We start from the raw sequence: 57,671 nt of genomic DNA on the forward strand, positions 1-57,671 counted from the left end.
TTTGCCGAGGTCGGCTTCAACTACCGGCGGTTCTGGGGACAGGCACAGCTCGACCTGACCGGCGCCTGGCGCAAGGGCGTGCCGTGGTTCGGTGCGATGCAGGATTTCCCTGCCGAAGGCGACAACGTCCCGACGTTCTATTACCAGTTGCAAAGCGTCGACGCGACACTGGTGCTGCCGTTCAGGGTTGCCGATGTTCCGCTGCAGTACACCGGTACCTTCCATGGCCAGACGACGAGGGATGCGCTGTATTTCACCGACGACCTCTCGATCGGCAGCCGTTTCACCGTGCGCGGCTTCGACGGCGAGAGCAGCCTGACCGCGGAGAAGGGGTTTTACTGGCGCAACGAGCTTGGCGTGCCGCTGTGGCGTTCGGGGCAATCGCTCTACGTCGGGCTCGACTACGGTCAGGTCTATGGCCCGAATGCGATCCATCTGCCAGGCACAAAACTGGCCGGCGCGGTGCTGGGACTACGGGGCGGCTCCGGCGGTGTTGCCGGCAGCGTCAGTTACGACGTGTTCGTCGGCTGGCCGCTTTATCGTCCGGAAGGTTTCGGCGACGGCAAGCCGACAACCGGCTTCCAGCTGGTCTATCAGTATTGACGCGCCGTACCAAAGAACGGGTTCAGGAGGAGTTGAAAATGAAGATGACAAGATTGCTGGGGACCGTGGCCGCTGCGGCGTCGTTGCTATCCGGATGTGCAACCGAAAGCTCGACCGCGCTGGCCGTGCCGAAGGTTGAAAGCGCCAGCCGGCCCTATACCGGTGTGCGTACGCCGATTGCGGTCGGACAGTTCGACAACCGCTCGGCCTATATGCGCGGCATTTTTTCCGATGGCGTAGACCGGCTGGGCGGGCAGGCCAAAACGATCCTGATTACCCACCTGCAGCAGACCAATCGTTTCAACGTGCTCGATCGCGACAACATGAAGGAGCTGCAGCAGGAAGCCGTGATCAAGAAGCAGGCCCAGAAGCTCAAGGGGGCCGATTACATCATCACCGGCGATGTAACCGAGTTCGGTCGCAAGGAAATCGGTGACCAGCAGCTGTTCGGCATTCTGGGACGCGGCAAATCGCAGATCGCCTATGCCAAGGTCAGTCTCAACGTCGTCGATATCGCGACGTCCGAAGTCGTGTATTCGAGTCAGGGCGCCGGCGAATACAGCCTGTCCAACCGAGAGGTCATCGGCTTTGGCGGGACGGCCAGCTACGACTCGACGCTGAACGGCAAGGTGCTCGACCTGGCGATGCGCGAGGCGGTGAACAAGCTGGTTGCTGCGACCGAATCGGGCGCCTGGAATCCTGCCAAAGAGTAAGCGGCCAGACAATAAAAGGGAGTGATGAGATGACAGCCAAACGGATGGGGCGCCATGTGCTGCCCGTGGCCTTGCTCGGCGGCATGTTGTTGACCGGCTGCAATACCGCACCGAAAACCTTGTACCAGTGGGGCGGATATCAGCAGCAGGTCTACAAGCATTTCCAGGGCGACGCGCCGGAAACGCAGATTGCCGCGCTGGAAGAGGGCTTCCAGAAAATCCGTGCCAATGGCGCAATGCCGCCACCGGGATATCACGCACATCTGGGCATGCTGTATGCCGGGATCGGCAAGGGCGACCAGGCGGTGCAACAGTTCAATACCGAGAAGGCGCTGTTCCCGGAATCCGTGGCCTATATGGACTTCCTGTTGAAGAAATACCAGCAATAAGGTGCACGAATCATGAAAAAAGCAATGAAGCTGATCGCGTGCCTGTCGCTGGTACTGCTCGCCGCAGGATGCGCCACGCCGCAGAAGGCTGCGCGTGATTACACCGCGTTCAAGCAAAGCAAGCCCCGCTCGATCCTGGTGTTGCCGCCACTGAACGAATCGCCTGACGTCAACGCTAGCTACGGCATGCTGTCGCAGATGACCTTCCCGTTGGCCGAAGCAGGCTACTACGTGATGCCGGTGGCGCTGGTCGACGAAACATTCAAGCAGAACGGTCTGGGCCTGCCGGCCGAAATTCACGGTGTCGCGCCGGCCAAGCTCAGGGAAATCTTTGGCGCCGACGCTGCGCTCTACGTCACCGTGACCAAGTACGGGACGAGCTATGTGGTCCTCGACAGTGTCACGGTCGTTGCCGCCAACGCCAAGCTGGTCGATCTGAAGACCGGCGACGTGCTCTGGACCGGCGCCGCATCGGCGTCGAGCAGCGAAAACGGCAACAACGCGTCGAACGGTCTGCTCGGCATGCTGATTACCGCAGCGATCAAGCAAATCGCCAACAACGTCACCGATGCCGCGTATCCGATCGCCGGTCTGACCAGCGTGCGCATGCTGTCGGCCGGTGGCCCGAACGGCATGCTGTACGGGCCGCATTCGCCCAAATACGGCACGGACTGAGTCGCGCGGACATCTCCTGCCGAGGGCGCATGCCTTCGGCTGGCTTCGGCCTTGTAACGATGAATCACCGGCCGATTCCCCGGCAGGGGACGGCGTGCCGTTCGCGGACCGGGTAGCGAACGGCACCAACATGAAATTGTGGTCATTCGGTTCTGCACGCTTCGGGCGGGTGCAGGGCACGGTATTGGATTGCTGAAATGAAAAAAGACATTGCGGATATGGCGAATCGGAATGGCGATTTGCGGGCCGGGCTTGCTTCGATCGAATTGGCGGCCGGCGGGAACGGCATCCTGTCATTCCCGCGTCGCGTCTTGCTTTCATTCACGCTGTTCTGCTTCATTGCCCAGCCTGTGCTGGCTGCGGGGCCGATTGTCGCCGACCCGAATGCGCCCGGCGGACAGCGACCAACCGTACAGACGACGGCCAACGGTTTGCCCGTCGTCAACATCGCCGCTCCCAATGGCGCCGGTGTATCGCACAACAAATACAACCAGTTCAATGTCGATGCAAAAGGCGCGATTCTCAACAATTCGCCCGGCCTGGTGCAGACCCAGTTGGGTGGCTATGTCGACGGCAACGCCAATCTGGCCGGCGGTGCGGCGCGGACGATCCTCAACGAGGTCACCTCGGGCAATCCGAGCGCATTACGCGGCTATCTGGAAGTCGCCGGCCAGCGTGCCAATATCATCGTCGCCAACCCCAACGGGATATCGTGTGACGGTTGCGGTTTCATCAACAGCAACCGCGCTACCTTGACGACCGGTACGCCGGTCTTCGGCGGCAGCGGCAGCCTTGACGCGTTCCGTGTCGGCACCGGGCTGATCACCGTCAGTGGCGCCGGACTCAACGGCGGCAATCTGGATCAGGTCGACCTGATCGCGCGCGCGGTCCGGATCAATGCCGGCGTCTACGCCAGGCACTTGAACGTCGTCGCCGGCACGGCCACGGCGAACTACGCCGATCTCGCGGTACAGGCGGGAACCGGCGATGCCGACGCGCCCGGCGTATCGATCGACGTTGCCCAGCTCGGCGGGATGTATGCCGACAAGATTCGCCTGATCGGTACCGAAGCCGGCGTCGGCGTGAACCTCGTCGGCACGATTGCGGCAACGCAGGATCTGCAGATCGACAGTGCCGGCAAACTGACGCTCGGCGGGAAAACCACCGCAGCGACAGCGATGCTCAGCGGCGCCGAAATCGCCAACACCGGGCAACTGTACGTAACGCAAAGCCTGGCGGTGAAGGCGGCAGGGCAACTGGTCAACACCGGGGTGATTGCAAGCGCACAGCATGCGGACCTGCAGACGGGCAGCCTTGCGCAGCAGGGGATGCTGGCGGCCGGTCTGTCGGCCGATGGCCAAATCCAGGGCAACGGCTCGCTGACGGTGGCGAGTGTCGGCAATGCCAGCCTGACCGGCCAGACCGTCGCAGCCGGCAATGCCACGGTCCGCGCAGCAAGCATCGACGCCAGCGGCGGCAAGCTGCAAAGCGCCAATGCGCTGGACGTTCAGGCCACGCAGGGTGATGTCACTTTCGACAAAGCGACGGTTTCGGCCGGAAGCACCCTCGCCGTGCGTGCTGCTGCAGGTCTGAATACCCGTGGCGCGACGGTTTCGGCACGGCAGCTGACGATGGCTGGGCGCAACATCGACAACAGCGGTGGCAGCCTCGCTCAGACCGGCGCCGGCACGCTGCAGGTTTCGGCGACGGAGGCCATCGTCAATCGCGGCGGCCTGATCGGTGCAAACGGCGAGCTGCAACTGAACGCGGCCATGCTGGACAACAGCGGCCGAGGTCAGTTGCAGGCCAAACGGCTGGCGCTGACAGTCGGGCAGTTGGACAACCGGCAGGGCAGCATCCGCCAGACCGGGTCGCAAAACGGCAGTTTTTCGATCAGTGACACCCTTGACAACCGCAAGGGTGTGATCGCGACCAATGCGCAGGATCTGAGCCTGTCTGCCGTTCAGCTCGACAATGCAGAAGGGCAGATCGTCCTGACGGGCAACGGCAAACTGAGCCTGAATGGCGCGCTGGACAACAGCGATGGCAAGGTGGCCAGCAACGGCGATGTCGCCATCAACGCCGGAACGCTGAACAACGCGCGGGGGCAGATCGCCGCGCAACGGCAACTCGACGTGGTGTCCGGTTCAGTGCTGAACCGGTCCGGCACGATGGCCGCCGGCAAGGCGCTACGGATCGATAACGTGGGCGCGTTCGATAACCGCGACGGTGCGATCGAAGCCGGCGAAGGGCTGACGTTCAGGAGCGGCAGCCTGAACAATGATGGCCTGGGCCGGGTGTTGGTGCTGAGCGGAGACGGTGTGATTACCGCCGATACCGTGAGCAATCAGGGCACCTTGGGCGGCAACGGCAATGTGCTGATGACCGCGGGCCGGCTCGACAACACCGGTGCGTTATCCGCGCTTCAGGCCCTGACGATCAAGGCCGCTCAGCTCGACAACGGCGGCAAGCTGGTGACCGCCAGCGCCTTGCAGCTCACGGCACAACACACTACCAATAGCGGCACGATCCAGGGCGATTTGCTCAGTATCGCCGGTATGTCGCTGATCAACGCCGGAGGGCAGCTGATTCAGGTCGGCAACGGCGATGCGCAGTGGGCTTTGACGGATGTCTTCGATAATCGCGGTGGTGCTGTCGGAAGCGCGGCCCGGAGTCTGACGCTGAATGCCGGCCAGTTGACCAACACCGGCCGGATCGGCCTGAGCGGCAGCGGCCAGCACCGGATTGATGCGGCCGAACTCGACAACAGCGGCGGCCAGCTGATCCAGGCCGGTGCCGGCAGCATGATCGTGACCGCCAGCAACGAACTGGCGAATCGGGGTGGTTTGATCGGCAGCGCTGGCACCTTGAAATTGAATGCGGCCACGCTGGACAACAGCAATGCGGGCCAGTTGCAGGCGGACCGTCTGGCGCTGACCGTAGGCCAGCTGAACAATCAGCAGGGCAGCATCCGCCAGACCGGCGCGCAGAACGGCAGCTTCGCGATCAGCGGTGCGCTGGACAACCGCAAGGGGACGATTGCGACCAACGCGAAGGACCTGACCCTGGTGGCGGCGCAGATCGACAATGCCGAGGGCCAGATCGCGCTGGCTGGTGACGGCAAGCTGAGCCTGACCGGCCCGCTCGACAACAGCGGCGGCAAACTCGTCAGCAACGGCGACATCGCGATCCGGACCACGATGCTGACCAATGCCCAGGGGCAGGTGGTGGCGCAGCGGCAACTGGACATCGATGCGCAATCGGTCAACAACCAGTCGGGCTCGCTGGCGTCCGGTGCGGCGCTGGTAATCAACAGTGCCGGTGCACTGGATTCGACCAACGGCAATATCGAAGCCGGTAACGGTCTCACGCTGAATACCGGCAGCCTCAACAACGGTGGCCGGACGGTGGCCGTGGCCGGCAACGCGACCGTGACTGCGACGGGCAACATCGTCAACACCGGCACGCTGGGTGCCAACGGCCAGCTGCAACTGAACGGCAAGCAGCTGAGCAACAGCGGCACGCTGACCAGCATGCAGGATCTCGGCATTGCGGCCGAGACGCTGAACAACAGCGGCACCGTGGTCGCGGCCAAGCAGGTCACGTTCAACGCCACGCAAAGCGTCGGCAACAGCGGCACCGTCCAGGCCGAGCGGCTTGCCGTCACCACGCCGACGCTGAGCAACAGCGGTGGCAAATTCATCCAGACCGGCACCATCAACGGGGCCTGGACCATCGCCTCCTTGCTCGACAACCGCAATGGCAGCATCAGCAGTGCAGCGCAAGACCTCGCATTGCAAAGCGCGCGAATCCTCAACGGTAGCGGGCGGATTGCCCATGCCGGCACTGGCCTGCTGTCGCTGACCGGTACGCTCGACAACGCCGCGGGCCAGGTCGGCAGCAACGGCGCGATCCGGATCTCGACCGATCAGTTCGGCAACGTCGCCGGCAATGTCGCGGCCTATCGCGGGCTGACGGTCACCGCGCAAAACCTGAACAACACTGCAGGCGGTGTACTGACCGCCAGTGACGTTGTCGATCTTGGCGTCAGCGGTACGCTCGACAACACCGGCGGCACCGTCGAAGGCGGCAATGGCCTGAGCGCGAGCGCGGCCACCTTGAACAACGGCGCCAATGGCCGCCTGGTTGCGGTGAGCGGGGACAGTCGCATCAGCGCCGGCAGCCAGTTGAGCAACGCGGGGCTGATCGGCGGCAACGGCAACGTCACGGTGACCGCGCCGCAATTGAACAACACCGGCATGATCAGCGCGGGCCAGCTGCTGGATGTCAGCGGCAACGAGCTTGGCAACCGGGGCGGTCAGCTGCAGGGGCGTTCCGTTGCCGTCCGGGCCAATGGCAAGCTCGACAACGAGGGCGGCAAGGTCGACGCGGCCAACGCGCTGTCGGCGACCGCTGCAAGCATCGACAACGCGAGCGGCCGCATCGCCAACAGCGGCAGCGCGCAAACCACGGTGAGCGCAGGCGCAGGCCTGAACAACAGCAATGGCCTGATCGGTGGCAACGGCAACACCCAGATCGGCGCTGCCACCCTGACCAACACCGGGGGTACGCTGACCAGTGGTGCCGACCTGGGTGTGACCGCAACTACCCAGCTGAACAACGGTGGCGGCACCCTGTTCGCGGTCGGCAACACCAGCGTGAACACGCCGTTGTTCAACAACGCCGGTGGCGTGCTGAACGGCCGTGGCGATGCCAGCATCAGCGCAAGCCAGACCGACAACAGCGGTGGCCGGATCGCAACCAACCGCAACATCATGCTGACCAGCGCCGGCTTTTACGGTCTGGGCGACATCAACGCCGGCAACGACCTGACGCTGAACCTGCAGGGCGACATCAACCTCGTCGCCGGCATGGGCTGGACCGCGAACCACGACCTGACGCTGAACACCAACGGCAACATCGACAACCGGACGCGTTTTGGCGCGGTAGGCACGCTCAGTCTCAACGGTGCCAATGTCTACAACCGGGCGGGGGCCGAACTTTCGGGCAATGACGGCCTGCGCATTTCGACGGGCTACCTGCAGAACGAGGGCACGCTGTTCGGCGATCGTGTCGAACTCGGCGCCGGCAGCATCCTCAACCGCAACGCCATCTTCGGCGGCGACGTGACGTTGCGTGCCGGCAGCATCGCCAATGCCGGCAACGGCAATCCGGACAGCAGCATCATTGCCGCCGGCCGCAACCTCAACCTCTACACCGGTGACCTGACCAACACCGCCGGCGGCGATCTGTACAGCCTCGGCAATCTCAACATTGCCGCGCAGGATGGCGTTGGCAACGCCGGGCGGGTGCTGAACCAGTCGTCGACGATCCAGGGCGACGGGGATGTCGGCATCCGCGCCGGTGAAATCCGCAATCAGTGGGATTCGATTACCTATTCGGAAATCTCGACAAGTACCGAGCCGGTCAAACAGACCACGACCTCCCAGGGTGGTGAGCCGGTCGGCGGCCCGCCCGGTGGTGGCAGTACGACCACCACCACGGTTGCAACGACCTATACCACCACGACTGACGCCACGGTGTCGACAAGCGGCAGGGCGGGCAAGATCCTGGCTGGCGGTCAATTGGCGCTGGCCGGCGGTTCGGTCATCAACGATGCCAGCGTGATCGCGGCGGGGGGCAACGCGAGTGTCGACCAGAACCTGTTGCAGAACGTCGGCTATCAGGCTTATCGGCGAATCACCGAAACCCAGTCGGGCGAGAAAACGGTAGAAACCAAATGGTGTGGCGGCGGGGCGGGTGGTAATTCCGGCGGCTGCGGTTCCGAGCGGAAAACCTTTGAGTTCGGCCCGATCACGACGGTGATCGAAGATGTGTTGAAGCCCGGCATCAGCGCCAGCTTCACTGCCGGTGGCAGCATCAGCGGCAATGCTGGAACGATCCGCAACATCACGACCGGCTTGCACACGCCGGCGATCGTTGGTTCGACGATCAATGCGAACGGTGTCGCCAGGCTCGATCCGTCAACCGTCAATACCGGCGGTGGTCAACTTGCGGCCATCGCGGCACCGGTCAAGTTGACCGGCCAGGGCCCGGCAACGCAATCGGCGGTCGATGGCCCAACGTTGACCGGCCCGACCACGACGCAAACAAATGCGTCGCAACTGCAGGGCCAGGGGCAAACCACGGCAGCACGCGTGGCGGGTGTCGGGCTGCGCGGCGATCCGATCAGCGCAGGCTATCAGTTGCCGACCAGCGGCCTGTACCGGATCAACCCGATGCCGGACCAGAAGTACCTGGTCGAGACCGACCCGCGCTTTACCCAGTACGGCAAGTTCATCAGCAGCGACTACATGCTCGGCCGGCTGAACATCGACCCGTCCGCCACGCACAAGCGCCTCGGCGACGCGTTCTATGAAAACAAGCTCGTTACCGACCAGATTGCCCAACTGACCGGCCGGCGTTTCCTCGACGGCTACACCGACCAGCAGGCTGAATACCAGGCGCTGATGGATGCCGGCGCGGCGTATGCACAGCAGTTCGGCATCACGCCCGGCATCAGTCTCAGTGGCGAGCAAATGGCCAGCCTGACCCGTGACATGGTCTGGCTCGAGACCCGTGTGGTCAACGGTCAGAGTGTTCTGGTGCCGGTGGTCTACCTCGCCGGCGTCGAACAGAACGTCATGCAAACCGGCCAGGGCATGCTCGCGGCCGACAGTATCGACCTGCGCACCGGTACGCTCTCCAACAGTGGCGTGATCCAGAGCCAGACGGCGACGAAGATTGCCGCCACGCAGATCAGCAACCTCGGCGGCACGATCAGCAGCACCGGCAGCATCGACCTTGCCGCGACAGGCGATCTGCTGAACCAGTCCGGTCTGATCAGCGGTAACGCGGTCAAGCTCGTTGCCGGCAACGACCTGACCAACCTGACCGTTGCGGGTATGCGCATCGGCACGATCCAGGCCGGCGACAGTCTGGCGATGAATGCCGGTAGGGATATGGTCCTGACTGCCAGCCAGCTCGATGCCAAGGGCAATGTATCGCTCGATGTCGGTCGGAATCTGGTGCTGGATACCTTGGCGACGACAAAAAACCATACGCAAACGGGCAAGGATCTTGGCAACGGCTGGTTCCTGCAGGACGGCACAACCACGACTACCAGTCAGACGACGTTTGAAGCCAGCAGTATTTCTGCAGGAAAAAACCTTGCAATCAAAGTCGGTAACGACGTCAACGCCACTGCTGCAACCTTGAAGGCGGGCGATCAACTGACGCTGCTTGCCGGTGGTGATGTAACGCTGAAGGCTGCGAAAGAAACGGCCAGCTTTGACCAGCGCATTGGCGGTGACCGCTATCACCTTGCTGAGAGCAGTGAGCGCTTGGTGAGTACCACTATCGAGGCAACGAACAACATCACGATTGGTGCGGGCCAGGGTGAGGGCAAGCACGGCAATCTGACTGTAACCAGCAGTGATGTGCTCAGTGAAAAGGGCAAGATTCAGCTTGCCGCCACGGGTGATGTCAATCTGGGGGCGCAAATCGAAACGGAGTCCTCGCTCACTGAAACCCATCAGAAGACCAAGGGTTTCTTCAAGAAGAGCGAAACGCGCACGCGCGATGAAACGGTCACGACCACCGCAGTGGGCAGCACCATCAGCGGCGACAGCGTCGCTATCGTTGCCGGTAACAATCTGAATGTGGTTGGCAGCAATGTTGTCGGCACCAACGATGTCGATCTGCGTGCCGGTAAGGATGTCAACATCGTCGCGGCCACCAATACCGTGTACGAGGAACGTTACCGCGAAGAAAAGAAGTCCGGTCTGTCGGTCGGTCTGATGTCGATGAGTTATGACAAACAGCAGAGCAAGGACCATTCGGTTGCAGACGCGACGAAACAAAGCCAAAGCCGCAGCCTCGTCGGTTCGACCGAAGGCAATCTGACCATTGTTGCAGGCGGTGATGCCAACATTCTGGGCAGTGACCTCAGCGCCCTGCAGGGTGATCTCGGTATCCGTGCTCAGAACATCAATATCAGCAACGGTATCGATACGCTGGAGACGCAGGAAAACCACGAGCGCAAGCAAAGCGGACTCTCGACGAAGGTGGTAGGTACGCCGATCGATACGGTGCGCAACCTCCAGGACACGGTTGCGACTAAAAAAGGCTATGCAGCGTACGACGGCGTCATGAAAGAACTGGGTGCCAGTGTGTTCAACACGCCCGACGTCGATATCAGCTTCGGTCGCAGTCAGAGCCAGATCAATCTGCAATCGTCTTCGCAGGCAGCGATCGGCAGCACGCTGAATGCGGGCGGCGACATCAAGCTGATCGCGACCGGTTCCGGTGTGCTGGATGCCAACGGCAAGGCGGTGGACGGCAACATCAACGTCATCGGCTCGGTGGTGCAAGGGGGCGGTAAAACCACGCTGGCGGCGAACGGCAATGTCAATGTCGTGGCCAGCAACAGCGAATCGGAAAGCAGCAGCAGCCAGAGCAGCAGCGGTACGCGGGTCTCGCTGTACGCACCGCAACTCGGTGATGTTGGCCGCGGTATTTCCGGCGGGCCGGACAATAGTGGCACCTCGCTGTCGCCCTACAACCAGTCGCGCACCGAAGGGCACTCGGAGCAGCAAAACAGCCGCCAAACCGCCAGCCTGATCAGTGGTTCACAAGTATCGATTTCCAGCTCGACCAGCGACATCCTGATCGCCGGCTCTGCCGTCACGGGCTTGATGGGAGTTGATCTGGCTGCTGCAGGCAACATCAGTATCGTTGCCGGCAACGATGCGCAGCGCTCCAACCAGCAAGCCAGTTCACTGACCCTCGGCGACTTGGGCGGTACCGGCAACAGTCAGACCAACGGCATTCGCCGTACTGAAGACAGCGCGAGGGGTGCAGGCAACACCCAGAGCACCATCCGCAGTGAAATCACCAGCGCCTTTGGCGACGTCAACATCACTGCCGGCGAAGCCCTTCACATTGCCGGCGCCGATATTGCCGCTGGCAATGATGCGATGCTGATCGGCAAACAGGTGCAAATCGACCCGGGTGTCGACCAGTACCGCTACGACGAAGCGCACAAGATGTCGCAGACCGGGGTGACAACCAAGGTCTCCAGCCCGATCGAATCGGCAGTGCAAACCGTCGTCGCCATGGCCGAACAGGGCCGGGAAAGCAGCGATGCGCGCACGAAGGCACTCGCCGCAGGTACTGCTGCGCTGGCAACCTACAACGCGGTGAGTGCAGCTACAGTCAACCCGACACAAATGGCCAGCGTCAGCGGCAGCATCACCTTCGGCCAGAGCAAGAGCCAAAGCACCAGCACGCAACAATCTGCCTTGAACAGCGGTAGCAGCGTGCAAGCGGGTCGTGACCTGATCATTGCCGCCACCGGTGCGGGCGAAACCTCCAACCTCAACCTCATCGGCAGCGATATTTCGGCTGGGCGCGATATCACGTTGTTAGCCGACAACAAGGTCAATCTGCTCGCCGCGCTCGACACCAACAGCGAACACAGCAAGAACAGCGGCAGCAGTTGGGGGATCGGGGTAGCTGCCAGCGTGGGCGCCGGTGGCTTCGCCGTCGGGATTACCGTCGAGGCCAGCACCAGCAAGGGCCATGTCGATGGTGAAGAACGTACTTGGCAGAACAGCCATGTAGGTGCCGGTGAAAACCTGACCATCGTTTCGGGCGGGGATACCAATCTGCGCGGTGCGGTGGCAAGTGCCGAGCAGGTCAGCGCAGATGTGGGTGGGGATCTGAATATCGAGAGCCTGCAGGACACCCACAAGTACGACAGCAAGCAAACCTCTGCAGGCGGCAGCATTACTGTCGGCATTGGCGCATCGACCGGGTCGGGTGGCGTTAGCTTCAGCGGTGAAAACATGAAGAACGACTACGCCAGCGTGATCGAACAAAGTGGCATCGTCGCGGGCGAGGGGGGCTTCCAGATCAAGGTCAAGGGCAACACCGACCTGACTGGTGCCGTGATCGCCAGCACGGCGGATGCCGACAAGAATTCGCTGACCACCGGCTCGCTCAGCTATCGCGAGATCGAGAACCACGCCGAATACAGCGGCAGCAGTGTCGGTCTGGCAGTCTCGGGCGGGATTGGCGACGACAAAAAAGCGACCGATCCCGGCCCGGGTTTCAAAGCCGGATCGATGGAGTTTGCAACCGGCGTGAGTGCTACTGTCCCTGTCGTTTTGGGCGCCAGCGGAGAACAAAGCAGCACCACCCACAGCGCCATCAGTGCCGGTAGCATCGTCATTACCGACGCCGCCAAACAGCAGGAAAAGACCGGGCAGACCGTTGCCGAAGCCGTTGCCGGCATCAGCCGCGACACCAGCAATGCGCATCAGGCGCTGAACGACGAGTTTGACGCCAAGGAAGTCCACGGTGGCTTCGTGGTGACGCAGGCGTTCGTGCAGGAAGTGGGGACGTTCCAGGCAGTCAAGGCGCAGGAGGCGGATGCCAAGGAAAAGGCATTCCGCAACGAGAAGGATCCGGAGAAACAGAAGCAACTAAAAGCCGAATACGAAGAGGCGCTCAAATGGGCTCCCGGAGGCACGTACAGCCAAGTGTTGACCGCATTTACCGTTGCTACAGGTAGCAATGTAGCGGGCGGCATCGGGCAATTGGCGCAAGTGGCAGTGGTGAAGTATGTCCAAGGGATGGCGACGAACCAGGTAAAACAGCTTGCGGACATGCTTGACTCGGAGGCCGCACGCGCCGCACTGCAAGGTTTGGTTGGCTGCGCCGGGGGCCAGGCATCCGGTAGTAGCTGCAGTTCCGGCGCACTTGGGGCCGCCGGTACGGTGGTGATGAGCAGTTTGCTTGATCAACTGATGCACAAGGATCCGGCGCTGATGAGTGCCGGGGAAAAGAAGGAGAGAGAAAATCTGGTCGCTGCGCTGATGGGCGGAATTGTGGCAGCAGCAGGTGGGAATGTGGCCGAAGCGGTTGGCGCCTCGCAAATCGAGATGGCGAACAACCGGGACTCGCCACAGCAGATGCAGCAAATCATGTTGACGGCGAGAAAGCTGGATCGTGAGCGAATCGAAAGGATGTTCAAAGCTGGCGATTGTGCCAGCGTCAGCCCCCAGCAGTGCGTCGCAAAGATGGACGATCGCCAGCGGGAGGAATTGCAGCGCTTTGCAATTACCCTTGGCACACTGCTGCCGGTGATGGGGGAAGTTGACGCAATCAAGACCTTGATCACGGGGATGGACCTGAACGGTGATGAAGTCCATCGCTTCTGGGGCGTGCTTGGCGTTGTCACAGCTGGCTATGGACAGAAGGGGAAGTTGCTCGTCGAGACAATCAGCGAGGCATCGGTGGAGAAGGCTGCAGTTCTGGCTGCCGCCGAGAAGACGGCTGGTAAAACGACACAGCAAACCACAAAGGTGGTGTTGGCTCCGCGCCCTGGAACGTTGGACGACCTCAATCACCTGCCGGAAGCGCTGCCGAGCAAGAGCGGGAACCTCTGCAAATCCAAGGTGTTGGGGTGCGGCGTCACGTTATCGGTGCACGCCGAGGATCAGGCTCTGGTGGATACGATCAGGAAGAACGGTGATCTAGGGGGTACACTGACCGAGGAGTTGGCCGAGAAGATGGCTGCTCGCAGTGGTTACGAGTCGTTGGCGGGCAAGTACGGGGCCAACAATGGGTTTGATCATGTGCTCATCAAGGAAGGCAGCGATGGTTCGGTGCTGATCCTTGATTCGAAGCAAATGAAAAAATTCTCAACCCGACTTGAGATGAATGCCGCTGGGGGCTATCCGCAGCTTTCAGACGAATGGGTTAATCAGGTTTTGAGAAACTTGGATGTTGCTGCCGCAAAAGCTAGCTTTTCCGATAAGGCCGAGATCTTTAGAACTATTAATTTAGTTAAAGACGCCATGCTAGATGGTAAGTTAAAAACAGCGGTGATTGCGGTTGACAAAACGACTGGGAATGTAATGGCAGTTCCTGTAAAGGTAGGAGGGGTGAAGTGAGTGTTCTTATTTCCGACAAAAATTGCATGATTCTGGCCAGTGTTCGAGATTCGGAGAAATCTTATGTTGAAAAATCACTTGCGAGAATTTCAACAGGTACTGGAGATCCAGTCGCGTGTGAACGCCTGTTAGGGAACTATGCAGAAGTTGAGGCATTGTTTCAGTATTTTGATGGAAAAAGTTTGCTTGATTTACGGTACTGGTTGTATGTTGCTGCAAAAATTCAGCTGCACCAGCTTCCGCATAATCATCGCTTCGGCTACCCTACATTACGTTTTTGGAGGCCGCTTTTCTCGAACCATTCTGGGCTAATAGAGCATGTTGCTCGATTTCCAGAGCAGTACCCTCTGGATGCCGGACGAGATCTGGGCGAGATACTGGAAACGCGCGAAAAACCGCTGCATGACAATCATCAGCGCTGGGTACGTCAGCTGGCCATTCGTGGCGAATGGGATCGGGTTCAGGCGCAAACGGCATTGGCTTTGGCTAATCCGCCGAAAAGCGTCAAGTCATATGTGTTGACAGATATGCAGTATTTGCAGGCATTGGCTAGCGGTGATGTAGCAACGATGGAGGCATGTCTGGCTGAGTTGTTGAAGCCACGCATTCGCAAGGCGCGGAATGATTTGCCGATACTCGAAGACTTGCTGAGTCTGGATGTGCTGGTGCTCGCCAAAATCGCCTGGATGCACGGCTATGAAATAGATCCAAAATCGAATTATGTACCAAGCGACTGGTTGCCGATGACGCCCAATGCGTCATATGTCGACCCTTGGGATTTCATGAAAGATATTGTGTTGCCGTGATAAGGATTTCTGAATGAATAATCAGCATGAGCAAGCGGGACTCAGGCAGAAGCTGTTCAGGAATACGGCGGAGCGCCAAGGCGCAACGGTGCTACCGGGGTGTTGGGGGGGGGATTACAATGCGGATCAGCTGGCCCTGTATCAAAATGAAAGTAGTTTGGTCTTGTTGTTGGGCCTGAAAGTGACTGATGATAGAGAAGGGACGATTAATTTGGATACCCAATCGCTTGGTCCTTATATGCAGCTTAGTTTGGCCTGGATTAACGCCATGAGTCAATGTCTCCGTCAAAGTCCGGATTTGGTAGCGTATTCTGAGAAGATTGATGAGGCACTTGCGCGCGGAGCGCTGATTGCTGCCGTTATGGTGTTGGCTATGGGTAGTCAGCAAGTGGATATAATTCGTGTTGGTGTGGTGTAAAACGAGGTGAATTTCAAGTTGGATTAACAACCGAACTAGCCAGGTTTGATGTTCCTGTGCCGATTGCGTCATATTTCAGCCTAAACCCCATCTTGCGCAGGTTTTGATTTTCGGTTCGAGCTCAAGGCAGGGATGCTGGTGCCACGCAGTGTGGCCATGACGCCCACCTCTTGGGACTCGATCGTATGCAGCAGTTGGCTCGTCAATATGGTGGTGAATGTGTTTCGACGACTTACCTTGATGTCTGGAACCCGCTGCAATGGCGTTGTGCTGAAGGGCATGAGTGGTTGAACTAGGCGCGCGCTACCGCTTCGAAGCTGTTGCTGTTGCCGATGGTGGCTGCAATGTTGTTGGCTTTCCACTGTTCGCGCGGGTCGACACCGCCAGCTAACAAGGAACGGGCATCTTCGCGCTGCTAGCGGGTTTTGGTCAGTGAAACGGTGGGGTAGTCGCCAAACGAGAGCAGGCTGGATTTCCCGTTGGGCTTGGTGCACGTGAACCGCAACAGCTTGCCGCCGGTTCGCTTCACCAGCAGATACAGGCCACCCCCATCGAACAGTGTGCAGTCCTTCTAGCCGGCTTTGGCATTCCTGCAGGCGGTATCGGTCAGGGGCTTTGCAGGGTGCGCCATTGGGGCATCCTTAGGTATACGTTTGGAGCATCAGCTCGGCATCCGGCGCCGTATACCGAAAGGTATATCAAAAACGTGGGCTGTAGCGACATGCGATGACATGCTACGGACAAAGAAAAACCCCCGAAAGCTAGGCTTTACGGGGGTTTATAGGTGTGTCACGACATGTCGTGAAACTGTCATTTGGTGGAGCCGGCGGGAGTCGAACCCGCGTCCGAAAGCCCTCCACGAAGAGTTCTACATGCGTAGTCTGGCTCATTTGAGTACTTTTAATCGGTGACACGCCAACCGACGGGCTTGGCACCAGCGAGTTACCTTAGGTTTGACTCCGTCTCAAGTAACCCGAGCCGAAGCGATCCCATCTAAATGACTCTGCTGCCGGTTGCCCGGCCTACCCGATGGGAGAAGTAGTGCAGAGTCCCGCGCGATTAAGCAGCGAGAGCGTAGTCTTGGTCGTTTGCGACTAAGAATTTTCAGCGTTTTACGGGGTGACTGAAATCCCGGCATGCCCTCATCCGCTTTGTAACCCCCGTCGAAACCATGGCGGCCCCAGATGTAGCGAGGTGATTATACCGCGTTTGCGTGCGGAGGGCGCAGCGGAAATCTTGCGCTGGATAAGGACGCGACGGCGCGGTTCGGTTTATCGTTGGAGATGGCCCGGTTCGGGCGTTGCAGGAGAGGACGGATGTTCAAGGCGGTCTATCTGACACGGGACGGCGAATTCAAGGCGCAGGTGGCGGAGCTGGATGACGCGCTTCTGCCGCCTCAGGGCGTGACGTTGCGCGTCGACTATTCGACGCTGAACTACAAGGATGCTTTGGCGCTGACCGACAGCGGGCCGGTGGTGCGGCAGTTTCCGATGGTGGCCGGTGTTGACGCGGTCGGCACGGTGACCGAGTCGGATTCGCTCGATTTTGCACCGGGCGAGAAGGTGATTCTCAACGGCTGGGGTTGCGGCGAGACGACCTGGGGGGCGCTGGCACAGCGCGCCCGGGTTCCGGCCGAAGGGCTGGTGCGATTGCCGTCCGGTCTGAGCCCGCATGATGCAATGGCGCTCGGTACCGCCGGCTATACGGCGATGCTGTGCGTGCAGGCATTGAAGCGACACGGGCTCACCCCGACCGGCGGTCCGGTGCTGGTGACCGGTGCAACCGGCGGCGTCGGCTCGGTGGCGGTGATGCTGCTGGCCAGACTGGGTTTCGAAGTGGTTGCCGTCACTGGCAAGGCGGATGCGGCCGTTTATCTGCGTACGCTCGGTGCGGCCGAGGTGATCGACCGGACCGGCCTGTCCGGTGCCGGCAAGCCGCTGCAGAAAGAGCGCTGGGCTGGCGTTGTCGATTCGGTCGGCAGTCATGTGCTGGCGAACGCTTGCGCGCAGGTGCGACGTGACGGGGCGGTGGCAGCCTGCGGTCTGGCCGGCGGAATGGATTTTCCGGCGACGGTAGCGCCATTCATCCTGCGCGGCGTGACGCTGTACGGCATCGACAGCGTCTACGCTCCACGGGCGCAGCGGCAGGAAGCATGGAACCTGCTGGCGGGACTGATCGATCCGGCACTGCTCGCCAGCACCAGTACCGAAATCGGGCTGGCCGATACCTTTGGCGCTGCGGCCGACATCATTGCCGGCCGGCATCGTGGCCGCTTCATCGTCGATGTGAATCGCTGATCCGGCTTACCCTTTAAAAAAGCCCCGGCATGCGGGGCTTTTTTTTGTGCCGGTTCAGTCCGGCAAATGCGCGAGCAGGTCCAGCGGGTGGGCGATGCGCAGGTCCGCGCCCCAGGCGATGGGTTGGTCGTCAACGCTGATGTAGCCGTAATCGGCGATCACCGTTTTCATGCCGACGCGGCGGCCGGCCTCGATGTCGCGCTCGGCATCACCGACGTAGAGACAGCTGGCGGCCGGAACGCCCAGCTGTTCGGCGGCGTGCAGCATCGGCTTCGGGTCCGGCTTGGCAACGCCGACGGTGTCGCCGGACACGACGCAGCCGGGTTGCACCGGCAGCGGCAGCTCGCGCACCAGCGGATCGGTGAAGCGGCCGGGTTTGTTGGTGACGATGCCCCAGGGCAGGCCGCGCGCGCCGATGGCGGCGATCAGTTCGGCCACGCCGTCGAACAGGACCGTGCGTTCACACAAGGCGGTCGCGTAGTGGGCGAGGAAGCGTTCGCGCAGCGCGCTGAAGCTGGCATCGTCCGGGCCGACACCGAAACCGAGACCGATGAGTCCGCGTGCCCCGTGTGACGCCAGCGGCCGGATTGCTTCGTACGGCTGCTCGGGGCGGCCTTCCTCGACCAGCAAGCGGTTCAGCGCGGCGCCGAGATCGGGGGCGGTGTCGGCGAGCGTGCCGTCAAGGTCGAACAGGATGGCGCGGATCATGGCGGTGTCCAGTGGATTACAACGGTTTGCGGCAGGCGACGAGGTAGTTGACGTCGGCATCGTCGGACAGGGCGGCGATGCCGGAAATCGGGTTGTAGCTCATGCCGCTGACCGTGACCGTTTCCAGCCCGGCGGTGCGGGTCATGCGTGCCAGTTCGGACGGCTTGATGAACTTGGCGTAGTCGTGCGTGCCGCGCGGCAGCAGGCCCATCAGGTACTCGGCACCGATCACTGCCAGTGCGTAGGCCTTGGGATTGCGGTTCAGCGTTGAGAAGAACACCCAGCCGCCAGGCCGAACCAGCCGTGCGCAGGCGGCGACGATGCTGGCCGGCGAGGGGACGTGTTCGAGCATTTCCATGCAGGTGACGACGTCGAAGCTGTCCGGGACTTCGTCGGCCAGGGCCTCGACCGCCACACAGCGGTAGTCGACCGAGATGTTCGATTCGAACAGGTGCAGCTTGGCGACCTTGAGTGACTTTTCCGCCAGATCGATGCCGGTGACCTGTGCACCCGATTGCGCCAGCGCCTCGCTGAGGATGCCGCCACCGCAACCGACGTCGACGACCTTCTGCGCGGTCAGCGCAACATGCTCGGTGATGAACTGCAGTCGCAGCGGGTTGATCTGGTGCAAGGGCTTGAACTCGCCGTCCTGATCCCACCACTTGTGGGCCAGGGCGGAGAACTTGGCGATTTCGGCCTGATCGGCGTTGACAGGGGCGGCGTTCGGCGGCGTATTGGTCATGGTATCGGGGAAAATGCGGTCAGACCGCCAGTTTACCCCGAGCGCCGCCGCCGCTGAACCGTAATGCTCAGCGCGGCGCGATCCGCGCCTGCCAGCGCCGGGCGTTGGCGACCAGTTGTGCGGACTTGAAACGTGTCAGTTCGCCATTGACGAGTTGCGGCACGCCGGCGATCCACACATGGCTGACTTGGTTGCGGTCAACGGCATAGACGAGGTGCGATACCGGGTCATAAGCCGGCTGGGTGCCGAGTGCCGACAGATCGACTGCAATCACATCGGCCTGCTTGCCGACTTCGAGGCTGCCGATCCGGTCATCCCAGCCGAGCGCTTTCGCCCCGTTGATCGTCGCCATCTCGAGCGCCTGCCAGGCCGGCAAGGCGGTCGGATTGCCGCTCTGTCCCTTGGCGAGCAGTGCGGCGAGCCGGAGCTCGGCAAACAGGTCGAGCTTGTTGTTGCTGGCGGCACCGTCGGTGCCGATGCCGACATTGATGCCGGCGGCGAGCTGATCGGCAATGCGGGCGAAGCCCGACGCCAGCTTGAGGTTGGACGCCGGGTTGTGCGACACGTGGACGCCGCGTTGTGCCAGCAAGGCGATCTCCGCATCGGTGGTGTGCACCATGTGCGCGGCGATCAGCGGGCTGTCGAGCAGGCCGAGCCGGGCCAGGCGTTCGAGCGGGCGCACGCCATGCTGGCGCCGCAGGCTGTCGTCGATTTCGTCCTGGGTCTCGTGAATGTGGCAATGGATGCCGAGCCCGAGCTCGTCGGCCAGCGTGATCACCCGGCCGAACGTGGCGTCGCTGACGCTGTACGGCGCATGCGGTGCCAGCGTGAAACCGACCAGCGACTCGCCGGCGAACTCGTCGATGCAGGCCAGCGCGCGACGGATGTACTGGTCGGCGTCGGCTGCGTACGGTGTCGGAAATTCGAGGATCGAGCAGCCGACCATCATCCGGAAGCCGCTGGCCAGCGCAGCGCGGGCGACTGCGCCATGGTGGAAGTACATGTCGTTGGCACAGGTCGTGCCGCCGCGGATCATTTCGGCGATCGCCAGCTGGGTGCCGTCGAAGACGAACTCGTCCGACACATGGGCGCCCTCGGCCGGCCAGATATGATCGTTCAGCCAGTCCATCAGTGCCAGATCGTCGGCATAGCCGCGCAGCAGCGTCATCGCCGAGTGCGTGTGCAGGTTGACGAGGCCCGGCAGCAGCGCGTGTTCGGGCAGGTCGATGCGTTCGGCGTCCGCGAAGCGGGCAATGGCATCGGCAACGGGCAGGACGGCGACGATACGGTCCTGCTTGATGACCAGCGCGTGGCCGGTCAGCACTTCGCGTGTTTCGATCTGGATCAGCCAGCGGGGCAGCAGGATCTGTGTGGACATGGTGGAAAGTCGGAGACGGTGGGACGGTGAAGAGGAAGCCGGAAATGCAAAAAGCCGACCTTACGGTCGGCTTTTTGTTGCAGCTTGCTTGACTTACTTGGCAGCCGAAGCAACTTCCGAAGCAGCAGCAGCGACGTCCGAAGCAGCAGCTTCAACAGCCGAAGCAACTTCCGAAGCAGCAGCTTCAACCGGAGCCGAAGCTTCAACGACAGCCGAAGCGGCAGCCGGAGCTTCTTCTTTCTTGCCGCAAGCGGTCAGGGCAACGGCGAGCAGGGCAGCAACGAGCAGAGACTGTTTCATTTTTTTCAAACCTTTGAATAAAGACGAGTTGGACAAAAAACCACTGGAGCTATCGACCGTAGATCGATGGCTTCTAAAAGCAGTTAGGCATCACTTGACGACCGACAAGGCCAGATTCTAACAACGTTTTTGGCAAAAAGGTAGGCAAGGGGCGGCTTCGGGTGCATCGTATTGCCTGCCAATTGCAACAACTTGTACAAAGCGGCTGAACGAACCCGCCCTGCTGTACCACTGCCGCCGGCCCCCGACGGCCGGACGCCAGCGCCGACGCGCTCTGGCTCGATGCTGACGACATGATGTCGTGGTCATCGTGCTCAGATGTACAGCCGATTCCATGCGGATTCCGGCTGCGCGCTTGCCCATAACGCGTCAAATTGCTGTTGCAGTAAGGCCACATCGGCCGGATTGCTGCCCAGTGTCGCGTGCGGCCAGTCGGCGTGATGCCGCTTCAGGTAGTGTTGCCCGTCGGCAATCGCCAGACCTTGGGCGGACGTTCCGTCATCTTCCGCAACGCGCATCAGCTGCATCCGGTGGCCGAAGCGGTCGCGCAGCTGCATGAAGCGCGGTGCGGCACTGGCCAGATAGCCGCTGCGCCACGCCAGCAGCTTCAGTTCGCCACCGCCGACGAAGAACGTCCACAGCCCGTCGCAAACGGCCCGGCTGCCGAGATCGGCCAGCCGGAAATCGTCCTCGGCCAGCAGGAGCGTCCGTCGCGCCGAGGCGACCAGCGCGGCGAACGCCTCGGCGTAATCGCGATGCCGGTCGATCGCGACCGGGGGCTCAGCCGGCAGGGTGAAGGAAGCCATAGTCGTAGCAGGTGTACAGCGCTTCGAGCACCGCGTCGTCGTAGTCGCCGGCGGGCAGGGCGCGAGCGTCGGCGAGCTGCTGCAGCGCAGGTAGAGCCTCGGCCTCGGCGGCAATTTCGTCACCGTTGATGTAGACGCGGTCCTGCTCGAACAGCATCTGGCTCTTCAGGTCGAGGACGACACCGGACCCGGCCACCAGTGCCGCGAAATCGTCGAAGTCGAGCGGATCGTCGGGGGCATCGAAAAACACGTGCGGCTTCGGCTCGGTGAAATAGCGGCCGACAAAACGGCGCACCGTGGCGTCGTTCCACTCGATCTGTTTGAGCATGGTGGCCATGCTGGCGATGAAGTCGTCGTCGATCTCGCCCGGATGCGCGCGCACCTTGCGGTCCGGATCGGCATACATGCCGTCGAGGCACAATTCGTCCTGGACGAACTCGAGGAACTTGCCGGCGATTTCCTGGGTCTTCGGCGCGCGGAAGCCGATCGAATAGGTCATCCCGGGATCGAGCGCAACGCCGTAGTGCGCGTATTTCGGCGGCAGATAGAGCATGTCGCCATGTTCGAGCACCCATTCCTGCTCGCTGTTGAAATCCTTGAGGACGCGGATCGGCGCGTCCTCGACGAAATTGCCCGCGTCATCGCTGGAAATCTGCCAGCGTTTCCTGCCGCCGACCTGCAGCAGGAAGACGTCGTACGAGTCGTAATGCGGGCCGACGGTGCCGCCCGGCGGTGCGTACGAGATCATCAGGTCGTCGAGCCGGTAATAGGGCAGGAAGCTGAAGCGGTACAGCAGCTCGCTGATGTGGTCGACGTGATGGTTGACGTTGCTGACCAGCAGCGTCCAGTCGGTTTCCGGCAGCTTCTGCAGCCGGCGCTCGCTGATCGGGCCGTGTTCGAGTTCGTACTTGCCGTTGCGGATCTGGATGAGCCTGGATTCGGCATCGTCGCTGCCGGCGAGCTCGGTCAGCCGCTCGAGGTCGATCAGCTCGGGAAAATCGGTCCACGCCTGACGGATCAGCAGCGGTTTCTTTTGCCAGTATTCGGCGAGGAATTGTTCGGGCGTGATGCCACCGAGAAGTTGCATGGGCATGGCTGGACACTATAACGACTGTGAGAATGTGTCGATTATCGCACCACGGGAGGTTTGCATGCTGAACCCTGGCGAAGTGGCGCCCGATTTCGAACTGCCCGATGCCGGCATGGACTCGGTCCGGTTGTCGGATTTCCGCGGCCGGCAGCACGTGGTGCTGTACTTCTTCAACAAGGATCACACCCCGGGCGGCATTACCGAGGCGATCGAGTTCAGCGAGCGTGTGGCGGCGCTGGCGCGGCACGATGCGATCGTCCTCGGCGTCAGCATGGACGACTGCATGGCGCACGAGCTGTTCATCGACGAGGAAGGCATCGAGTTCGACCTCCTGTCTGACCCGGAAGGCGAGGTCAGCCGCCGCTACCATGCGCTGCGCGAGTGGCAGGTGGGCGACGTGGTAAGATATGGCATAGCGCGTTCGACTTTCGTCATCGACAAGGCGGGGCTGATCCGCCACGCTTTTTATCAGGTCACGCCGAAAGGTCACGCGGCCGAAATACTCACCCTCGTTCAATCGCTAGGATAAGCCCGAATGCAAATCGCCAAGAATTCCGTCGTCACCCTGAACTATGAGATGTTCGATCTCGAAGGCAAACAGCTCGACAAGACCGAAGAGCCGATTGCCTACCTGCACGGCGGTTACGACAACATCCTGCCGCTGGTGGAAGAAGCGCTGGAAGGCAAGACCGTCGGCGACAGCATCGACGTAGTGATGGAAGCCGACGACGCATTCGGCGAACACGAGCCGGAACTGATCCGTACCGAAGACAAGGACGTGTTCCCGCAGGAAGTCGAAGTCGGCATGATGTTCGAAGCCGATGATCCGCAGACCGGCGACGTGCTGCTGTTCCGCGTGGTCGAAATCGCCGGCAACCAGGTCACCGTCGACGCGAACCATCCGTTCGCCGGCATCAAGATCCGTTTCGTCGGCAAGGTTGTCGACGTCCGCGAAGCGACCGGCGAGGAGATCGCGCACGGTCACGTGCACGGCGAACACGGCCACCACCACTAAGCACGCATCCGGGCTTCGGCCCCGATGGCAAAACGGGACGACTGCGGTCGTCCCGTTTTCGTTTCCGCGTCGATGACCGGATGATTGCAGACAGCGTCTTTATTCCTTCATGAAAGCTTAGTTTGCGTGCAATCCCTCCCCATTAGGCTGGCGACGCCTAAAAACAGGGAGGCTTTCATGAAAAAATATCTACTGGCGAGCGCGATCAGCATCGCCCTGACTGCATGCGGCGGCAGCAGCGACAGCAGTACGGCTGCACCGACGCCGACCCCCGCGCCGACGCCGGCACCGGTGGCGGCACAAAAGAACGTCATCTTCTTCCTCGGTGACGGCATGGGTCTGACGACCATGACCGCCGCGCGCATCTACTCGGTCGGCGAAGACGGCGACCTGACGATGGATACGCTGCCGGAAAGCGCGTTCATCAAGACCTTCTCCAACGACGCCCAGGTCACCGATTCGGCACCGTCGATGTCGGCCTACATGACCGGCGTGAAGATGAACAACGAAGTCATCTCGATGAGCCAGGAGACCAAGGCCGTCGATCCGACCAAGGAGCTGACCGGCAACTGTGGTACGGCCAACGGCAAGCCGGTGCAGACCTTCCTCGAACTGGCCAAGGCGGCCGGCTACGGTACCGGTGTCGTCACGACCACGCGCGTGACGCATGCCACGCCGGCCGCAACCTATTCGCACGTTTGCCACCGCGATGCCGAGAACGACATCGCCGCGCAGTTCGTGCCGGGCGGGACCGCCTTCAACAGCCAGCTCGGCGACGGTGTCGACGTGCTGCTCGGCGGTGGCCGGCAGTTCTTCCAGCCGGTGGCGGCGGGCGGCAAGCGCGTCGACGGTCGCGACCTGACCGCTGAGCTGAAGGCCAAGGGCTACAGCTACGCCGGCAGCAAGGCCGAATTCGACGCGATCGATCCGGCCAGGACCAAGAAGCTGGTCGGCCTGTTCACCTCCAGCCACATGAGCTACGACCTTGACCGCGACGCGACCAAGGAGCCGAGCCTCTCCGAGATGACGCTGAAGGCGATGCGGACGCTGAAACAGAACGGCAAGGGCTACTTCCTGATGGTCGAGGGCGGCCGCATCGACCATGCGCTGCACGAGACCACCGCCAAGAAGGCACTGCAGGATACGGTGGCGTTCGATACCGCGATCAAGGCGGCGATCGACGAGGTCAAGAAGACCGATCCGGAGCTGAAGAACACGCTGATCGTCGTCACTGCCGACCACGATCACACGCTGGTACTGAACGGCTACGCGGCCCGCACCGGCAAGAGCTCGGCCGGCAATCCGGGCGTGCTCGGCCTCCTGCGCAACTACAGCGACGGCCAGATCGCCAAGGATTCGGACGGCATGCCGTTCACGATCATCGGCTTCGGCAACGGTGAAAACCGCCCGGCCGGCGATCGCAAGAACTTTGCCGCGCTCGACGACGCAACCGTGTTCGCCAACACCTACCACCAGGAAGCGGTAGTGCGCGTGGCGGCCGGCAGCGAAACCCACGGCGGGACCGACGTCTTCCTCGGCGCCATCGGCAACAACGCAGACCTGTTCCACGGCACGATGGACAACACCAATGTATTCAGCCTGCTGCGTCAGGCATCAGGTATCTGAGTCAGGGAGACGGACCAATGAAACGCATTCAACAATCGCTGATCGCGACCGCCTGCCTGAGCATCCTGGCCCAGGGCGCGTACGCCGCCGGTGAAGCCAAGAACGTGATCTTCTTCCTCGGCGACGGCATGGGCCCGGCGACGGTCACCGCCTCGCGCATCTACAAGTACAAGGAAGAGGGCAGCCTGAACATGGACAAGCTTGACCGCACCGCGCGGATCAAGACGTTCTCGAACGATGCCCAGACCACCGACTCGGCACCGTCGATGTCGGCGTACATGACCGGGGTGAAGATGAACAACGAGGTGATCTCGATGTCGCCCGACACCAAGGCCACCGACGCCGCCGGCAAGGCCTACCTCGCCGGCACCGACAGCACCTGCCCGGGGACCAACGGCAAGCCGGTCGACACCCTGCTGGAAATCGCCAAGGCCAAAGGCAAGGCGGTCGGTTCGATCACCACCACCCGCATCACCCACGCGACCCCGGCGGCGACGTACTCGCACGTCTGCCACCGTGATGCCGAAAACACCATCGCCGCGCAGGCTGTACCGGGCGGCGCCGGTTACAACAGCAAGCTGGGTGACGGTCTCGACGTGCTCATGGGCGGCGGCAACAAGTTCTTCCTGCCGACCGCTTCGGGTGGCAAGCGTACCGACGGCCGCGACCTGATCGCCGAGATGAAGGCCAAGGGCTACACCTACGCTGCAACCGGCACCGAGCTCAAGGCAGTCAATACCGCGACGACCAGCAAACTGTTCGCGCTGTTCACGGCCGACCACATGGACTACGAGCTCGACCGGACCAAGGGGGCGCTGAACCAGCCCAGCCTGGCCGAGATGACGCAGAAGTCGATCGAGGTGCTGGCCAAGAACAGCAACGGCTTCTTCCTGATGGTCGAAGGCGGCCGGATCGACCATGCGCTGCACGGTACCAACGCCAAGCGCGTGCTCGAAGACACGGTGGCGTTCGACGACGCGATCAAGGTCGCGCTCGACGAAATGAACAAGCGCGATCCGGGGCTGAAGAACACGCTGATCGTCGTCACGGCCGACCACGACCACACGATGACGATCAACGGCTACGGCAAGCGCGGCAGCAACATCCTCGGCACGGTGAAGAACTACAAGGACGGCACCGAACTGAAGGACGCCGACGGCAACAACTACACCACGCTGGTGTTCGGCAACGGCCCGAACCGCAAGCCGGTGCGGACCGCGCTGATCGAAGGCACTGCCGACAAGACCCAGGTCCTGCACGACGATTACCAGCAGGAAACCGGCGTGAAGATCAACGGTTCGGAAACCCACGGCGGTGGCGACGTCAAGCTGCTGGCCACCGGTGCCGGTGCAAAGGCGTTCAAGGGTACGCTCGACAACACCAGGGTGTTCGGACTGATCAAGCAGGCCTACGGCTTCTGATGCTCCGTTCCAGACAGCGCGCGGCCTGCCGCGCGCTGTTTTTTGCTTTTCAACGATCGATTTCTGGTTCCAAGGAATGACCATGTGGGTTCGCAGTATGTTTGGCCTGACAATGCTGGCTGCCTCGATCGGCCACGCCGCACCGTTGCCCGATGCTGCCGCAACGATTACCTATGAAAGCCGTGTCGTGACCGCGGAAGGCGTGACCAAACAGACGCGGTTTCAGGAGCGCTGGCTGCGCAGCAAGGACAAGGTCTGGAGCGAGCGCATCGTGCCGGCCAATGCCCTGCCCGAGTCGGCGCACGACGGCGATCACGGCGGCGAGCACGACCACCATCACGACATGAACTTCGCCACCGCGGCGAAGTACGTCTACCTCGATCCCAAGGGCGCGGTCGCGCTGAACTTCGTCCGCCCGGTGCAGAAGACCGTCATCGTCATGGGCAAGGGCGACTATGCGCAGGTCGGCTTCGATGGTTCGTGGGAGGCCGCGGCAACACTGATCGACCGCAAGCAGCTCGACAGGATGAGCAAGCTGTCCAAGCCGGCACCGGCCGGTGCCAACTGGTACGAACAGCGGCAGAACAAGCAGTACGTGCGCGTACTCTGGTCGTCGGCACAGCAACTGCCGCTGACGATCGAAACCGGCCGGGACGACGGCAGCAGCTGGAGCCGGATCAGCGTCGCCAGGCAGGCGGTGCCGGCCAGATGGCCGTGGGCCGATATTGCGGGCTATACGCGCAAGGATTATATGGACCTGCTCGACTGAATATATCTGATGTTGTTTGTAATTGATTCGGGCCCCCGCTGCGGGGCCTGAATTCATTTTCAGGCAATCCGGCTTGGTAATGGCGTCATATCCGGGGATTCGACTATGCATTTGCGCCAATCGATCCATTACTATGATTGAAATCGGGTTTCCATGAATTGGCGGGGCGATCGTGAAACGTGAAGACAATATGGCGGGCAAGCGCACCGCGGGCATTCTGCGTCCGACCACGCTGGCGATGGCACTCGAACCCCGCATCCTGTTCGACGGCGCCGCCGCCGTGGCAGTCGACCAGCAGCATCATGCCGGTGCGGATGCCGCCGCGGTCACCCGGCCGGCCGCGGTGGCCGAACCGCGCGATGTACCGGCATCCGCGCCGGCGCCGCGCAATCTGGTGGTGATCGACGCGCGGCTTGAAAACCGTGATGCGCTGCTGGCGCAATTGCCGGCCGACAGCAAGGCCATTATCGTCAACATTGGCGACGATGCATTGGCGGCCATCAGCCAGGCACTGACCGCGATGGGCAAGGTCGATTCGATCCAGATTTTCTCGCACGGCAGCAGTGGCCAATTCGATCTCGGCAATCGCGTATTTACCAGCGACGTTGTACGTCAATCGGCCGATACGCTGGCCGGCTGGCGGGCCGAACTCAATAGCGGCGCCGATATCCAGCTTTACGGTTGCAATATCGGCGCCGGCGAGGCCGGCCGCACGCTGGTGCAATTGCTCGCCAAGGAAACCGGAGCCGATGTCGGGGCCTCGAGCGACGATACCGGCAATGCCGCCGCTGGCGGCAACTGGACGCTGGAAGTCCGGAGTGGCGACGTTGACAAGGCACTGGCGCTGAGCGACCGGGCGCTGGCGAGCTTCAACGGCCTGCTGGCCGATGCCAGCCCGACGGTCGGCTTCACCAGCGGCGGGACCGACACGCTGATCGGCGACCAGCTGACGTTCACGCTCAATTTCACCAACCCGTCGACGCAGGAAGGTTACGCGCCCTACATCGACCTGTTCCTGCCCAGAACCGGCAAGGACGGTGACGACGGTGTGTCCTTCGTCGCGGCGTCGTATCTGGGCCAAAACATCCAGAGCTATGTGCTGACGTTCGACGCCTCGGGCAAGGCGACGCACCCGCTGGCCAAGGACAATCTCGGCCAGCCGGTCGTGCTAAACGCCGCCGATTACGGCATGCGCGCCGGCGATCAGCTGGTGGTGTTGCAGGTGCCGTTCAGCAGCATCGGCAAGGACCAGCCGACCGTGGGCATCCAGGTGACCGCGGTACTGAGCAATCTGGCCGACACCGCGTACGACAACAGCGGCGCGGGCGGCCCGGACCTGGTGATCAAGGCGCGTGCGGGCTTCCAGTACGGCAACGACTCGGCCAACAACCCGACGGTCGACCCGAGCCGGGTCGAGCAGACGCTGCACAGCTTTACCGTGCACCCGACGCTGGTGACGCTGACGCAGTCGGTCGACATGCCTGAAGGCGAGACGCCGACCGGCCCGAACTACCGCCACTCGGAAACCGTCACGGTCAAGCCGGCCAACGGCCAGACCCTGAGCAACGTCACCGTCACCCAGACCGTGCCCGACCAGATTCAGGTCACCAAGATCGATCCGGGCAGCGGGGGCACGCTGACCTCGGTGACGCTGAGCAACGGCGTGAAGTTGACCGACAAGGTGCTGATCGATGCGGCCATCGCGTCGGATACGGTGTTCATCAGCAGCTACACCGTCAGCTATGCCAGCCTGAGTGCGCCGGGCAATATCGTGGTGCAGTTCTACGTGCCCGAAAGCGACAACGGCGGCTCGGCCGTGCTCGACGCCAACACCGGCAGCTCGCGTACGATCACCTTCGGTACGCCACAGGCCGCCGGCAAGTGGCAGCCACTGGATCCGCGCGACCGGCTGGCTTCGGGCGATCCGGTCGATTTCACCGGCAGTGGCACCGGCAGCAATGCCTCGTTCGTGGCCAAGTCGATCACGCTGCACAAGGTCGCGGCCATCCAGGTGGACACCGGCAGCGCCGGGCTGACGCCGGGTGATACGCTGAGCTACTCGTTGCAGCTGGCGATCTCGGACTACTTTGCCTTCGGCGGCAACATCCTCAATCAGGGCGAGTTCAAGGTCGTCGATACGCTGGCCGACGGCCAGACGCTGAGCGGTACGCCCACGTTCAGTTATGTCGTCGACGGCGTGACCAAGACGGTCAACCTGATCTACACCAGTTCGACCGACGCCAATGGCGTCACCACGCTCACCTTCGACATCAAGGCGTCGATCCGGCAGGCGCAGCAGGCGGGCGATCTGGTCGGCGATCTGGCGTTCGACGACGTACTGCAAGGCGCAACCGGCGCACTGATCGCCTACACGGCGGTCATCGCCCAGAGCTACACCGGCAATTACACCCAGAAGGAAATCAACGAGGGCGACGCGGTCGGCAACAACGCCAGCGTGTCGGCCACCGTCCTGCTGGACCGGCTGAACCTGTCCGGCAGCACGCAAACCGACGGTTCGTCGACCACGGTGACGATCCCGACCAGCACGATCGATATCGACATCGACAAGGTCAACGGCGGCACACCGCCGGCCAATGGCGAGCTGCGCCCCGGCGACGTGGTCACCTTCGACCTGAACTACGATCTGGTTACCGGCGACTACGAACACCTGACGCTGACCGCCTACCTGCCGCTGCCGCTGTTCGACGTGTCGACGATCAACTGGAGCAACGGCAGTGGTGCCGGACAGTGGGAGCTGGTCGGCGGCCCCGGCGGCAACACCAATCTCGGTCCGTTCACGGTCCGTTCCGGCCCCGGCAACTCGGTCATTTTCGATTTCGGCGACTATGCGGTCAACGCGGCCCAGGGCAGCAGGATCGCGCTGAAATTCACCCTCCGCGTCGGCGATGCACCGTTTGCCGACCAGCGCAGCCTGGCCGTGCTGGCGCAGTCGAACCAGCAGACCACGATCAATCACGCGCCGCTGATCTCGTCCGACGCGGTGACGATCCAGTCGATCGCCGAGCCCAGCCTCGACGTACGCCATGGCGTCGTCAGCAGCAGCAACGGCACGATCACCGGCACGACCGGCAGCTGGGGCGCCCCCGGCTCGGGCGGTGCACCGTTCACCGGCAGGATCACCGACCTGACGGCGGTCAACGGCGACATCACCGGCATCGACGCCGGTGACCGGCTGCGTCTGGCGACGGCGATCGAGAACTCCGGTGGCGGCAATGCGTTCGACGTGACCGTGCGGATCGACATCCCGGCCGGCCTGAGCTTCGACGGCGGCTCGCTCGCCGCGGCCAATCTGAAAATCTATCGTGGTGACGGCACGCAGCTGCAGCTGGGTGTCGATTACAGCGTGTCCGGCAACGTCATCACCTTCCTCGATGCCGGCGGACAGGGCAGCCTGCTGGCCGGCCGCGCCGGTACTGCGGCCGATACCGACGGCAGCAACATCGTCGTGATCAGCTACGACGTGCGCGCCGACGCGGCGATTGCCGCCGCAGCCACGCTGGAAAGCGCGGGAGCGGTGACGAACTACGCCAGCGTCAACAACGGCAAGGATTTCGCCCCGGTCGACGTGATCGACAAGGCCGGCGAGCAGGTCGCCTCGCCGTCCGTGCGTGTCGTCTTCGGCGGCGGCAGTCTCGACAACGGCGATTCGACCGCCGGCCACACCACCGGCAGCAACCTCGTCATCGGCGAGGGCATGGATTACGACATCGTCGTGACGCTGCCCGAGGGCGGCATCCAGAACCTGCGGGTCGAGGACCTCATCCCGCCGGGCATGCGGCTGGATACCGGCTACAACGGCGTCGGCTATGCGCTGATCACCACCGCCGCAGGCAGTGCGGCGCTGAGTGCCGACTTCAACGGCAACGTCACCGTCGGCAGCATGACCGGCGTGTCCGGCACGCTGGGGCAGGATGGCGTCGACGCACGCTGGACCTTCAGCGCGGCGACGACCAGTGCCGACAACGTGGCCGGCAACAACAGCTTCGTGATCCGGATCCGGCTGATCGCCAACAACGTCAGCGGCAATCAGGCCGGCGTGACCCACGGCAACGACGTGCGCGTCGTGTTCAGCGACCCCGACGGCGACACCGCTGGCGGCACGGCCACCGACCGCACCATTGCCGCTTCCGGCAGCAAGCCGACGATCACCATCGTCGAACCGACCCTGCAGGTCAGCCAGTCGACGCTGGTGACGGCGCCGGCGATCGGCGTCGACGCCGGCGACAAGGTCGAGTACGTCCTGACGATCAGCAACGGCACTGCGGGCTCGGACTACGATGCCTTCGACATCCGGCTGAACGACGTGCTGCCGCCCGAGCTGATGAACTATCAGCTGATCAGCGTCAGCTACGCCAACGGTGCCACCAACAACGGCAGTGTCGATTTCGAGATCGTCAACGGCGTGCTGCGTACCGTCAACGGCGCCAACATCGACATCGTCAAGGGCGGCAGCATCACGCTGCATTTCTCCGGCATCGTCACCTCGGCCGCCGCAAGCGAAACCGCGTTCGGCAACACCGCCTCGGTCAGCTGGAGCAGCCTGAACGGCAGCAACAACACGGTTGCGGACCCGGCCGGCGAGCGGACCGGTGCCGACGGCACGCTGAACAGCGGGGCGCTCAACGACTACACCGTCAACAGCACCTATACCCAGCGGATTGCGCAGGCACTGCTGGTGTCGCGTGTCGGCGGGCTGGGCGATACCGCCGCACCGTCGCCGACCAATGCCGACAGCGAGAACGTCGCGGTCGGCGAAATCATCCGTTATCGCGTCGTCTCGCTGGTGCCCGAGGGCCGGACCGACGACTACAGCATCCGCGTCACGCTCGACAAGGGCCTGAGTCTGGTCGAGGGCGACAGCACGGTGCTGCTGGCCTTCATCGCCAACCAGCTCGGCATTTCGTCCGACCAGCTCAACCTGACGACGTCCGGGACGCTGAATCTGACCGGCAACCAGACGCATGGCGCAGCGGCGATGATCGACCCGCAGCTGGCCGGGGCCAAGCCGGCGGCGGTGCTCAACGGCGCCTACATCGAGGTGACGGTCGATGGCCAGGGACGGCAGGTCATCACCTTCCATCTCGGCACGCTGATCAACCGTGATCAGGATGCCGACTTCGAAGGCCTGTCGCTCGAATTCAACGTCCGGGTCAACAACGTCGCCGACAGCAGTGCCATCGCGGCGCCGCTGGCGGTGCAGTTCCAGGATTTCTCCGGCAGCACCAGTCTGTCGCCGGTCGATACGCTGTACGAAAAAGTGGTCGAGCCGAACTTCGGTCCGCTCGACAAGACCGTCACCGCCTTCGATCCGAAGCCGGGTACGAGCACCGGCAATGCCACGGTGACGCTGAGCTTCACCCAGACCGGCAACGCCGATGCCTACGATGTGGTGCTGACGGACAGCTACCCGCAGGGCAGCAACGCCACCGGCGTCCGCGTCGAAATCAACGGCGTCCAGTACGACATCAACGGCACGGCGATTCCGCCCGAGTACGGCTTCAGCGCCACGGTCGGCGGCAACGGCGTGTCGGTGCATTTCGACAAACTGGCCGCCGGGACATCGGTCAAGTTCGTCTACCAGATCGATCTGCCCAATACCACGACGATTGCCAGTACCGATGCGCGACTGGCGTGGAGCAGCCTGCCCGAGTCGTTCACGCAGTGGGGCGGTTCGTCGGTCGGCGCCGACGGCAGCGCCAGCGGCGAGCGCAACGACAGCGGCGGCGTCAACAACTACGTCCGTGTCGACGGCGCCGGTCTGGGGATTGTCAGCGGCACTTTGTGGAACGACACGCAAAGCGCAACCGGCAGCGCGGTGCCGGACGGCCCGGGGCTGGCCGGTGTGACGGTCAAGCTGACGTGGGCCGGTGCCGACGGCGACATTTCGACCAGCGCCGACAATCTGGTCTTCACGACCACGACCGACGCTTCGGGCAACTACCGCTTCGGCGTGCTGCCGCAGGGCACTTACCAGATCGACGTCGACACCAGCACGGCGCTGAGCACCGGCAACTTTGGCGATCTGCGCGTGCGCATCGACAACGACACGTCGACGCCGCTGGGACAGATCAGGATCCTGCTCGGCGATGCAGCAAGTTCGCAGGCCAACGTCGGCTATGTCGAGCAGAACGATGCGCCGGTCAATCACCTGACCACGACGACCGCGTCGGGCAACGAAGACACGCCGATCGCGATCACCGGGCTGAGCGTCAGTGACGTCGACGTCGATTCGGGCGTCGCCGCCAATTCGCGCGACATGCAGATCACGCTGACCGTGGTCAACGGTACGCTGTCGCTGGCGGGCACCGTCAATGGCCTGTCGATCAACGGCGCCGGTACCAAAACGCTGGTGCTGACCGGTCACACCGACGTACTGAATGCCGCGCTCGCGTTGCTGCGCTATCAGGGTGACCTGAACTTCAACGGCAGCGATACGCTGACCATCGTCACCGACGATCTGGGCAACTTCGGCGATGCCAACGGCAACGGCACGCCGGGCGAAGCCGCCGACCGCCTGACCGATACCGATACGCTGGCGATCACCGTCATCGCCGTCAACGATGCCCCGGTGGCCAACAACGACAGCGCGCAGGCGGTCGAGGCCGGCGGCCACGACAACCTCAAGGCGGGGGTCAACCCGAGCGGCAGCCTGCTCGCCAACGACACCGACGTCGATATCGCGACCAATCAGGACGTGCTGCGCGTGAGCAGCGTCGGGACCGGCGGTGCGGCGCAGACCGCCGTGGCAGACGGTGGCTCGCAAACCATCCAGGGCCTGTACGGCAAGCTGATCGTCCAGTCGGACGGCCGCTATACCTATGTGGTCGACAATTCGCTGCCGGCCGTGCAGGCCTTGCTGCCGTCCAGTCCGCCGTTGACCGAAACGTTCGACTACACCATTGCCGACAAGGCCGGTGCGACCTCGGGCGCGACGCTGACCGTGAGCATCCAGGGCGCCAACGACGCACCGCTGGCCGGCGACGATGTCGGCGAGGCGATCGAGAAGGGCGGCACCAACAACGGCAGCGGCGGCCAGGACGCAAGCGGCAATGTGTTCGTCAACGACACCGACCCGGATGCCGGTGACGGCCGCAGCATTTTCGCGCTGACCAACATGCAGCCGGACGAAGTGACGGCAGTCGCCGATCTGACCCTGATCGGCAACGGCACTTCGGTCGTCGTCGTCGGCAAGTACGGCACGATGACGCTGAATGCCAACGGCATGTACACCTACGTGATCGACAACGCCAACGCCGATGTGCAGAAGCTGAACACCGGGGACGTGCTGGTCGAGCATTTCACTTACCTGCTGCGCGATACCGGCGGTCTGCTGAACTACGCCCGGCTGGACATCACCGTCAAGGGCGCGAACGATGCGCCGGTGGCCACCGACGACAGCAACGATGCCCAGGTCGCGGCGACCAATATGCCGGGGCAGGAACTGAACGCCTCGGGCAACGTGATCAACCAGCCGAGCCATCCGGACACCGGTTCGGGCACCGGCGTCGACAGCGATATCGACAACACGCGCGCGCAGTTGACCGTCAGCGGCATCCGCGTCGGTGCCGAGGGCGATGCCGGCAGCCTGACTGCGGTCACGGCGGGCACGACGTCGGCCAACGGCACCGAAATCGTCACCGCCTACGGCAGCCTGCGCATCGGCGCCGACGGTTCCTACGTGTTCGATGTCGACAGCAGCAATACCGAGCTGCAGAACCTGAATGCGGGGCAGACCAAGACCGTGGTCTACACCTATGCGGTTCGCGACCCGGGCGGCCAGACCGATCTGGCGCAGATCGTCATTACCATCCACGGTGTCAACGATCCGCCGGTCGCGCAGAACATCGGCGCGATTGCAATCGAGGCCGGCGGCGAGGCCAACGGTACGCTGGGGATCAATCCGGGGGGCGACGCCACGGCGAGCAGCTTCGACCCGGATGGCGACCCGATCACCGTGTACGGCGTCCGGACCGGCAAAGAGGCCGACGGCCTGCCGGTGACCGACGGTAGCGGCGTGGGTGGTACCGGCGTCGTGGGCCTGTACGGCACGCTGACCGTCGATGCCAACGGCAACTACAGCTACGTCGTCGACAACAGCAATCCCACTGTCCAGGCGCTGCGGGGGCTGAGCAACGATCTGGTCGAATACTTCACCTACACGATCGGCGATGGCAAGGGCGGCTTCGATTCGGCGACGATCGTGATTCTGGTTGCCGGCAAGAACGACAATCCGGTCGGCGTGGCGGACACGGCAGAGGCACGCGAGGCCGGCGGCGTCGGCAACAATGCACCGGGTGTCGATCCGACCGGCAATGTGCTGGGCAACGATACCGACGTCGACAGCATTGCAAGGGGTGAAACCAAGGCCGTGCTCGATGTCCGTACCGGCAGCGATGCCGCCGGCGGCACCGTCGGTACGCTGGGCACCGAGCTGCGTGGCCAGTTCGGCTGGCTGACGCTGAAGGCCGACGGCAGTTACAGCTATCGCGTCGACAACAGCATGCCGGCGGTACAGGCATTGCTGGCAAGCTCGACGCCGCTGGTCGATACCTTCGGCTATACGGTCATCGATACCGACGGCGCGCACGGCCCGGGCAGCTTCACCACGCTGACGATCCGGATTTCGGGCGCGAACGACGCGCCGGTCGCGCAGAACGACGACGCCCGGGCGGTCGAAGCCGGCGGCGTCAACAACAACATCGCCGGGGTCGACCCGACCGGCAATGTGCTGGCCAACGACAGCGACGTCGACACCGCCGCCAACGGCGAAACGATGATCGTCTCGGGGGTGGCGTTCGGCAGCAGGAACGGCACTGTGGGCGTGGGGCTGGCCGGGGACTACGGCACGCTGACGCTCGGTGCCGACGGCAACTACCGCTACGTTGTCGACAACGACAACGCGCGTGTCCAGGCGCTGCGCCTGGCCGGGCAGACGCTGACCGAGGTATTCACCTACACGATCCGCGATGCTGCTGGCGCGACCAGCACGGCAACGCTGACCGTGGTCATCGAAGGCCGGAACGACAATCCGGTTGCGCTCGACATCGGCATGCCGACGATCGAGGCGGGCGGCACCTTCAACAACGCGATCGGGGTCGATGCGATCGGCAACGTGATGAGCAACGACAGCGACGTCGATGCCGGTGACTCCCGCGTGGTGACCAACGCCCGCAGCCTGAACCTGTCCGGCAATCTCGGTGCCAGCGTCGGCAGCACCGGCCCGGTCTCCGTGGCCGGGCAGTACGGCACGCTGACGATCAGCGCCGACGGCAGCTATCACTACGCCCTGAACAACGATCTGGCTGCGGTCCAGGCCTTGAAGCCCGGCGACCAGCTCAACGAGATCTTCGAGTACCAGATCGTCGATGCGGCCGGTGCGCCGGCTACGGCGCGGCTGCTGATTCCGATTCACGGCGCCTGGGATGCTCCGGTGGCCGGCAACGATACCGGCTTGGGCATCACCGACAACGGCAAGTCGGTGGCCGTCAACCCGAAGGGCAACGTGCTCGGCAACGACACCGATGTCGACGCCAACGACATCAAGCTGGTCAGCGGCATCCGCGTCGGTGCGGAAGCCGACGGCGGTACGCTGGATTCGGTCGACGCCGGCGTCGCCACGCAGATCCAGGGGCTGTACGGCACGCTGTTCATCAATGCCGACGGCAGTTACGAATACAAGATCGATACCGGCAACGCGACACTGCTGGCGCTCAAGCCGCTGCAGACGGTCCGGGACGTGTTCACCTATCAGGTCAAGGACGGCGGCAGCCTGCGCGATCTGGCGCAGCTGACGCTGACCATCATCGGCCGCAACGATGCGCCGAACGCCGAAAACGACGCGGCGCAGGCGATCGAGGCATCCGGCGTGGCCAACGGCCAGGCCGGGGTGAATCCGAGCGGCAATGTGCTCGGCAACGACACCGATCTGGAAGGCGATACGCTGACCGTGGTCGGCATCCGTACCGGCGATGCCGGTGGCAGCGGCACCGCCGGCAGCATCGGCACGGCGCTGCAGGGCCGCTACGGCACGCTGACGATCGCCGCCGACGGCAGCTGGCATTACGAGGTCGACAATACGCTGCCGGAAGTCGAGGCCCTGCGCGTCAGCGGCCAGACGCTCGAAGACGTGTTCACCTACACGATCAACGACGTCTGGGGCGCCGACGACAGCGCCGAGTTGCGGATTACCATCGACGGTCGTAACGACACGCCGGTGGCGCGCGACGATCACGCCACGGCGGTCGAGGCCGGCGGTGTTGCCAACGGCAATGCCGGTGTCGACCCGGGCGGCAACGTGCTCGACAACGACAGCGATGTCGACAGCGTCGCCAACGGCGAGACGAAACAGGTCGTCCGCTTCAGCAATGATGCGGGCGCCAGCAGCGATGCGGGCACCGGGCTGAACGGCCGTTACGGCCGGCTGACGCTGAACGCCGACGGCGCATACACCTATGCCGTCGACAACACCAACGCAGCGGTTCAGGCCTTGCGTGCCAGCGATCAGCCGCTGTCGGACGTGTTCGTCTACGAGATGCGCGATGCGGCTGGTGCGACGGTGACCGCCCGCCTGATCGTCAGCATCCAGGGCGCCAACGATGCACCGGTGGCGCGTGACGACAGCAGCATTGCCGATGGCGACAAGCCGACGCCGCAGGGCAGCGGCAACGTGCTGCCGAACGACAGCGATGTCGATGCCAACGATGCGCTGACCGTGGTCAAGGTGCGTACCGGCACCGAAACCGGACAGGGCGCCGACGGCGTGGTCGGCCAAGGGCTGAAGGGGCGCTACGGCACCCTGGTCCTCAATGCCGACGGCAGCTACCGCTACGACATCGACATGAGCAATCCGGAAGTGCTGGCCGCTGCCGGCTTCGGGCCGCTGCTGCACGACGATTTCACCTACACGATCAGCGACCAGCTGGGCGCGACCGATCAGGCGACGCTGGTGATCCGGCTGGTGATCCCGGCGCCTTACGTGCCGCCGCCGGACGTCAATCCGACCGGTCCCGACGGCGACCAGTATTACCGCCCGATCGACGAGCTCGGCGACCGCAACGGCCAGCTGCCGGATGTCGATCCGGGGGTGTTCATCACCCAGGTGGTCCGGGACGAAAACCTGGAGCACCGGATCGATGCACGGCCGCTGAACGCCACGTCGATCAACTGGCAGGTGAGTCCGGAGGTCCGGAGCGCGTCGATCGGCGCCCGGTTGGGGCAGGTGAACGGTCAGTTCGTGACCCAGGCGGTGCGTGCCAGCCAGCAATTCAGCGATCTGGATCTGGCGTGGATGACTTTCCGCCATGGCCGTACTTCGCTGAGTGCCGACGGTCTGCTGTCCGATCCGTCGATCTATGCGCCGCTGCGCGAGCATCTGGCCGACGCGCCGGTCCCGCAGGAGGCGCCGGCCGCGGCGAAGACCACCGCCAGCGGATTCAAGGCGCAACTGCGTCAGGCCGCGCAGAAACTTCATGTGGATCAACCGCCAAAGAACGCTGGTGCACACAAGGGATAAAAATGAGAAAACCCGCAGCAAAGACGCTCGGTATCGTGATGGCGGGGGCACTGCTGTCCGCATGCGCGAACTTCGAGTCCAAACCCGCCGGCAAGGACGAGATGCAAAAGCGTGTCGTCGACGACCAGCGGCTGATGTATGCCAATCAGGAACCGGTGACCGGGCCGATTACCTTCTACGAAGCGGCCGCACGCGCGCTCAAGTACAACCTCGACTACCGGCTCAAGCTGATGGAAAGCGCGCTGGCGGCCAATCTGCGCGACGTTTCCAGCTACGAGATGCTGCCCAAGCTGGTGGCTTCGGCCGGGCGTACCGGCCGCAACAATGATTCCGGCGGTACCTCGATCGGCATCGAGGACGGCCAGGTCAGCCTTCGGCCGTCGACCTCGGAAGAGCGCTATCACAATCTCAGCGGCCTGACGCTGAGCTGGAGCGTGCTCGACTTCGGCATTGCCTACTATCGCGCACAGCAGAAGAACGACCAGATCCTGATGGCCGAAGAGCGCCGCCGCAAGGTCGCGCAGAACGTGCTGCAGGACGTGCGCAACGCCTACTGGCGTGCGCTGTCGGCGCAGCGGCTCAAGCCCGAGGTCGATGCACTGCTGCGGCAAACGCAGAAGGCGCTGACGGCCGCGCGCGAGGCCGAGGCCAAGGGTTTCCTGCCCAAGCAGGAGGCGCTGGCCTACCAGCGCGCCCTGCTCGATTCGGTCTACCTGCTGACGGTGCGGCGCCAGGACCTCGAGTTCGCCCAGGCCGAGCTGGTCGCGCTGATGTCGCTGCCGCCGGGCACGAAGATGGTACTGGCCGAGTCGGTCGAACAGGCGTTGCCGACGTCGAACGTCGACGTGGCCGAGCTCGAGCAACTGGCGCTGGAAAGCCGGCCGGAAATCATGGAAGAGTGGTACCGCAAACGGGTGAACCAGACCGACATCGACATCGCCAAGATGCAGCTGTGGCCGAACATCGGTGTCGATTTCAGCGGTCAGTACGATTCGAACGCCTATCTGTACAACAACAGCTGGTCGCAGGCCGGGATCCGCGTGTCGCTGAACCTGCTGCAGCTGCTGCAACTGCCGTCGCTCAATGCGGCGCAGCAGGCGCAGGCGCAGACCGACGACACCCGGCGCATCGCGCTGTCGATGGCGGTGCTGACCCAGGTCCGGATCGGTACCCTGCGTTACCAGCTGGCGTCGCAGGAGCTGGCGTTTGCCGACGACAGCCTGCGCGTCGACGCCAATCTGCTCGAATATGCCCGTGCCGCGAAGTCGACCTCGATCGGCAACCAGCTCGAAGTCATCCGCGCCGAAGGACGCTACCTGCTGTCGCGCTATCAGCGCGAGGCTGCGTACTCGAGCGCGCAGGCCGCCTGGGGCCGGATGTACAACTCCGTCGGTTTCGACGTACTGCCCGAAACCATCGATCAACAGGATGTAAAAACACTCGCCAATGCCATTCAAGCCACTGTTACCGAGCAACAACTCCGCCGTCCGAAATACCTTCTCAACACCGGCTCCAGCGGCGTCGAGGCGGTGCCGGTTGCGCAGTAAGCTGGTCGTGCTGCTGGCCGCCGTGGCCAGTGCGGGGGCGATCGCCGCCAAGCCGGCCGTGCCGGAAGACCCCAATGCCATGCGGGTGCTGCTGGCGCCGGTGCTGGAAACGACGCTGTCGAGCCAGATGGCCGGCACGCTGGGCACGCTGAACGCCTCGCTGGGCCAGAGCGTCGGCAAGGGCGCGACGCTGGCATCGCTCAGCTGCGGCGAGGTTCAGGCCCGCGCCAGTGTCGCCAGGGCCGAGCTGAACATGGCCAGGCAGAACCTCACCGCCAAGCAGGGCATGCACGCGCTGAACGCCGCCGGCGACATCGAGGTGGCGACCGCACGCACCGAGGTCGAGAAAGCCAACGGCGCGCTGGCCCTGGCCAACGCGCAGCTGGGTTATTGCAAGGTGTCGGCGCCGTTCGGTGGCCGGATCGCCAAGGTCTACGTCAAGCCCTACCAGACCGTCGCGGCCGGGACGCCCTTGTTCGATCTGGTCAGCGACGGTGCGCTCAAGGTGCGGCTGAATGTGCCGTCGACGCTGCTCAGGAAGCTGAAAAAGGGCACTGCACTGGATGTGACCATCCACGAAACCGGCAAGACCTATGCGGCCAGGGTCAGCGCCGTGAATGCGCGGGTCGACGCGGTGGCGCAGACGGTCGAGCTCGAGGCCCGCCTGAACGCCGCGTACCCCGAATTGGTGGCCGGCATGAGCGGCGTGGCGCAACTCGCGAACGCGCAATGAACGAATCCTTGCCCCACCCGCAGCTCCTGCTGAGCCTGGACGCGGTGCGCGACCTGGCGCTGGCGGCGCCGTCGCTGGACGCGCTCGCGTTTTCGATGGCGAACGATCTCTATCCGTTCCTGCAGTTCTATCAGGCGGTGGTGTTTGCCGAGCACGAAGGCGGGCGGCTGGAGCTGCTCGCCGTGTCCGGTCTGGCCAAACCCGGCGAGGATTCGCCCTATCTGGTGTGGCTGATGCGGGCCGGGCGTTTTCTGGCAACGCAGGCCGGCGGCGACGCGCCGGTCTGGCTGGCGCGCGACCGGCTGGCGCTGGACGACGATCTGGTCGAAGGCTGGCAGGAGTGGTGGCCGGCCGGCGCCTGGGTCCTGCCGGTGCTCGACCGCGAGGGGCACCGGCTGGGACTGCTGTGCGTGCTGCTGGACGAGCCGCCGCCGGAAGCGTTCCCGGGCCTGCTCGACGGGGTGCGCCTGACCTGGTCGTATTGCTGGGCGGCGCTGAGCAGGCGGCGGCGGCGCTTCCGGATCAGGCTGAGCAAACGCCAGTACACGATCGGTGCGGTGGTGCTGGCGCTGATCATGGCCGTGCCGGTGCCGCTGACCGTGCTCGCGCCGGCCGAGGTGGTGTCGCGCGAAGCACAGGTCGTCAGCTCGCCGGTCGACGGTGTGGTCGAGCGCATGCTGGTACGACCGAACCAGCAGGTCGAGGCCGGTACGCCGCTGTTCGCGCTCGAGGAAACCACCTTGCGCAACCGCGTCAGCGTGCTGGAAAAGCAGGTGGCCGTTGCCGATGCCGAACTGATGGCGGCGAGCCAGCGTGCTTTCGACAATCCGCAAAGCAAGGGCGAACTCGCCGAACTGGGCGGTGTGGCGCAGCAGCGTCGCGCCGAGCTGGCGGCCGCCACGGCGCAGCTGACGCGCAGCCAGGTCAAGTCGCCCAAGGCCGGTGTCGCCGTGTTCAGCGACGTCAACGACTGGCTGGGCAAGCCGGTGGTGACCGGCGAGCGCATCCTGTCGGTGGCCGATCCGGGCAAGCCGGCGATGCGGATCGAGCTGCCGGTGGCCGACGCGATCGCGCTCGAACCCGGCGCCGAGGTCACGCTCTACCTGACGGCCTATCCGCTGACGCCGCTGCACGGCAAGGTGCTCGAAACCAGTTACCAGGCCAAGCCCAGCGAATCGGGCGTGGTTGCCTATCCGCTGCTGGCCAGCATCGACGGCGTACCCGCCCACGCGCGGCTGGGCCTGCACGGGACTGCCAAGCTCTACGGTCAGCGGGTGACGCTGGCGTACTACCTGCTGCGCCGGCCGCTGGCGGCGGTGCGCGCCTGGACCGGCTGGTGATCGGCACGTCGCCGGAAAACCTGCCGGTCTTGCCGCTGCGCGAAGACCTGAAGCTGATGCCGGCGCCGCCGAACCGGCAGGGCGAGCCGGGCTGGGTGATTCAGGACGTGGTGCTCAACCGCTTTTACCGGATCGGCTGGCTCGAGTTCGAGTGCCTGCTGCGCTGGGGCGAGACGCCGGCGCGGATCTGCGAAGCGATCGCCACGCAAACGGCGCTGCATCCGGACGTGGCGCAGGTCGTCGCCTTCCAGCAGTTTCTGGAGCGCAACCAGCTGCTGCGCAGCGCGAATCCGGCAAAGGGGAGGGGCGACGAGCGGCTTCCCTGGCTCAACTGGCACTGGTGGCTGCACCACTACCTGTTCTTCCGCATTCCCTTGTTGCGGCCGCAGCGCATGCTGGGGCAGCTCGCAGGCCGGCTCGACTGGCTGTTCAGCCCGTACGCCGCAGCACTGGTGATCCTCGCCGGGCTGACCGGCATCGTGCTGGTGCTGCACCAGTGGGACACGTTCACTTCGGCGGTGGTCGAGTCGTTCTCGGCCGAGGGCGTGCTGAGCTTTGCTGCGGCGCTGATCGTCGCCAAGACCCTGCACGAGCTGGCACACGCGCTGGTCGCGACCCGGCTGGGGCTGAAGGTCGCGCATATGGGCGTCGCCTTCGTGGTGATGTGGCCGATGCTGTACACCGATACCGGCGAAAGCTGGAAATTGCCCAATGCCCGGCAACGGCTGGCGGTCGCGTCGGCCGGCATCCTGTGCGAACTGGCGCTGGCCGGGCTGGCGACGCTGGGCTGGGCCTTGAGCGATCCGGGCCCGTGGCGCAATGCCTTGCTCTATCTGGCGACGACGAGCTGGGCGCTGTCGCTGGCACTGAACGCCAGCCCCTTCATGCGCTTCGACGGCTACTTCATCTGCTCCGACCTGCTCGACTTTCCGAACCTGCACGAGCGGGCCACCGCGCATGCCAAGGTCTGCCTGCGGCGCGTGCTCTGGGGGATGGACGAGCCGTGGCCGGAGCCGTTCACACCGAGACGCCGCGCCGCGCTGATCGCGTTTGCCTACATCACCTGGCTGTACCGGCTGGTGCTGTTCCTCGGGATTGCCGCGACCGTCTATTTCTTCTTTTTCAAGCTGCTCGGGTTGTTCCTGTTTTTTGTCGAAATCACCTGGTTCATCATGATGCCGATCGGCCGCGAGCTGAAATACTGGTGGCAGCACCGCACCGCCATGCTGGTCAGCCGCCGGCATGGCTTCTGGGTGTTGCTGGCGTTGTTGTCCGTGGTGGTTGCGGTGCCGTGGCGCACCGAAATCCATGGCAATGGTGTCGCCCGGGCGGAGCACCAGCTTCGCGTTTTTGCGCCGTTCCCGGCACGGCTGCAGCAGGTGCATCCGGTCGGCAAGGTGGCGGCCGACGACTTGCTGGTCGAACTGGAAAACCCCGACATCGACTCGCAGGTCTGGCGCTCGGAAGCCGAACTGCAGGGCTATCTGGCGCGGATGGCGGGGCTGATCGCCGATGCGGCCGGGCTGGAGCAGCAGGCGTCGATCCGGCAGCGCATCAACGTCCAGCTGGGCGAGACGGCCGCGGCGCGCTCGGAAATTGCCCGGCTCAAGCTGAAAGCGCCGTTTGCCGGCGTCTGGCAGGATGTCGACCCCGATCGTCGTGCCGGCCAGTGGATCGGCTCGAAAGAGCCGATCGGCATCCTGTTCGACCCGAGCCGCTGGCAGATCGACGGCTACATCAAGCAGGACGATGTCGACCGGGTTCGCCCGGGCGATCCGGTCCGCTTCTACCCGGTCGGCGACGCCGCGCCGATCCGCGGCAAGGTACTCACGGTCGGCCGGACCAAGGTGCGCCAGCTGTCGCACCCGGTGCTGGCCTCGCGCTACAAGGGGCCGATTCCGGTTTCGAGCGAGCGCAACGAGCTGATTCCCAATCCGGCGGTCTTCCACGTGCTGATCCAGCTCGACACGCCACCGCCGGCCCTGCGCGAGACGGCGGGGCAACTGCAGATCGAAGGCGCCCGGCGCAGCTGGCTGGTCGAAGGCGGCATGCACCTGCTGGCGGTGCTGTATCGCGAAAGCGGCTTCTGATCCGGGCACGCGCAGGGGGGGCGAAGCCGGTGGCGAACGGGTGAAATTCACACTCGCGCGCCAGGGGGCGCCCTGTTGTAAAAAAGCATCTGCTTATATAGAGCGGCCCGTCGCCGGAACACCGCATCCGGTCTGGACGGCGGACCCAGGCGAGCCGGCACATCCGCATGACATGGCCGGTTCTGCTTACCCGGTTTTCGCTGGCGACGACAGCTTTCACCCCCTGCCGGCCGTCGCTTATCACAGCATCGCGCTGTTGCACTAGCCGGCGAACTTCCCCTAGTATTTGTGTTGATCGCAGTTTGCAGACACAAGATATTGTGTTTCTTCACAATGTGTTCACAGACTTGTGCACATCATCAGAATCCCCTCTAGCCAGAAGGAACAGAGCGCATGTACGCCCCGCTGGATAGCACCACTGGAAGCCGAATGACCGATACCCTCGATAGCACCGCGCAGCACGACAACAGCGCGTACACCAACTACAAGATCATCCGCCGCAACGGTGCCGTGGTGCCGTTCGAGCCGCTGAAGATCTCGGTGGCCGTGACCAAGGCCTTCATCGCCGTGCAGGGCAGCCAGGCGGCTTCGTCCGCGGGCGTACGCGAGCGCGTTGCCGGCCTGACCGATTCGGTCGTGCGCGCGCTGATGCGCCGCAAGCCCGAAGGCGGCGCGATCCACATCGAGGAAATCCAGGATCAGGTCGAGCTGGCGCTGATGCGGACCGGCGAACATGACGTCGCGCGTGCCTACGTGATCTACCGCGAACAACGTTCGCAAGAGCGCTCGCACGCCAGGGTCGAGCACGAAGTCGAGCACCACGACAGCATCAACGTGATTTACGAAGACGGCAGCCGCCGCCCGCTGGATCTGGGCCGTCTCAAGGCGCTGATCGCATCGGCGTGCACCGGTTTCGACGGCGTGACCGACCAGGCCGCCATCCTGAACGAAGCGCTGAAGAACATTTATGACGGCGTGTCGGCCGAAGAAGTGCGCAAGTCGGTCATCATGGCCGCGCGCCAGCTGATCGAGAAGGACCCGTCGTACTCGCAAGTCACCGCGCGCCTGCTGCTCGACAGCCTGCGCCGCGAAGTGCTCGGCGAGGAAACCAGCCATGAAGACATGGTGCACGCCTACGCGCGCTACTTCCCGGAATTCATCAAGCGCGGCATCGACGCCGAGCTGCTCGACGACCGTCTGGCCCAGTACGACTTGGCCCGCCTCGGCGCCGCGCTGAACCATGACCGCGACTACCAGTTCGGTTACCTCGGCCTGCAGACGCTGTACGACCGCTACTTCCTGCACGTCGATGGCGAGCGCATCGAGCTGCCGCAGGCGTTCTACATGCGCGTGGCGATGGGCCTGGCGCTGAACGAGATCGACCGCGAAGCCCGTGCGATCGAGTTCTACAACGTGCTGTCGACCTTCGACTTCATGAGCTCGACCCCGACGCTGTTCAACTCGGGCACCCGTCGCTCGCAGCTGTCGTCGTGCTACCTGACGACGATCGCCGACGATCTCGACGGCATCTACGAAGGCATCAAGGAAAACGCGCTGCTGTCGAAGTTTGCCGGCGGCCTCGGCAACGACTGGACCCCGGTGCGCTCGCTGGGTTCGCACATCAAGGGCACCAACGGCAAGTCGCAGGGCGTCGTGCCGTTCCTCAAGGTGGTGAACGACACCGCCGTCGCGGTCAACCAGGGCGGCAAGCGCAAGGGCGCGGTCTGCGCCTACCTGGAAACCTGGCATGCGGACATCGAGGAATTCCTCGAGCTGCGCAAGAACACCGGTGACGACCGCCGTCGTACCCACGACATGAACACCGCCAACTGGGTGCCGGACCTGTTCATGCAGCGCGTGATCGAAGGCGCCGACTGGACGCTGTTCAGCCCGGCCGAAGCGCCGGACCTGCACGACAAGTACGGCAAGGACTTCGCCGAGGCGTACGCCGGCTACGAAGCCAAGGCCGCCCGCGGCGAAATGCGCGTGGTCAAGAAGCTGCCGGCGCTGACGCTGTGGCGCAAGATGCTGACCATGCTGTTCGAAACGGGCCACCCGTGGATCACGTTCAAGGATCCGTGCAACATCCGCAGCCCGCAGCAGCACGTCGGCGTGGTCCACAGCTCGAACCTGTGCACCGAAATCACGCTGAACACCAACGACCACGAAATCGCCGTCTGCAACCTCGGCTCGGTCAACCTGGTGAACCACCTGAAGACCGTCGACGGCGCCGTCGTGCTCGACCAGGACAAGATCGCCCGCACCGTGAAGACCGCGATGCGCATGCTCGACAACGTCATCGACATCAACTTCTACCCGGTGGCCAAGGCGCGCAACTCCAACCTCAAGCACCGTCCGGTCGGCCTCGGCATCATGGGCTTCCAGGATGCGCTGCTGGCACAGCGGATTCCGTACGCGTCGAACGCCGCGGTCGAGTTCGCCGATGCGTCGATGGAAATGGTCTGCTACCACGCCTACTGGGCGTCGACCGAGCTGGCCGAAGAGCGCGGCACCTACCCGAGCTTCAAGGGCAGTCTGTGGGACCGCGGCATCCTGCCGCTCGACTCGCTCAAGCTGCTGGCCGAAGAGCGCGGCGGCTTCCTCGAAGTCGACACCAGCGAGCGTCTGGACTGGAACGCGCTGCGTGAACGCGTCGCCACGGTCGGCATGCGCAACTCGAACTGCGTCGCCATCGCCCCGACCGCGACCATCGCCAACATCATCGGCGTGTCGGCGTCGATCGAGCCGACCTACCAGAACCTGTTCGTCAAATCGAACCTGTCGGGCGAGTTCACCGTGGTCAACGACTACCTGGTGCGCGACCTGAAGGCCCGCGGCCTGTGGGACGAGGTGATGATCTCGGACCTGAAGTACTTCGACGGTTCGGTTGCCCGCATCGACCGCATTCCGCAGGACCTGCGCGACATCTACGCGACCGCGTTCGAGATGGATCCGAAGTGGCTGGTCGAAGCCGCATCGCGTCGCCAGAAGTGGATCGACCAGGCGCAGAGCCTGAACATCTACATGGCCGGTGCGTCGGGCAAGAAGCTGGACGAGCTGTACAAGCATGCGTGGATCCGTGGCCTCAAGACGACCTACTATCTGCGCACGCTGGCCGCATCGAACGCCGAGAAGTCGACCGGCCGTGGCGGCGAGCTGAACGCCGTGCCGGTGGATGGCGGCTACAGCGCGCCGGCGGCCGTGGCTGCGGCGCCGGCGGTGGAAGCCGAACCGGTGATGGAACCGGCGACCGACATGAAGTTCTGCTCGATCGACAACCCCGATTGCGAGGCCTGCCAATAAACCCATCCCGTTAGGCGGCTGCGCCTGCGCATTTTGCTTCCGTCCGATGCTCGACATCCTCATGGCCCATACGGCCACTCCGGTGTCTGCGCTTCGGGCGAATAGCAAACTGCTTTGGCTCGCTCGCCTACCGGAACGGGTTGGACGGTAGTTGCCGAGATGGCCCGGTTCGCCGGGCCCGATTCCTGAACCGCTTGCCTGCAGGCGGTTGATGAATCGGTTTCAACAAGAAAGCCAACAAGGCCGCCAACGAGCAGGCCAGCGGGGAGAGAAGGGAATGAAGACGGTTCTGGCAGGCCTGGGTCTGGCCCTGGCATTGACGGGCTGCACGCAGATGCAGCAGGTATTCAGCAGCAACGAGCCGAAAAAGCTCGAAGCACCGGCCGGGCAGGCCAGCGTACTGGTGACGCTGACGTGGCAGGCGCCGGAGCCGGATGACGCCAGGGTGTCGCTGGTGCTGCGCGGGCCGAAGGGCGAGCAGGTGCTGACGGCCAAGGAGGGCGATGAAGTGCGCTCGCCCAACGGGCCGAGTGTCCCCGGCAAGCGCTTCGTGCTGAACCTGACGCCGGGTCGTTACCAGCTGATGCACGTGCAGGGCAGCTGGCATACCGAAGAGGGCGGCCGCGAGCGGACCCAGCCGGTGTGGCTGCCGCTGGGGCAGACGTTCACCGTGGCCGCCGGCGAGGTGGTCTACATCGGCAACGTCAACGTGGCGCTGGATTTCAACCCGTCGGTCGCGATCAGCAATCAGGCCGGCCGCGACTTTTATGACCTGGTGATGAGCAAAACCGCCAACGAGCTGTCCAACATCCAGGTGAAGCTGCCGCAAGCCGGCAGCCTGCCGTACGGAAGCTGATGCCGCCTGCGGGCGGACTGGAGGATGCGATGCGTATCCACGGATGGTACAAACGCGCCGCGGCGCTCGGCCTGCTGATCCTGCTGGCCGGCTGTGCGTCGCTCAAGCCGCAGACCGATGCGGGCAAACTGGTACCACCGCCGGGGCAGGGCTATGCGGTGCTGGCGTTCACGCTGAACAGCCTGCAGCCCGACACCGGCGACGCCAATCTGGTGTTCAGCGGCGCCGGCATCGGCGGCAATCTGTATGCCAGCGAGAACACGGACTACATCCGCGCACCGGGCAAGGTGCCGGACGACAAGGGCCGGCTGACGTTTGCCGCGCTGCCGCCGGGCGATTACACGATCACCCATGTCTACGGCTACTGGGGCATGCCGGACACGCTGGGACAGGCCGGCATGCGCAACGTGATCAGCCTGCCGCGGCAGGACCGTTTCAGCATCAGGGCCGGTGAAGTGGTGTATCTGGGTGACTTTCACCTGAACATGAACTTCCAGCCCGACGTCGTGCTGAGCAACCAGCAGGCCCGCGACTTCAACCACATGCAGGTGATGTGGGGCGTGAGCGATTTTTCCAACGTCCAGGTTCAGTTGCTGAACCCGGGCAGCAAGTAATACACGGGGCGCGGCACCGGCCGCGCCCGGCATTGATACAAACATTGACAGATAAGGACTAGCACCATGCTGAGCTTCGAAGACGCCACCCCATCCACCACCACCCACGGCGCCGGCAGCGTCCACGCCGCGACCGAAGGGCGGGTCAACGTCGTCGACAAGCGCGTCATCAACGGCACCACCGACGTCAACCAGCTCGTGCCGTTCAAGCACAAGTGGGCGTGGGAAAAGTATCTGGCCCAGTGCGCCAACCACTGGATGCCGCAGGAAGTGAACATGCAGCGCGACATCGAGCTGTGGAAGGACCCGAACGGCCTGACCGACGACGAGCGCCGTCTGGTCAAGCGCAACCTCGGCTTCTTCGTCACCGCCGATTCGCTCGCTGCCAACAACATCGTCCTCGGCACCTACCGCCAGATCACCAGCCCGGAATGCCGCCAGTTCCTGCTGCGCCAGGCGTTTGACGAAGCCATCCACACCCACGCCTACCAGTACATCGTCGAATCGCTCGGCCTTGATGAAGGCGAGATCTTCAACGCCTATCACGAAGTCGCGTCGATCCGGAACAAGGACGAATTCCTCATTCCGTTCATCGACGTGCTGACCGACCCGGAGTTCAAGAGCGGCACGCTCGAAACCGACCAGCAACTGCTGCGCTCGATCATCGTCTTCGCCTGCATCATGGAAGGCCTGTTCTTCTACGTCGGCTTCGTCCAGATCCTCGCGCTCGGCCGCCAGAACAAGATGACCGGCGCCGCCGAGCAGTACCAGTACATCCTGCGCGACGAATCGATGCACTGCAATTTCGGCATCGACCTGATCAACACCATCAAGCTGGAAAACCCGCAGCTGTGGACCGAACCGTTCAAGGCCGAAATCACCGAACTGTTCAAGAAAGCCGTCGAACTCGAATACGCGTATGCCGAAGACACCATGCCGCGCGGCGTGCTGGGCCTGAACGCTAGCCAGTTCAAGGAATACCTGCGCTTCATCGCCAACCGCCGCATGCAGCAAATCGGCCTCGACCAACTCTTCCCGGGCGTGACCAACCCGTTCCCGTGGATGAGCGAAATGATCGACTTGAAGAAAGAGAAGAATTTCTTCGAGACGCGGGTGACTGAGTATCAGACTGGCGGGGCGTTGAGCTGGGATTGATTAATAACGTTTGATTTTTATGGAAAAAGGTATGCCGTTTGGTATGCCTTTTTTATTGCTGTCGATGGTTTAATGCTGGCACGCATTGTATCGCAACGTCCAATAAACAAGGCTAATATCATGAGGTTTAAAAGGCGAGGGAACATAATAACCCCTCCGGTAGAGCTAATTATTGATGATTTGAGTGAGCTGAGTGCTGCTATTTATTCCGCGATTGATGGTCGGGGTTATCAAGATATAACCATTGATTTTGAAAGGTGTGTCAAGGCTGAGCCAGAGTTTATGCTTGCATTGTGTGCGATATCGCGCCATCGAAGAGGTAATGGCATAGATATAAATATAAAGTTGCCTAAGAACGAGAAAATGAGAAGGCTCTTTGTAAATACTAATTGGGCCCATCATATATCACCGGATATGTATCCATATAGAGAGTTTTTTGGATATGCTCAGGTTCCTGCGACATATTTCTCAGATAGCGAGGGGCAATATGAGGCAGTTAGCAAAATCGTTGATGTGATTCTTACTCATGTTGATGGTATATCAAAGAACGATTTTGCAGCTTTCGAATGGGCTGCTAATGAAATGACGGACAATGTTCTTGTTCATTCAAATATGCACTGTGGCTTTGTTCAGGTTTCTAAGTTTAGAAAGGATAAAAAGAAAATCTCTCTAATTGTTTGCGATGTTGGAATAGGTATTCCTGATAGTTTGCGTTCTGGGGTTTTAAGTAGAAGAAACTTAAGTGACGAAAATGCTCTTGCTGAATCAATAAAAGAGGGCATTACTCGTGATAAAAATGTTGGACAGGGTAATGGGCTGTTTGGTAGTCACCAAATATGTACGAAAAGTGGCGGTATGTTGAAAATAACCTCAGGTTACGCGACTCTTTATGCTCACGGAGAAGAAGTTGAGGTAAGAACTAACAAGGCTCCATTTAATGGTACATTAATAGTGTCTGAGATCGATTTTTCTACGATAGGGCTATTGGAGAATGCATTAAAGTTTGATGGTAAGGTGCATGAGGCGCTATCTAGGATTGAATCTATGTATGAGGATTATCAACAAGATATCCTCAGGGTTAAGATTCTTGGGTGCGCAACTTCATTTGGAAGTCGTGCGTCAGGTTTTCCTGTTAGGAGTAAGATTAAAAATCTGATGGATATGTCCCCGGGTTGTGGCGTTGAGATTGATTTCTCTGGCGTGCCGCTAATGACGAGCAGTTTTGCGGATGAAGTTGTCGGGAAGTTGTTGGTTGATATTGGTGGGGATGATTTTTTTAAGAAAATTAGGATAACCGGTTTGGATGATTTGAATAAGAAAATTGTTAATAGATCGTTGGCGCAGAGGCATAATGATCATCGATGATTGCCGTGGTGTGCTGGATAAACCAGTTGGTGTCGACAATTTGCAGCCTTGTAGCGCAGGCTGGCGTTGATCATTCCAACGCCTTTTGTGTATTGCGCTAGCCGGGCGGGACCGGCGGTTTGGTTGTTTGGTTTGGGTTTTTTAAGAAACTGAAGCGCCAACAGCATCAGTCATCAAGCCTTCCGCAGTCGAGTCGCGGAAGTCGGACCAGAGCGCACGACCGGCAAAAAACCTACAAACTCCCCGAATCCACCACATAAGAAAACCTCGGCACCATCTCGCCCGCCACCTCCACCTGCTCGAAAAACATCGCGTACGGCCGCACCCTCAGACCGAAATCGCCGTACAGCGCGCGGTACAGCACCAGCTATTCGGTCGTTTCCGAATGGCGGACGACGTCGATCACTTCGTAGTCGAGATTATTGTAATGGCGGTAATGGCCGGTTTTCACCGCGGTACGTCGGGTTGGTTTGATCGCGTCTGCAATTGGTGGATTGTCGCTTCACTCCGAATCCACCCTACGCCGGCGGTAGGGTGGATTCGGCGGAGCCAATTCACCGTTTTGTTTAATAGTGTGCCGATCGTGAATTGAACCCGGCGATTTTTCAGTTTCCGTCGCGAGGCAAAGAAAACGCGGGATCCAGAGCGCCAGTTTTTATCCCCTCGTCAAGCGCCGAGGGAGTGGAGAGAGACAAGTCGGCTTTATGGCTTGGCTCGCGACCGACCGAGGGTAGTCCGGAGGGCCGTAAGGCGCGGGGTCGCCTTTCTTTGGCGAAGCAAAGAAAGTAACCCGCCAGCCGGGCGGGTCCGGCAGTTTGGCTTTTGAATCGCGGCACACCGGATCAGGTTAATGGTGCAGACAATCGGCGGATTGTCGCTACGCGCCGAATCCGCCCTACGCAGCGAACACCCGGACCAGCATACCTTAGCCACCCGGAACGCCTCCGGAAAACGGGTGCCAACCGGATGACCTCGATTCGGGGTCCGTTCAGGAGCGGAAGAGGGAGCTGGGCAAGCCGGCCAGTTGCCCTGCTGAGGTCGTCTCCACGATCCGGCCGTGGTGCATGACGACGACCCGCTCGCACAGGTGGCGCACGACACCCAGGTCGTGGCTGATGAACAGCAGTGTCAATCCCAGCTCGCGGCGCAACTGTTGCAGCAGGTTGAGGATCTGGGCCTGGATCAGCACATCCAGCGCCGCAACGGCTTCGTCGCACACCAGCAGCTGCGGTTTCACGGCCAGTGCGCGGGCAATGCCGACGCGGGCGCGCTGTCCGCCGGAAAGCTGGTGCGGGTAGCGCTGCGCCAGTTGCGGGTCCAGCCCGACGCGGTTCAGCTGGGTGGCGACAAAGTCGCTTTCCCCGCTGGTGATCAAGCCGTGAATGCGCGGTGCTTCGGCGATCAGTTCGGTCACGCGGGCGCGCGGGTTGAGGGCGGATGCCGCGTCCTGGAACACCATCTGGATGCCGGCGTGCGGCCCGTCCGGCAGGCGTTGTCCTTGCCAGTAGCGCTCGCCGGCGGTGGGCGGCAGCAGGCCGACGATGATGCGGGCCAGCGTGGATTTGCCGCTGCCGGATTCGCCGACGATGCCGACGGACTCGCCAGCGTGGAGGGTGAGGGAGACATCATCCAGCGCCTGCAGCGTGGATCGCCGCTGGCGCCAGCCATTCGCCAGTACATAGCTCTGGCTGATGTTCCGGGCATGGAACAGGGGTTCGTTCATGGCGGGGTCACCAAGGGAAAGAAGCACCGCACCGTCCGCGCCTCGCCGGTGGCAACTTGTGGCGGCGCTGCGATGCAGGCGGCCGCGGCGCGCGGGCAGCGGGCGCGGAAGCGGCAGCCTTCGGGCGGCGGCGAAAGGCCTGGCGGCTGGCCGGGCAGCGTGGCCAGTGGCGTGCCGGGCGGTACGCTGCCGGGAATCGCGCCCAGCAGGGCGGCGGTGTAGGGATGGGCCGGGGCTTGCAATACCCGGGCACAGGGGCCGGATTCGACGATCTGGCCGGCATACATCACCAGCACCCGGTCGGCAAAGCCGGCCGCCACCCCCAGATCATGGGTGATCCACAGCACTGCTGTACCGTGGTCGCGGCGGTACTGGTCGATCAGGGCCAGGATCTGCGCCTGCAAAGTGACATCCAGCGCCGTGGTCGGTTCGTCTGCGATCAGCAGGGCGGGCCGGTTGATCAGCGCGGCGCCAATGGCCACCCGTTGGCGCATGCCGCCGGAGAGTTCGTGCGGGTAGGCGCGCAGGCGCTGTGCCGGGAGGGTGATGCCCACCTCGTCGAGCATGGCCAGCGCTTCGTCCCTGGCCGCGTTGCGGCCGACGTTACGGTGGGCGCGGATGGTTTCGACCAGCTGGGTTTCGATCCGCAGCACCGGGTTCAGTGTCGCCATCGGGTCCTGAAACACCATCGCCAGCCGGTCGCCGCGCCGCCGGCGCAGCTGGCTCTCGGGCAGGGCGCTCAAGTTTTCGCCCAACAACGTGATCTCGCCGCCGACACGACGCAGCGGCGGGTCCAGCAGCCCGGCAATGGCCAGACCGGTCAGCGTTTTGCCGGAGCCGGATTCGCCCACCAGCGCGACCACCTCGCCGCGCTCGATATGCAGGCTGACGCTGTCGACGGCATGGGCAGGGGACTTGGTGTCGCCGATGTGGATGGTGAGGTCCTTCACGTCGAGGACGCTCATCGTCCGGCCTCGCGCGGGTCGGCCCGCTGGCGCAGCGCATCGGCCAGCAGATTGCAGCAGGTCAGTACGACGACCAGCAACAGGCCGGGAAACACGCTGATCCAGTAGCGTCCGGACAGCAGGTACTGGAAGCCGTTGGCGATCAGCAGGCCCAGCGAGGGCTCGGTGACCGGCAATCCCAGCCCGAGGAAGGACAGCGTAGCTTCGAGCGAAATTGCAGCGGCAAGCTGCAGGGCGGCGACGGTCAGCAGGGTGGGCAGGCAATTGGGCAGGACGTGGCGCAGCAGGATGCGCCATGTCGGCAGCCGTAACAGCCGGGCCGCCGCGACGTAATCCTTCTGGCACTCGACCAGCGCGGCGCTGCGTGCGGTGCGGGCGTAGTAGGCCCACTGTGCCGCCAGCAAGGCCAGTACGATCTTGGACACGCCCGGCCCCGTCAGCGCCAGCAGCACCAGCGCCAGCAGAATGGCCGGGAAGGAGAGCTGGATGTCCACCACGCGCATGATCAGCGCATCGACCCAACGGCCGTGCCAGGCGGCGAGCAGGCCGAGCACCACGCCCGCCGTGAGGGCCAGCAGTGTGCTCAGCACGCCGACAGCCAGACTGATGCGCAAGCCGTACAGCATGGCGGACAGCATGTCCCGGCCCTGTGCATCGGTGCCCAGCCAGTAGGTGCCGCCGTGGTCGAGGGCCGCGCTGCCCGGTGGCAGGCGTGCATCCAGAATGTCCAGCGTGGCCAGATCGTACGGATTCTGCGACGCCAGCCACGGCGCCAGCAACGCGGCGAGCAGCAGGGCCGCCAGCAGGATCAGGCTGAACCAGCCGCGGCGGCTCATGACCGGCTCCTGAGGCGCACGCGCGGGTCGAGCAGCGCATAGAGCAGATCCACGGCGAGGTTGATGGTGACGAACAGCGTGACGGTGACCAGCAGGTAGGCGACAACGACGGGCCGGTCGAGCTGGCCGATGGCCTCGATCAGCAGCTTGCCCATGCCGGGCCAGGCGAACACGGTTTCGGTGACCACGGCAAAGGCGATCAGCGAGCCGAATTCCAGCCCGCTGACCGTCACGATCGGGATCAGGATGTTCTTGAACACGTGCACGAACACGATCCGCGCCGGGTGCAGCCCCCGGGCGCGGGCGAAGCGGACGTAGTCCTGGCGCAATGCCTCGCGCGTGGCGCTGGCGGTCAGCCGCAGCAGCAGCGAGCATTTGAACAGTGCCAGCGTCAGCGCGGGCAGCAGCAGGTGGCGCCAGCCGTCGAGCGAACCGATCGACAGCGGAATGCCCAGCCAGAGCGTCGTTTCGCCGCGCCCGCCGGTCGGCAACCAGCCCAGCCAGACGCCGAACAGCATGATGAACATCATGCCGACCCAGAAGGTGGGCAACGAAAAGCCGAGCAGCGACAACGCGTCGATCAGCCGGGCCGACCAGGACCGGGGTTGCAGCCCGACCCACAGCCCTAGCGGTACGCCCACCAGCAGCGCAATCAGCAGCGCCGCAACGGCCAGCTCCAGCGTTGCGGGCATGCGTTCCAGCACCAGCCGGATCGCCGGTTCGCCATGGACGAAGGATCGCCCCAGATCGCCGTGGACCAGCGCGCCTAGGAAGCGGGCGTACTGCACCCACCACGGCTGATCCAGCCCCAGCCCGCGGCGGACGCGGGCGATGTCGTGCTGGTCGGCCTGCGGATCGACCAGCAGCGCCAGCGGATCGCCGATCGCGAACACGGCCACGAAGACCAGCGCCGACATGGTCAGCAGCACCAGCAGCGCCTGAATCAGGCGCCGGATCATGAAGCCCGACATGAAGGCCTCAGGACGTGATGCGGTATGAAAGGATCAGTGCCGCGCTCATTCCGGCTTGAACTGCCAGGCAAAGCTGAACTCATCCACGCGCGGCGTGAACTTGATGCCCTTCTTCAGGCCCCAGCTGGCGTACTGGTGGTAGAGCGGGATGACGGCATAGTCCTTCAGCGCCTGTGTGGCGGCCTGTTCGGCCAGTTTCTCGCGTTCCTGCGGCTCGACGCTGGCGAGCGAGGCCGCTACCAGCTGGTCGACTTTCGGATTGCTGTACCTGCCCCAGTTCCAGCTGCCCCAGCCGGTGTCCGGATTGGGCGTGCCGACCAGCGAGCGCAGCGCAAAATCACCCGCCAGCGACCCCCAGCCCAGCAGTGCCACGCTGTAGTCGCCGGCCCGCGCCTTGCCGAAATAGGCCGACAGCGGCAGCGTTTCGACCCTAGCCTGGATGCCGACGCGCGTCAGCAGCTGGGCGACGGTCTGCACGACCTGCTCGTCGTTGATGTAGCGGTTGTTCGGGCCGTGCAGCGTCAGCGCGAAACCGTCCGGATAGCCTGCTGCGGCCAGCAGTTTCTTCGCGCCTTCCGGGTCGTAGGCTTCCGGCTTCAACGCCTTGGCATTGCCGAGGATGCCCGGCGAAACGATGTTGCCGGCGGGGATGGCCAGCCCTTCCAGCGTGCGTTCGACCAGCGCATCGCGATTGATGGCCTTGGAAATGGCCTGCCGGACCCGGACATCCTTGAGCGGATTTCTGGCCAGCGGCTTGCCGGCCTTGTCGGTGACGTAGGGCGAGTTGTCGCGCCACTGGTCCAGCTGCCAGAACAGCGTGCGCCACGACGCACGCTGCGCGAGTACGAACTTGGGATTGGCCTTGAGCCGGGCGATGTCGGCGGTCGGCACGTTCTCGATGGCATCGACGTCGCCGGCCAGCAA

35 protein-coding genes, 1 other RNA gene and 1 pseudogene (2 of these 37 cut by a window edge) are annotated in these 57,671 nt (G+C 63.1%); 23 read left to right on the forward strand and 14 right to left on the reverse strand.

Annotation, left to right across the window (positions count from 1 at the left end):
* The 7 genes from IE097_RS03440 to IE097_RS03470 all read left to right on the forward strand — a co-directional run.
* Window positions 1-603, forward strand: partial view of a ShlB/FhaC/HecB family hemolysin secretion/activation protein gene (locus IE097_RS03440; protein ID WP_189458755.1) — the end only. It extends 1,101 nt beyond the left edge of the window; the window shows 603 of its 1,704 coding nt (coding positions 1,102-1,704); the start codon falls outside the window, past its left edge; the stop codon is at window positions 601-603.
* Window positions 604-641: 38 nt separating this feature from the next.
* Window positions 642-1,316, forward strand: a complete 675-nt coding sequence (locus IE097_RS03445; RefSeq protein WP_189458756.1) for a CsgG/HfaB family protein — start codon at window positions 642-644, stop codon at window positions 1,314-1,316.
* Between the two features lie 29 nt (window positions 1,317-1,345).
* Window positions 1,346-1,705 (forward strand): DUF4810 domain-containing protein, encoded by a 360-nt coding sequence (locus tag IE097_RS03450; RefSeq protein ID WP_189458757.1) that lies wholly within the window; start codon window positions 1,346-1,348, stop codon window positions 1,703-1,705.
* A 12-nt stretch (window positions 1,706-1,717) separates the two neighbouring features.
* On the forward strand, window positions 1,718-2,380 hold the full coding sequence (locus IE097_RS03455) for a DUF799 domain-containing protein (protein WP_189458758.1): 663 nt from the start codon (window positions 1,718-1,720) through the stop codon (window positions 2,378-2,380).
* Window positions 2,381-2,577: 197 nt separating this feature from the next.
* A complete protein-coding gene (locus tag IE097_RS03460) occupies window positions 2,578-14,340 on the forward strand; it encodes a hemagglutinin repeat-containing protein (RefSeq protein ID WP_189458759.1) in 11,763 nt (3,920 codons plus the stop codon).
* Window positions 14,337-15,146, forward strand: a complete 810-nt coding sequence (locus tag IE097_RS03465) for an Imm49 family immunity protein (protein WP_189458760.1) — start codon at window positions 14,337-14,339, stop codon at window positions 15,144-15,146. The genes IE097_RS03460 and IE097_RS03465 overlap by 4 nt, the downstream gene beginning before the upstream one ends.
* A 13-nt stretch (window positions 15,147-15,159) precedes the next feature.
* Window positions 15,160-15,564, forward strand: coding sequence for a hypothetical protein (locus IE097_RS03470; protein ID WP_189458761.1), 405 nt, complete (start codon window positions 15,160-15,162; stop codon window positions 15,562-15,564).
* A 415-nt stretch (window positions 15,565-15,979) separates the two neighbouring features.
* Here the strand turns inward: IE097_RS03470 and IE097_RS19575 are convergent, their stop codons facing one another.
* Window positions 15,980-16,123 (reverse strand): Arm DNA-binding domain-containing protein, encoded by a 144-nt coding sequence (locus IE097_RS19575; protein ID WP_373295732.1) that lies wholly within the window; start codon window positions 16,121-16,123, stop codon window positions 15,980-15,982.
* 256 nt (window positions 16,124-16,379) lie between these two features.
* Window positions 16,380-16,746: a transfer-messenger RNA gene (ssrA, locus tag IE097_RS03475) on the reverse strand.
* Between the two features lie 134 nt (window positions 16,747-16,880).
* Here ssrA and acuI point away from each other — a divergent pair.
* Window positions 16,881-17,861: an acrylyl-CoA reductase (NADPH) gene (gene acuI, locus IE097_RS03480; RefSeq protein WP_189458762.1), complete on the forward strand. Its 981-nt coding sequence runs from the start codon at window positions 16,881-16,883 to the stop codon at window positions 17,859-17,861.
* Window positions 17,862-17,915: 54 nt separating this feature from the next.
* On the opposite strand, the gene IE097_RS03485 is transcribed toward acuI, so the two are convergent.
* The 6 genes from IE097_RS03485 to IE097_RS03510 form a co-directional block, all read right to left on the reverse strand.
* Complete coding sequence (locus IE097_RS03485; RefSeq protein WP_189458763.1) at window positions 17,916-18,569, reverse strand: HAD family hydrolase; 654 nt, start codon at window positions 18,567-18,569, stop codon at window positions 17,916-17,918.
* A 16-nt stretch (window positions 18,570-18,585) separates the two neighbouring features.
* Window positions 18,586-19,311, reverse strand: a complete 726-nt coding sequence (gene ubiG, locus IE097_RS03490; protein WP_189458764.1) for a bifunctional 2-polyprenyl-6-hydroxyphenol methylase/3-demethylubiquinol 3-O-methyltransferase UbiG — start codon at window positions 19,309-19,311, stop codon at window positions 18,586-18,588.
* Between the two features lie 67 nt (window positions 19,312-19,378).
* Complete coding sequence (locus IE097_RS03495) at window positions 19,379-20,689, reverse strand: TRZ/ATZ family hydrolase (RefSeq protein ID WP_189458765.1); 1,311 nt, start codon at window positions 20,687-20,689, stop codon at window positions 19,379-19,381.
* Window positions 20,690-20,782: 93 nt separating this feature from the next.
* The gene (locus tag IE097_RS03500) at window positions 20,783-20,989 is read right to left on the reverse strand and encodes a hypothetical protein (protein ID WP_189458766.1); all 207 of its coding nucleotides are present in this window, start codon (window positions 20,987-20,989) and stop codon (window positions 20,783-20,785) included.
* Window positions 20,990-21,303: 314 nt separating this feature from the next.
* Complete coding sequence (locus tag IE097_RS03505; RefSeq protein WP_189458767.1) at window positions 21,304-21,795, reverse strand: DUF7931 domain-containing protein; 492 nt, start codon at window positions 21,793-21,795, stop codon at window positions 21,304-21,306.
* Window positions 21,770-22,888, reverse strand: a complete 1,119-nt coding sequence (locus IE097_RS03510; protein ID WP_189458768.1) for a cupin domain-containing protein — start codon at window positions 22,886-22,888, stop codon at window positions 21,770-21,772. The genes IE097_RS03505 and IE097_RS03510 overlap by 26 nt, the downstream gene beginning before the upstream one ends.
* 58 nt (window positions 22,889-22,946) lie before the next feature.
* Here IE097_RS03510 and IE097_RS03515 point away from each other — a divergent pair, with 58 nt between their 5' ends.
* The 15 genes from IE097_RS03515 (at window position 22,947) to IE097_RS03585 (ending at window position 52,252) form a co-directional block, all read left to right on the forward strand.
* The gene (locus tag IE097_RS03515) at window positions 22,947-23,414 is read left to right on the forward strand and encodes a peroxiredoxin (protein WP_189458769.1); all 468 of its coding nucleotides are present in this window, start codon (window positions 22,947-22,949) and stop codon (window positions 23,412-23,414) included.
* Window positions 23,415-23,420: 6 nt separating this feature from the next.
* The gene (locus tag IE097_RS03520) at window positions 23,421-23,900 is read left to right on the forward strand and encodes an FKBP-type peptidyl-prolyl cis-trans isomerase (protein ID WP_189458770.1); all 480 of its coding nucleotides are present in this window, start codon (window positions 23,421-23,423) and stop codon (window positions 23,898-23,900) included.
* Between the two features lie 177 nt (window positions 23,901-24,077).
* Window positions 24,078-25,526 (forward strand): alkaline phosphatase, encoded by a 1,449-nt coding sequence (locus tag IE097_RS03525; protein ID WP_189458771.1) that lies wholly within the window; start codon window positions 24,078-24,080, stop codon window positions 25,524-25,526.
* A 17-nt stretch (window positions 25,527-25,543) separates the two neighbouring features.
* Window positions 25,544-26,947, forward strand: a complete 1,404-nt coding sequence (locus IE097_RS03530) for an alkaline phosphatase (RefSeq protein ID WP_189458772.1) — start codon at window positions 25,544-25,546, stop codon at window positions 26,945-26,947.
* A gap of 82 nt (window positions 26,948-27,029) precedes the next feature.
* On the forward strand, window positions 27,030-27,716 hold the full coding sequence (locus tag IE097_RS03535; protein ID WP_189458773.1) for a hypothetical protein: 687 nt from the start codon (window positions 27,030-27,032) through the stop codon (window positions 27,714-27,716).
* 172 nt (window positions 27,717-27,888) lie between these two features.
* Window positions 27,889-39,249: a cadherin-like domain-containing protein gene (locus tag IE097_RS03540; protein ID WP_229797407.1), complete on the forward strand. Its 11,361-nt coding sequence runs from the start codon at window positions 27,889-27,891 to the stop codon at window positions 39,247-39,249.
* A gap of 2 nt (window positions 39,250-39,251) precedes the next feature.
* Complete coding sequence (locus IE097_RS03545) at window positions 39,252-40,796, forward strand: TolC family protein (protein ID WP_189458774.1); 1,545 nt, start codon at window positions 39,252-39,254, stop codon at window positions 40,794-40,796.
* A complete protein-coding gene (locus IE097_RS03550; protein ID WP_229797408.1) occupies window positions 40,786-41,529 on the forward strand; it encodes an efflux RND transporter periplasmic adaptor subunit in 744 nt (247 codons plus the stop codon). Before IE097_RS03545 ends, IE097_RS03550 begins: the two co-directional genes overlap by 11 nt.
* Window positions 41,526-42,869: an efflux RND transporter periplasmic adaptor subunit gene (locus tag IE097_RS03555; RefSeq protein ID WP_189458776.1), complete on the forward strand. Its 1,344-nt coding sequence runs from the start codon at window positions 41,526-41,528 to the stop codon at window positions 42,867-42,869. Before IE097_RS03550 ends, IE097_RS03555 begins: the two co-directional genes overlap by 4 nt.
* Window positions 42,866-44,959 (forward strand): site-2 protease family protein, encoded by a 2,094-nt coding sequence (locus tag IE097_RS03560; protein WP_229797409.1) that lies wholly within the window; start codon window positions 42,866-42,868, stop codon window positions 44,957-44,959. Before IE097_RS03555 ends, IE097_RS03560 begins: the two co-directional genes overlap by 4 nt.
* Window positions 44,960-45,388: 429 nt before the next feature.
* Window positions 45,389-48,262 carry a ribonucleoside-diphosphate reductase subunit alpha gene (locus tag IE097_RS03565; protein WP_229797410.1) on the forward strand — a complete coding sequence of 958 codons (2,874 nt, stop codon included), beginning with the start codon at window positions 45,389-45,391 and terminating at the stop codon, window positions 48,260-48,262.
* A gap of 277 nt (window positions 48,263-48,539) precedes the next feature.
* A complete protein-coding gene (locus IE097_RS03570; protein WP_189458778.1) occupies window positions 48,540-49,118 on the forward strand; it encodes a hypothetical protein in 579 nt (192 codons plus the stop codon).
* A gap of 29 nt (window positions 49,119-49,147) precedes the next feature.
* On the forward strand, window positions 49,148-49,732 hold the full coding sequence (locus IE097_RS03575) for a hypothetical protein (protein ID WP_189458779.1): 585 nt from the start codon (window positions 49,148-49,150) through the stop codon (window positions 49,730-49,732).
* Window positions 49,733-49,798: 66 nt separating this feature from the next.
* Window positions 49,799-50,887 (forward strand): ribonucleotide-diphosphate reductase subunit beta, encoded by a 1,089-nt coding sequence (locus IE097_RS03580; protein ID WP_189458780.1) that lies wholly within the window; start codon window positions 49,799-49,801, stop codon window positions 50,885-50,887.
* A 72-nt stretch (window positions 50,888-50,959) separates the two neighbouring features.
* Window positions 50,960-52,252, forward strand: a complete 1,293-nt coding sequence (locus IE097_RS03585) for an STAS-like domain-containing protein (protein WP_189458781.1) — start codon at window positions 50,960-50,962, stop codon at window positions 52,250-52,252.
* A gap of 232 nt (window positions 52,253-52,484) precedes the next feature.
* Here the strand turns inward: IE097_RS03585 and IE097_RS03590 are convergent.
* The 6 genes and pseudogenes from IE097_RS03590 to IE097_RS03615 form a co-directional block, all read right to left on the reverse strand.
* A pseudogene (locus IE097_RS03590) lies at window positions 52,485-52,703 on the reverse strand (DUF1653 domain-containing protein).
* Window positions 52,704-53,240: 537 nt separating this feature from the next.
* On the reverse strand, window positions 53,241-53,975 hold the full coding sequence (locus IE097_RS03595; protein ID WP_189458782.1) for an ATP-binding cassette domain-containing protein: 735 nt from the start codon (window positions 53,973-53,975) through the stop codon (window positions 53,241-53,243).
* The gene (locus IE097_RS03600; protein ID WP_189458783.1) at window positions 53,972-54,940 is read right to left on the reverse strand and encodes an ABC transporter ATP-binding protein; all 969 of its coding nucleotides are present in this window, start codon (window positions 54,938-54,940) and stop codon (window positions 53,972-53,974) included. The genes IE097_RS03595 and IE097_RS03600 overlap by 4 nt, the downstream gene beginning before the upstream one ends.
* Window positions 54,937-55,776, reverse strand: a complete 840-nt coding sequence (locus IE097_RS03605; protein ID WP_189458784.1) for an ABC transporter permease — start codon at window positions 55,774-55,776, stop codon at window positions 54,937-54,939. Before IE097_RS03605 ends, IE097_RS03600 begins: the two co-directional genes overlap by 4 nt.
* On the reverse strand, window positions 55,773-56,747 hold the full coding sequence (locus tag IE097_RS03610; RefSeq protein ID WP_189458785.1) for an ABC transporter permease: 975 nt from the start codon (window positions 56,745-56,747) through the stop codon (window positions 55,773-55,775). The genes IE097_RS03605 and IE097_RS03610 overlap by 4 nt, the downstream gene beginning before the upstream one ends.
* Before the next feature lie 45 nt (window positions 56,748-56,792).
* Window positions 56,793-57,671, reverse strand: partial view of an ABC transporter substrate-binding protein gene (locus tag IE097_RS03615; protein ID WP_189458786.1) — the 3' portion only. Its footprint extends 684 nt past the window's final position; only the last 879 of its 1,563 coding nucleotides appear in the window; its start codon lies off the right edge, out of view; its stop codon occupies window positions 56,793-56,795.

This window comes from Jeongeupia chitinilytica, assembly GCF_014652315.1.
Lineage (GTDB): Bacteria > Pseudomonadota > Gammaproteobacteria > Burkholderiales > Chitinibacteraceae > Jeongeupia > Jeongeupia chitinilytica.

Excerpts from the sequence above, each read along its gene's own strand:
- IE097_RS03445 (WP_189458756.1), top strand. The coding sequence starts at position 642 with ATGAAGATGACAAGATTGCTGGGGACCGTGGCCGCTGCGGCGTCGTTG.
- IE097_RS03450 (WP_189458757.1), top strand. The coding sequence starts at position 1,346 with ATGACAGCCAAACGGATGGGGCGCCATGTGCTGCCCGTGGCCTTGCTC.
- IE097_RS03455 (WP_189458758.1), top strand. The coding sequence starts at position 1,718 with ATGAAAAAAGCAATGAAGCTGATCGCGTGCCTGTCGCTGGTACTGCTC.
- IE097_RS03460 (WP_189458759.1), top strand. The coding sequence starts at position 2,578 with ATGAAAAAAGACATTGCGGATATGGCGAATCGGAATGGCGATTTGCGG.
- IE097_RS03470 (WP_189458761.1), top strand. The coding sequence starts at position 15,160 with ATGAATAATCAGCATGAGCAAGCGGGACTCAGGCAGAAGCTGTTCAGG.
- acuI (WP_189458762.1), top strand. The coding sequence starts at position 16,881 with ATGTTCAAGGCGGTCTATCTGACACGGGACGGCGAATTCAAGGCGCAG.
- IE097_RS03485 (WP_189458763.1), bottom strand. The coding sequence starts at position 18,569 with ATGATCCGCGCCATCCTGTTCGACCTTGACGGCACGCTCGCCGACACC.
- ubiG (WP_189458764.1), bottom strand. The coding sequence starts at position 19,311 with ATGACCAATACGCCGCCGAACGCCGCCCCTGTCAACGCCGATCAGGCC.
- IE097_RS03495 (WP_189458765.1), bottom strand. The coding sequence starts at position 20,689 with ATGTCCACACAGATCCTGCTGCCCCGCTGGCTGATCCAGATCGAAACA.
- IE097_RS03500 (WP_189458766.1), bottom strand. The coding sequence starts at position 20,989 with ATGAAACAGTCTCTGCTCGTTGCTGCCCTGCTCGCCGTTGCCCTGACC.
- IE097_RS03505 (WP_189458767.1), bottom strand. The coding sequence starts at position 21,795 with ATGGCTTCCTTCACCCTGCCGGCTGAGCCCCCGGTCGCGATCGACCGG.
- IE097_RS03510 (WP_189458768.1), bottom strand. The coding sequence starts at position 22,888 with ATGCCCATGCAACTTCTCGGTGGCATCACGCCCGAACAATTCCTCGCC.
- IE097_RS03515 (WP_189458769.1), top strand. The coding sequence starts at position 22,947 with ATGCTGAACCCTGGCGAAGTGGCGCCCGATTTCGAACTGCCCGATGCC.
- IE097_RS03520 (WP_189458770.1), top strand. The coding sequence starts at position 23,421 with ATGCAAATCGCCAAGAATTCCGTCGTCACCCTGAACTATGAGATGTTC.
- IE097_RS03525 (WP_189458771.1), top strand. The coding sequence starts at position 24,078 with ATGAAAAAATATCTACTGGCGAGCGCGATCAGCATCGCCCTGACTGCA.
- IE097_RS03530 (WP_189458772.1), top strand. The coding sequence starts at position 25,544 with ATGAAACGCATTCAACAATCGCTGATCGCGACCGCCTGCCTGAGCATC.
- IE097_RS03535 (WP_189458773.1), top strand. The coding sequence starts at position 27,030 with ATGTGGGTTCGCAGTATGTTTGGCCTGACAATGCTGGCTGCCTCGATC.
- IE097_RS03545 (WP_189458774.1), top strand. The coding sequence starts at position 39,252 with ATGAGAAAACCCGCAGCAAAGACGCTCGGTATCGTGATGGCGGGGGCA.
- IE097_RS03555 (WP_189458776.1), top strand. The coding sequence starts at position 41,526 with ATGAACGAATCCTTGCCCCACCCGCAGCTCCTGCTGAGCCTGGACGCG.
- IE097_RS03565 (WP_229797410.1), top strand. The coding sequence starts at position 45,389 with ATGACCGATACCCTCGATAGCACCGCGCAGCACGACAACAGCGCGTAC.
- IE097_RS03570 (WP_189458778.1), top strand. The coding sequence starts at position 48,540 with ATGAAGACGGTTCTGGCAGGCCTGGGTCTGGCCCTGGCATTGACGGGC.
- IE097_RS03575 (WP_189458779.1), top strand. The coding sequence starts at position 49,148 with ATGCGTATCCACGGATGGTACAAACGCGCCGCGGCGCTCGGCCTGCTG.
- IE097_RS03580 (WP_189458780.1), top strand. The coding sequence starts at position 49,799 with ATGCTGAGCTTCGAAGACGCCACCCCATCCACCACCACCCACGGCGCC.
- IE097_RS03585 (WP_189458781.1), top strand. The coding sequence starts at position 50,960 with ATGCTGGCACGCATTGTATCGCAACGTCCAATAAACAAGGCTAATATC.
- IE097_RS03595 (WP_189458782.1), bottom strand. The coding sequence starts at position 53,975 with ATGAACGAACCCCTGTTCCATGCCCGGAACATCAGCCAGAGCTATGTA.
- IE097_RS03600 (WP_189458783.1), bottom strand. The coding sequence starts at position 54,940 with ATGAGCGTCCTCGACGTGAAGGACCTCACCATCCACATCGGCGACACC.
- IE097_RS03605 (WP_189458784.1), bottom strand. The coding sequence starts at position 55,776 with ATGAGCCGCCGCGGCTGGTTCAGCCTGATCCTGCTGGCGGCCCTGCTG.
- IE097_RS03610 (WP_189458785.1), bottom strand. The coding sequence starts at position 56,747 with ATGTCGGGCTTCATGATCCGGCGCCTGATTCAGGCGCTGCTGGTGCTG.